Origin of the sequence: Microcoleus sp. S36b_A4 (assembly GCF_036700645.1) — a bacterium.
Lineage (GTDB): Bacteria > Cyanobacteriota > Cyanobacteriia > Cyanobacteriales > Microcoleaceae > Microcoleus.
The window spans coordinates 1-57671 of sequence record NZ_JAUBPI010000009.1; the positions used below are offsets into that span (position 1 = coordinate 1).

General features: G+C 44.5%; 61 protein-coding genes (1 of these 61 running past the window's edge). 29 read left to right on the forward strand and 32 right to left on the reverse strand.

Translation table 11 applies throughout. The features are described 5' to 3' along the window. The first annotated feature begins 195 nt into the window (after positions 1–195). From QUA03_RS04480 to QUA03_RS04500, 5 genes are all read left to right on the forward strand, one after another. Positions 196–450 carry a hypothetical protein gene (locus tag QUA03_RS04480; protein ID WP_333210046.1) on the forward strand — a complete coding sequence of 85 codons (255 nt, stop codon included), beginning with the start codon at positions 196–198 and terminating at the stop codon, positions 448–450. After that, positions 447–578, forward strand: a complete 132-nt coding sequence (locus QUA03_RS04485) for a type II toxin-antitoxin system PemK/MazF family toxin (protein WP_333210048.1) — start codon at positions 447–449, stop codon at positions 576–578. The genes QUA03_RS04480 and QUA03_RS04485 overlap by 4 nt, the downstream gene beginning before the upstream one ends. 70 nt (positions 579–648) lie before the next feature. After that, entirely contained in the window at positions 649–864 is a 216-nt protein-coding gene (locus QUA03_RS04490; protein ID WP_333210050.1) for a hypothetical protein, read from the forward strand. Further along, positions 864–1124, forward strand: coding sequence for a type II toxin-antitoxin system RelE family toxin (locus QUA03_RS04495; RefSeq protein ID WP_333054057.1), 261 nt, complete (start codon positions 864–866; stop codon positions 1122–1124). Before QUA03_RS04490 ends, QUA03_RS04495 begins: the two co-directional genes overlap by 1 nt. A gap of 128 nt (positions 1125–1252) precedes the next feature. Further along, positions 1253–1402, forward strand: a complete 150-nt coding sequence (locus QUA03_RS04500) for a hypothetical protein (protein ID WP_333210052.1) — start codon at positions 1253–1255, stop codon at positions 1400–1402. A gap of 143 nt (positions 1403–1545) precedes the next feature. Here the strand turns inward: QUA03_RS04500 and QUA03_RS04505 are convergent, their stop codons facing one another. From QUA03_RS04505 to QUA03_RS04515, 3 genes are read right to left on the reverse strand one after another with little or no spacing between them, the layout of a single operon-like run. Then, on the reverse strand, positions 1546–2985 hold the full coding sequence (locus QUA03_RS04505) for a WD40 repeat domain-containing protein (RefSeq protein WP_333210054.1): 1440 nt from the start codon (positions 2983–2985) through the stop codon (positions 1546–1548). Beyond that, positions 2982–4166, reverse strand: coding sequence for a hypothetical protein (locus QUA03_RS04510; RefSeq protein ID WP_333210056.1), 1185 nt, complete (start codon positions 4164–4166; stop codon positions 2982–2984). Before QUA03_RS04510 ends, QUA03_RS04505 begins: the two co-directional genes overlap by 4 nt. A 10-nt stretch (positions 4167–4176) precedes the next feature. Further along, positions 4177–4362 (reverse strand): hypothetical protein, encoded by a 186-nt coding sequence (locus QUA03_RS04515; protein ID WP_333210058.1) that lies wholly within the window; start codon positions 4360–4362, stop codon positions 4177–4179. 11 nt (positions 4363–4373) lie between these two features. Here QUA03_RS04515 and QUA03_RS04520 point away from each other — a divergent pair, with 11 nt between their 5' ends. Then, a complete protein-coding gene (locus QUA03_RS04520; RefSeq protein ID WP_333210060.1) occupies positions 4374–5756 on the forward strand; it encodes an ATP-binding protein in 1383 nt (460 codons plus the stop codon). A 128-nt stretch (positions 5757–5884) separates the two neighbouring features. On the opposite strand, the gene QUA03_RS04525 is transcribed toward QUA03_RS04520, so the two are convergent. The 5 genes from QUA03_RS04525 to QUA03_RS04545 form a co-directional block, all read right to left on the reverse strand. Continuing rightward, positions 5885–6532 carry a Uma2 family endonuclease gene (locus QUA03_RS04525; RefSeq protein WP_333210063.1) on the reverse strand — a complete coding sequence of 216 codons (648 nt, stop codon included), beginning with the start codon at positions 6530–6532 and terminating at the stop codon, positions 5885–5887. A gap of 93 nt (positions 6533–6625) precedes the next feature. Continuing rightward, a complete protein-coding gene (locus tag QUA03_RS04530; RefSeq protein ID WP_333210065.1) occupies positions 6626–7201 on the reverse strand; it encodes a Uma2 family endonuclease in 576 nt (191 codons plus the stop codon). A gap of 87 nt (positions 7202–7288) precedes the next feature. Beyond that, positions 7289–7627, reverse strand: a complete 339-nt coding sequence (locus QUA03_RS04535) for a type II toxin-antitoxin system HicB family antitoxin (RefSeq protein WP_333210067.1) — start codon at positions 7625–7627, stop codon at positions 7289–7291. Positions 7628–7741: 114 nt separating this feature from the next. Next, a complete protein-coding gene (locus QUA03_RS04540) occupies positions 7742–8059 on the reverse strand; it encodes a type II toxin-antitoxin system HicA family toxin (RefSeq protein WP_333210069.1) in 318 nt (105 codons plus the stop codon). Between the two features lie 138 nt (positions 8060–8197). After that, entirely contained in the window at positions 8198–12193 is a 3996-nt protein-coding gene (locus QUA03_RS04545; protein ID WP_333210071.1) for a magnesium chelatase subunit H, read from the reverse strand. A 535-nt stretch (positions 12194–12728) separates the two neighbouring features. Here QUA03_RS04545 and QUA03_RS04550 point away from each other — a divergent pair. The 4 genes from QUA03_RS04550 (at position 12729) to QUA03_RS04565 (ending at position 17337) form a co-directional block, all read left to right on the forward strand. Further along, entirely contained in the window at positions 12729–13712 is a 984-nt protein-coding gene (locus QUA03_RS04550; protein WP_333210073.1) for a calcium-binding protein, read from the forward strand. A gap of 93 nt (positions 13713–13805) precedes the next feature. After that, entirely contained in the window at positions 13806–14822 is a 1017-nt protein-coding gene (locus QUA03_RS04555; RefSeq protein ID WP_333210075.1) for a calcium-binding protein, read from the forward strand. A gap of 249 nt (positions 14823–15071) precedes the next feature. Beyond that, positions 15072–16142, forward strand: a complete 1071-nt coding sequence (locus QUA03_RS04560) for a calcium-binding protein (RefSeq protein WP_333210077.1) — start codon at positions 15072–15074, stop codon at positions 16140–16142. A 208-nt stretch (positions 16143–16350) separates the two neighbouring features. Continuing rightward, positions 16351–17337, forward strand: coding sequence for a calcium-binding protein (locus QUA03_RS04565; RefSeq protein WP_333210079.1), 987 nt, complete (start codon positions 16351–16353; stop codon positions 17335–17337). Here the strand turns inward: QUA03_RS04565 and QUA03_RS04570 are convergent. Further along, positions 17330–17485 (reverse strand): hypothetical protein, encoded by a 156-nt coding sequence (locus tag QUA03_RS04570; RefSeq protein WP_333210081.1) that lies wholly within the window; start codon positions 17483–17485, stop codon positions 17330–17332. The genes QUA03_RS04565 and QUA03_RS04570 overlap by 8 nt on opposite strands. Before the next feature lie 134 nt (positions 17486–17619). Here QUA03_RS04570 and QUA03_RS04575 point away from each other — a divergent pair, with 134 nt between their 5' ends. Next, positions 17620–17877 carry a hypothetical protein gene (locus tag QUA03_RS04575; RefSeq protein ID WP_333210083.1) on the forward strand — a complete coding sequence of 86 codons (258 nt, stop codon included), beginning with the start codon at positions 17620–17622 and terminating at the stop codon, positions 17875–17877. Between the two features lie 208 nt (positions 17878–18085). Then, positions 18086–18652, forward strand: a complete 567-nt coding sequence (locus QUA03_RS04580; protein ID WP_333210085.1) for a hypothetical protein — start codon at positions 18086–18088, stop codon at positions 18650–18652. A gap of 106 nt (positions 18653–18758) precedes the next feature. Here the strand turns inward: QUA03_RS04580 and QUA03_RS04585 are convergent, their stop codons facing one another. Continuing rightward, positions 18759–19235 carry an ankyrin repeat domain-containing protein gene (locus QUA03_RS04585; RefSeq protein ID WP_333210087.1) on the reverse strand — a complete coding sequence of 159 codons (477 nt, stop codon included), beginning with the start codon at positions 19233–19235 and terminating at the stop codon, positions 18759–18761. A 36-nt stretch (positions 19236–19271) separates the two neighbouring features. Between QUA03_RS04585 and QUA03_RS04590 the strand changes: the two genes are divergently transcribed. After that, the gene (locus QUA03_RS04590) at positions 19272–20549 is read left to right on the forward strand and encodes a lipid-A-disaccharide synthase (RefSeq protein WP_333210089.1); all 1278 of its coding nucleotides are present in this window, start codon (positions 19272–19274) and stop codon (positions 20547–20549) included. Between the two features lie 132 nt (positions 20550–20681). On the opposite strand, the gene QUA03_RS04595 is transcribed toward QUA03_RS04590, so the two are convergent. From QUA03_RS04595 to QUA03_RS04605, 3 genes are read right to left on the reverse strand one after another with little or no spacing between them, the layout of a single operon-like run. Then, positions 20682–20852 carry a YqaE/Pmp3 family membrane protein gene (locus tag QUA03_RS04595; protein ID WP_333071975.1) on the reverse strand — a complete coding sequence of 57 codons (171 nt, stop codon included), beginning with the start codon at positions 20850–20852 and terminating at the stop codon, positions 20682–20684. Between the two features lie 39 nt (positions 20853–20891). Beyond that, positions 20892–21836, reverse strand: a complete 945-nt coding sequence (locus QUA03_RS04600; protein WP_333210091.1) for a fused MFS/spermidine synthase — start codon at positions 21834–21836, stop codon at positions 20892–20894. Further along, a complete protein-coding gene (locus QUA03_RS04605; protein WP_333210093.1) occupies positions 21826–22095 on the reverse strand; it encodes a hypothetical protein in 270 nt (89 codons plus the stop codon). Before QUA03_RS04605 ends, QUA03_RS04600 begins: the two co-directional genes overlap by 11 nt. Positions 22096–22451: 356 nt before the next feature. Here QUA03_RS04605 and QUA03_RS04610 point away from each other — a divergent pair, with 356 nt between their 5' ends. Continuing rightward, positions 22452–23522: an ATP-binding protein gene (locus QUA03_RS04610; protein WP_333210095.1), complete on the forward strand. Its 1071-nt coding sequence runs from the start codon at positions 22452–22454 to the stop codon at positions 23520–23522. A gap of 79 nt (positions 23523–23601) precedes the next feature. Continuing rightward, positions 23602–26163 carry a primosomal protein N' gene (priA, locus tag QUA03_RS04615; RefSeq protein ID WP_333210097.1) on the forward strand — a complete coding sequence of 854 codons (2562 nt, stop codon included), beginning with the start codon at positions 23602–23604 and terminating at the stop codon, positions 26161–26163. A 220-nt stretch (positions 26164–26383) separates the two neighbouring features. Here the strand turns inward: priA and QUA03_RS04620 are convergent, their stop codons facing one another. From QUA03_RS04620 to gltD, 3 genes are all read right to left on the reverse strand, one after another. Then, entirely contained in the window at positions 26384–26926 is a 543-nt protein-coding gene (locus tag QUA03_RS04620; RefSeq protein WP_333210099.1) for an Imm30 family immunity protein, read from the reverse strand. 2 nt (positions 26927–26928) lie between these two features. Further along, on the reverse strand, positions 26929–27327 hold the full coding sequence (locus QUA03_RS04625; RefSeq protein ID WP_333210101.1) for a hypothetical protein: 399 nt from the start codon (positions 27325–27327) through the stop codon (positions 26929–26931). Between the two features lie 108 nt (positions 27328–27435). Further along, the gene (gltD, locus tag QUA03_RS04630; RefSeq protein ID WP_333210103.1) at positions 27436–28920 is read right to left on the reverse strand and encodes a glutamate synthase small subunit; all 1485 of its coding nucleotides are present in this window, start codon (positions 28918–28920) and stop codon (positions 27436–27438) included. Between the two features lie 183 nt (positions 28921–29103). On the opposite strand from gltD, the gene QUA03_RS04635 reads away from it, so the two are divergent. The 9 genes from QUA03_RS04635 (at position 29104) to QUA03_RS04675 (ending at position 38409) form a co-directional block, all read left to right on the forward strand. Further along, positions 29104–29265: a hypothetical protein gene (locus QUA03_RS04635; RefSeq protein WP_333210105.1), complete on the forward strand. Its 162-nt coding sequence runs from the start codon at positions 29104–29106 to the stop codon at positions 29263–29265. 172 nt (positions 29266–29437) lie between these two features. Beyond that, a complete protein-coding gene (locus tag QUA03_RS04640; RefSeq protein ID WP_333210106.1) occupies positions 29438–30469 on the forward strand; it encodes a sulfate ABC transporter ATP-binding protein in 1032 nt (343 codons plus the stop codon). A gap of 228 nt (positions 30470–30697) precedes the next feature. Next, complete coding sequence (locus tag QUA03_RS04645; RefSeq protein ID WP_333210108.1) at positions 30698–32641, forward strand: ATP-binding protein; 1944 nt, start codon at positions 30698–30700, stop codon at positions 32639–32641. 156 nt (positions 32642–32797) lie between these two features. Then, positions 32798–33529: a serine O-acetyltransferase gene (gene cysE, locus QUA03_RS04650; protein WP_333210110.1), complete on the forward strand. Its 732-nt coding sequence runs from the start codon at positions 32798–32800 to the stop codon at positions 33527–33529. A gap of 87 nt (positions 33530–33616) precedes the next feature. After that, positions 33617–34201, forward strand: coding sequence for a Crp/Fnr family transcriptional regulator (locus tag QUA03_RS04655; protein WP_333210112.1), 585 nt, complete (start codon positions 33617–33619; stop codon positions 34199–34201). A 249-nt stretch (positions 34202–34450) separates the two neighbouring features. After that, entirely contained in the window at positions 34451–35407 is a 957-nt protein-coding gene (locus tag QUA03_RS04660) for a sulfurtransferase (RefSeq protein WP_333210114.1), read from the forward strand. 55 nt (positions 35408–35462) lie between these two features. Further along, positions 35463–35624 (forward strand): hypothetical protein, encoded by a 162-nt coding sequence (locus QUA03_RS04665; RefSeq protein ID WP_333210116.1) that lies wholly within the window; start codon positions 35463–35465, stop codon positions 35622–35624. A gap of 58 nt (positions 35625–35682) precedes the next feature. Next, on the forward strand, positions 35683–36900 hold the full coding sequence (locus tag QUA03_RS04670; protein WP_333210118.1) for a YeeE/YedE family protein: 1218 nt from the start codon (positions 35683–35685) through the stop codon (positions 36898–36900). A gap of 384 nt (positions 36901–37284) precedes the next feature. Continuing rightward, entirely contained in the window at positions 37285–38409 is a 1125-nt protein-coding gene (locus QUA03_RS04675; protein ID WP_333210120.1) for a sulfate ABC transporter substrate-binding protein, read from the forward strand. A gap of 220 nt (positions 38410–38629) precedes the next feature. Here the strand turns inward: QUA03_RS04675 and QUA03_RS04680 are convergent, their stop codons facing one another. Further along, positions 38630–38863 carry a hypothetical protein gene (locus QUA03_RS04680; RefSeq protein WP_333210122.1) on the reverse strand — a complete coding sequence of 78 codons (234 nt, stop codon included), beginning with the start codon at positions 38861–38863 and terminating at the stop codon, positions 38630–38632. Between the two features lie 110 nt (positions 38864–38973). Between QUA03_RS04680 and QUA03_RS04685 the strand changes: the two genes are divergently transcribed. Together QUA03_RS04685 and cysK are read left to right on the forward strand one after the other, a co-directional pair. Then, complete coding sequence (locus QUA03_RS04685; protein ID WP_333210124.1) at positions 38974–39411, forward strand: Rrf2 family transcriptional regulator; 438 nt, start codon at positions 38974–38976, stop codon at positions 39409–39411. 18 nt (positions 39412–39429) lie between these two features. Next, positions 39430–40410 carry a cysteine synthase A gene (gene cysK, locus QUA03_RS04690; RefSeq protein WP_333210126.1) on the forward strand — a complete coding sequence of 327 codons (981 nt, stop codon included), beginning with the start codon at positions 39430–39432 and terminating at the stop codon, positions 40408–40410. A gap of 73 nt (positions 40411–40483) precedes the next feature. On the opposite strand, the gene QUA03_RS04695 is transcribed toward cysK, so the two are convergent. The 9 genes from QUA03_RS04695 to QUA03_RS04735 all read right to left on the reverse strand — a co-directional run bounded on the left by QUA03_RS04695 (position 40484) and on the right by QUA03_RS04735 (position 47858). Beyond that, the gene (locus QUA03_RS04695; protein WP_333210128.1) at positions 40484–41278 is read right to left on the reverse strand and encodes a sulfite exporter TauE/SafE family protein; all 795 of its coding nucleotides are present in this window, start codon (positions 41276–41278) and stop codon (positions 40484–40486) included. Positions 41279–41586: 308 nt separating this feature from the next. Next, on the reverse strand, positions 41587–42090 hold the full coding sequence (locus QUA03_RS04700; protein ID WP_333210130.1) for a hypothetical protein: 504 nt from the start codon (positions 42088–42090) through the stop codon (positions 41587–41589). 172 nt (positions 42091–42262) lie between these two features. Continuing rightward, positions 42263–42499, reverse strand: coding sequence for a hypothetical protein (locus QUA03_RS04705; RefSeq protein WP_333114783.1), 237 nt, complete (start codon positions 42497–42499; stop codon positions 42263–42265). Positions 42500–42518: 19 nt separating this feature from the next. Beyond that, on the reverse strand, positions 42519–42965 hold the full coding sequence (locus tag QUA03_RS04710) for a DUF202 domain-containing protein (protein ID WP_333210132.1): 447 nt from the start codon (positions 42963–42965) through the stop codon (positions 42519–42521). A gap of 15 nt (positions 42966–42980) precedes the next feature. Further along, positions 42981–43403, reverse strand: coding sequence for a YidH family protein (locus QUA03_RS04715; protein ID WP_333083967.1), 423 nt, complete (start codon positions 43401–43403; stop codon positions 42981–42983). 146 nt (positions 43404–43549) lie between these two features. Continuing rightward, the gene (locus QUA03_RS04720) at positions 43550–44215 is read right to left on the reverse strand and encodes a hypothetical protein (protein ID WP_333210134.1); all 666 of its coding nucleotides are present in this window, start codon (positions 44213–44215) and stop codon (positions 43550–43552) included. Positions 44216–44755: 540 nt separating this feature from the next. Then, positions 44756–45418, reverse strand: coding sequence for a cadmium resistance transporter (locus QUA03_RS04725; RefSeq protein ID WP_333210136.1), 663 nt, complete (start codon positions 45416–45418; stop codon positions 44756–44758). Between the two features lie 20 nt (positions 45419–45438). Further along, positions 45439–46143 (reverse strand): cadmium resistance transporter, encoded by a 705-nt coding sequence (locus tag QUA03_RS04730; protein WP_333210137.1) that lies wholly within the window; start codon positions 46141–46143, stop codon positions 45439–45441. 212 nt (positions 46144–46355) lie between these two features. Beyond that, positions 46356–47858, reverse strand: coding sequence for an APC family permease (locus QUA03_RS04735; protein WP_333210139.1), 1503 nt, complete (start codon positions 47856–47858; stop codon positions 46356–46358). A 391-nt stretch (positions 47859–48249) separates the two neighbouring features. Between QUA03_RS04735 and QUA03_RS04740 the strand changes: the two genes are divergently transcribed. Continuing rightward, positions 48250–49164: a LysR family transcriptional regulator gene (locus QUA03_RS04740; protein ID WP_333210141.1), complete on the forward strand. Its 915-nt coding sequence runs from the start codon at positions 48250–48252 to the stop codon at positions 49162–49164. Positions 49165–49301: 137 nt separating this feature from the next. On the opposite strand, the gene QUA03_RS04745 is transcribed toward QUA03_RS04740, so the two are convergent. Beyond that, positions 49302–50147, reverse strand: coding sequence for a prohibitin family protein (locus QUA03_RS04745; protein WP_333210143.1), 846 nt, complete (start codon positions 50145–50147; stop codon positions 49302–49304). A 53-nt stretch (positions 50148–50200) separates the two neighbouring features. Continuing rightward, the gene (locus tag QUA03_RS04750) at positions 50201–51403 is read right to left on the reverse strand and encodes an EAL domain-containing response regulator (RefSeq protein WP_333210145.1); all 1203 of its coding nucleotides are present in this window, start codon (positions 51401–51403) and stop codon (positions 50201–50203) included. Between the two features lie 421 nt (positions 51404–51824). Between QUA03_RS04750 and QUA03_RS04755 the strand changes: the two genes are divergently transcribed. Further along, positions 51825–52340, forward strand: a complete 516-nt coding sequence (locus QUA03_RS04755; RefSeq protein WP_333210147.1) for a heme-binding protein — start codon at positions 51825–51827, stop codon at positions 52338–52340. Here QUA03_RS04755 and QUA03_RS04760 read toward each other — a convergent pair. From QUA03_RS04760 to QUA03_RS04770, 3 genes are all read right to left on the reverse strand, one after another. After that, the gene (locus QUA03_RS04760) at positions 52327–52743 is read right to left on the reverse strand and encodes a secondary thiamine-phosphate synthase enzyme YjbQ (protein WP_333210149.1); all 417 of its coding nucleotides are present in this window, start codon (positions 52741–52743) and stop codon (positions 52327–52329) included. The two genes, QUA03_RS04755 and QUA03_RS04760, sit on opposite strands and share 14 nt — an antisense overlap. Before the next feature lie 96 nt (positions 52744–52839). Next, on the reverse strand, positions 52840–53940 hold the full coding sequence (locus tag QUA03_RS04765) for a glycosyl transferase (RefSeq protein ID WP_333210151.1): 1101 nt from the start codon (positions 53938–53940) through the stop codon (positions 52840–52842). Positions 53941–54090: 150 nt separating this feature from the next. Next, positions 54091–55104, reverse strand: coding sequence for a hypothetical protein (locus QUA03_RS04770; RefSeq protein WP_333210153.1), 1014 nt, complete (start codon positions 55102–55104; stop codon positions 54091–54093). A gap of 122 nt (positions 55105–55226) precedes the next feature. On the opposite strand from QUA03_RS04770, the gene QUA03_RS04775 reads away from it, so the two are divergent. After that, positions 55227–55793: a hypothetical protein gene (locus tag QUA03_RS04775; protein ID WP_333210154.1), complete on the forward strand. Its 567-nt coding sequence runs from the start codon at positions 55227–55229 to the stop codon at positions 55791–55793. Between the two features lie 4 nt (positions 55794–55797). Here QUA03_RS04775 and QUA03_RS04780 read toward each other — a convergent pair whose 3' ends face one another. Next, positions 55798–57671, reverse strand: partial view of an AAA family ATPase gene (locus QUA03_RS04780; RefSeq protein ID WP_333210156.1) — the end only. Its footprint extends 3466 nt past the window's final position; only the last 1874 of its 5340 coding nucleotides appear in the window; its start codon lies beyond the right edge, outside the window; it ends in the stop codon at positions 55798–55800.

The following is a 57671-nucleotide window of genomic DNA, read 5'->3' on the forward strand; positions in this document are numbered from 1 at the left end:
TTCGTACTTCATATTATGGGAGCTAATTTTTTCTTTTATTTTACCTAGAACGAGCGCACTTTCGCAAGAGGTCTATTATACTGGCAACATTCCTCACAACTAAATTGCAGTTTGGGGAAGTTCAGGGCGATCGCACTTCCCTCGATCCTAAATTGCTATAATAACAATCAGCCCAAAAATCTCAACATAAAGCCTATGTCTACTTATAGCGAGGTACTGAGTCAGGCTCAAAATCTCACTCTTGAAGAGCAACAGCAACTGTTAGAAGTATTGTCAGCATTGATTCGCGATCGGGTAACAACCCAAACTCAGGGTAAACGATCGGAAATTGATGCAGCACTGATTGAAATGGTACAAGATCCAGAGTATCAAGCTCAAGTGCTACAGATGGAGGCTGAGTTTACGGTAGCGAGTTGGGAAGCGCTGCAATTGGGAGAATCTCCTGTATGAACCGGGGAGAAGTCTATGATGCTCGACTTGAACCTGTTGAGGGTTCTGAACAAGGAGGAACCCGTCCTGTTATCATCAAAGTTAAGGAACTAGCAGGAGTTAGAGAAAATTACTCTAAAAATGGATAGCTAAGTTACAGGGAAAACTGTACTAAAGTTGCTATTATTTATTGATAATCCCACAGACGAGGAGATTAAGATGCAAGTCAAAGACATGACAGTTGACCAATTGCGGGACTTAATTCGGCATACCGTGGAACAGTGTTTAGAAGAATATTTGGGCGATCCTGATGCAGGTTTAGAAGTTAAGGAAGAAGTCAAGCAGAAATTGTTAGATTCAATGAAGCGCAAACAAGCAGGAGAAAGTAGCGTCGAACCTGGGGAAGTTTATCAAAAACTTGGCATGAAATCGTAATGAGCTATTCGGTTGAGTTGACTGCAGAAGCTCTGGTTAACCAAGAAAGATTGACTCAGGCTGTGCAGGAGCGTATAGGTAATAAAATCAATTGGTTGGCTGAAAATTTTGAACAAATTACTCCTATGCCGTTGTCGGCTAATCTGGCAGGTTTCTTTAAGTTAAGAGTGGGTGATTATCGGGTAATTTATTCTTTTGATGATGATTTAAAGGTGATTACTATTCACCAGATTGGACACAGGAGAGAAATTTATGATTAACTGAAGTGCGATCGCGCTTTTGGAAGATTAAGGGGGATATAACTTTTGGGAATAAAAGGGCGATCGCATTTCCCTACTTCCTAAATTGCTATAATAACAATCAGCCAAAAAATCTCAACATAAAGCCTATGTCTACTTATAACGAGGTACTGAGTCAGGCTCAAAGTCTCACTCCTGACGAGCAACAGCAGCTTTTAGAAGTATTGTCAGCTTTGATGCGCGATCGGGTAACAACCCAGACTCAGGGTAGCAGTGAAAGATTGCCCAAGAAAAATTAAAAGAGATGGCGAGGTTTTTTGCCGTATCGTGTGGATGCTTTGAAATTCCAGTTGCAACTTAGAGAAGAATGGGATGATTAATAAATATCTTCTCGATACCAACATTCTGATTTACTACTTCTATAACGAGCCGGAATTTCAGTCTATATTTGCTGAAACACTGCAAGTTTACCATCCTTACTGCCGCTAATCAGAGTACGCCCGTCGGGACTGAAAACCACTGAGGTAACTGCGGCAGCGTGTACACACTCATTAAAAATATCTTTCTTGTTTTGGAAATCCCAAATTTGAATATTACCGCCGTAGTCTCCTATTGCGAATAAATTGCCATCTGAGCTAAAAACTACTGATTTAATCTCATAATTAAACTTAAAGACATTAAATTCTTCGCCTGTTTTTACATTCCAAAACTTGATTTTTTTGTCATCGCTTCCACTAAGAAGCGTTTGACCGTCAGGACTAAAAGCTAATGAATTAACTGGCCGTAAATGTTCTTTAATAAGAAGAGTTTGTTTTTGATTGTGTAAATTCCAGAGCTTAATCTCTCCCTTGTCGTCCCCACTAGCAAGAAGCCAATTATTAAAATCAACAGCCAGACATTTTACTTCCCCAGTATGGCTTGAGAGTGTGCCAAATTCTACCCGTTCTTCTGTGGAATCCAACAACTTAATCCTACCATCAGCACTCCCAACAATCACTATTTTACTATCGGGGGTAAAGGCTACTGAGGTAACTCTATTAGTCGAGCCCATTCCTAAGTTCCCTATATCTTTAGATTTCTTTGTATCTAAGCGCCATACTTTGACTTTATTTTGATCGATGTTCTCAATCATAGCAGTTGCAAGGAAATGCCCGGTTGGGTCGATTGCGAGCGGAGTGGAATACCCTGCTATCAATCCCCTTAAATTTGATAGGTAATAAAGTTCTCGTCTCTCTTGTAAACTCCAAATAACAATCTTGCGATCGCCACATCGGATCGCAATATCTTTTCCATCTGGAAAAATGGCAATAGAGTTAATTTCACCTTCAAAGTTTTCGGACTGATACACGCATTTCCACTTAGTAACGGCCACTTTAGTAGCGGCAACATAAGGTTTAATTTTGATATATTTTAAACCAGTTTCTACATCTACTTTACTCTCCAAGTTAAAAGATTTTGAAGCACCAGCAGAAAACGAATCATCTACCTCCCAAAAATTGCGATAATGCTCTAAAACCTGTTTGTGAGATTCTTCAAGATTGTTCGCAGTCGTCACAATATTTGACACTATTCCTTGAAGAGCAATGCCTTCTATTAAATAAATTTCTCTGCCAAAAAGATCTTTGAGAACGCCGTTACCTGAGATGCCGATATCTTCTGCTATTGCCTCTACTATTCGGAAAATTAAAGTTATATCTCCCGCTTTCGAGTTATGAATCTCGCGATACAATGCTGTTCCTTGTTCCGTCAATTCTCCTTCTGTTGCTCTAGCCAGTAAACCAGTTATCCCAGCCGCGCACATAAAATCTGGAGCGACGACTGTTCGGTAGTCAAGAGACTGATTACAACTAACTAAAAAACTCCAAGCTGTAGTATTTGTCATGGCAATTTTAAATCGGATTCTGGAAATTTTAGATTCAGGTCATTTTGAACAGATAAGAAACAATTAAGAGCGTATTTGAATGCTGTTTCTTCATTCTCTACTTTTTTTAACAATTCTTCTTTTTCCTGACGTAACTCTTCGGATCTTCTAGCTGCTGCTTCTTGCCTTTGCTTGGCTGGTGTTTCGGCATATTCACCCGCAAATTCAACCATTTTTAGAACTGTATCTTGGAAGAGTACATATTTTTTAGGTAAGAATAAATCCAGTATGGTAGGTAGGATGTCTTGCGCTGCTTTTAGCCCTCCGCCAACAACTTGACCTACTTGCTCCCACCAATTTAGATTTGCCTTAACTTCAATTGGACGATTAGCTTGTTCTCTCATTTTGTCTATAGCAGCTTTGCAATCAGCTTGAATTATATCGGGCAAGACACAGGCTAAAGGAATTTCTACTTGAAAGGGTTTGGGTAATATGCTAAGATTTTTTGTCATGCTGCCATCTGGTTGCAGATTGGCAAAATCTTTACCGACTGCACTAACAGGAATTAATCGAACTGGTTTTCCTGCCTTATTATAAATAGAGACTAAATTTTTAAAATGTGGAATTTCTTTCAGCAAAAAATCCCGGATTTGTTTGAGGGTGTATTCCTTTTCTACAATATCCCACTTGCTGATTACAAAATGGATCGGTTTACCACTCTTTTGCATTATGCTAAGAACTTGAGGTAAATCCTTAACTGCCCATCTTAAGCCGATTTGTTCGTTTCGCATTAGCTCACAAAGTCTTTGACCATCCAGCAGGCCAAGTAAAGCATCTGCTTTGTTGACTTGCTCATCTAATTTAGGATCATCTTCTTGATCTATCTGCTGGTCGGTTAACAAACCACCTGCATAATCTAAATAGGTGAACTTGCAAGCCGGATAGATCGGCAGATCTTTCGTTTGTACGCGACAAGTGAAAGTCCATTCTGATACTTCGCTGCGTCGTGTTCCAAGCGGCCACTTTTCTTCAAAAGCTATTTGTGTATAAAGATCGTGTAATTGTTTGCTTTTCTCTACACTTTCAAGCTCCAGAAAAAAGCCTCCTTCCCCTTGGGTACATAACTGATTGTACATACTAGCTAAAAATACCGTTTTGCCTGAGCCGCGTGGCCCTAGCATGATGACTCTATAAGTATTCATACTTGACCGATTAGAGGAATAATGAAGAATTATTAAGTATGTGTATATATTGTCTCGCAAAAGTTAACTCTTGTATGTCGGAAATGTCGGGATTTTTCCCAGACAAGCCGATCGCAAATGTCGGAATCTTGTCGGAAATGTCGGAATCTTGTCGGAAATGTCGGAAAGTCGGATATAATACGACAAATCCCCGCACACGACTGACCTATGGAAATCGCAGAAGTGTTAAAACTCGCCGACGAACTAATCTTCGCCAAGACGGGAGAACATATAGACTATCTGCAAAAAGCTATCCTTGAAGGAACCTTACAAGGTCGGACATACCCAGAAATTGCTGAAGCGACTCATTCCAGTGAAGGCCATACCAGGGATATCGGTTCGGAATTATGGCAAATATTTTCAGAGGGATTGGGAGAAGGTATTACTAAAAGAAATTTTAGAGCAATATTAGAAAAAGCGAAATTTGATAACTTTTCATCAGCTATCGGTAGAGTAGGTAGAGATTATGTAGCGATTAACAACCTCAACATTTGTCAAGAAAGGGCGAGAAGTCCAACAGAACCCCAAAACCCCCAACCAACTTCTAAACAACCCCACATAGACTTAGGCGACGCACCCGAAATATTCAGCTTTTTCGATCGCACTTCCGAACTCTCCACCCTCGAAAACTGGATAACACAGGAACACACTCGCCTCATCACACTCCTCGGAATCAGCGGCATCGGCAAAACCACTCTCTCCCTAAGCCTAATCGATCGTCGCATCAAAACCCAATTCGATTACGTCATCTATCGCAGCCTCCGCTTTTCCCCAAGCCTCGATGCAACCCTCACCAACCTGCTGCAAATCTTTTCCCAACCATCTGAAATTCCCCAAAACATCGAAACCAAAATTGCCCAAATCCTCGATTACCTGCGAAAAAACCGATGTCTGATTGTCCTCGATGATGTACAGATGCTTTTGGGCAGCGGGCAACTAGCGGGACAATATAAAACTGGATATGAAGATTATCAGTTATTTTTTAAACTAATTGCCGAAGTTTGTCATCAAAGTTGTTTGATATTGAATAGTTGGGAAAAACCCAGAGAAATTGCCAGATTATCAAAAGATAATCATCCCGTGCGATGTTTTGTATTGGGAAGTTTAGGAGTAGCAGCTAAAGAGATTTTGAACTCCCAAAAGTTATCCGATGAGGAAACATGGTCAACTTTGATTGACATTTATCAAGGCAATCCTCTGTGGTTGGAGTTCACTGCAACGCTGATTCAAGAGTTGTTTGGGGGAAGAGTTTCTGAGTTTTTGCACTGCGAGATGCCGATTTTAGATGAAGGGTTGCAATCTCAGTTATCTCAACCTTTTGGGCGTTTGACTCCGGCAGAGTTAGCAGTGATGATTCACCTGGCTAATCAACCTGAACCCGTTGCTGTGTCGCACATTTTCAACAAAATACCATTTTCGCCGTCAGAAATAGTAAATGCAGTGCGATCTCTTGGAAATCGCTTTTTATTGGATGCTGTAGAACGGGAAAAGATAACTTTGTTTAGTTTGAATTCAGTGGTGAAACAGTATGTAAAAACTCAGTATTCTTAGTCCGCGTAGGCGGACTTTGTTAGTGTATTTGCGGTTTCAACCGCCGTCTTTATTCGATCGAATTTATTCGCTCGTATTTCATAAAGCGGGTAACAAACCCGGATTTAATTTAAGTGCGTGAAGCGAAGCTATCCCGCAGGGAATCGCACCCACTCTCTAAACTCTCTAATTCTCGCATTCTCTCCCTTTTCTGAGTCTAGGTGCATAAACTGTGCCAGTTCTTTGACAGGAAACGAGCCAAATGCCAAACTGGTTTCGGACTCGACATAACCCGTATCATTTAAAATGTTAATTATTAGTTTCCCCTTCTTCCAAATCCAAACCTCCGGCACTTTAAGTTCCGCATAAACCGCCATTTTATTGATAGATGAGCTAGTCAAATCCATTTCTACAGCTAAGTCTGGCGGCGGGTCATTTTTGAGATCAATAGTTAAATTTCCCCGCATTAAAGCTTCATTTTGGATATAAAAACATTCATCAGCTTCGTTGCCAGCTTTTTTCGGTTCCGAACGCCAAGTAGATGATTTTAATCCGATAATTTCAATTCCAATTTCCTCAGACAGCGCTACAATTAGCCTACCGAGAGTCCAGCTATACCTCTCATGTTCTGGTAAAGGTACCATGAGTTCTAAAGTTCCCTGATAGTAAGTCATGCGCGGCGTTGAACGTTCCGCAAATATTTCTAACAAGTGTTCGTAGGTTTCCCAACTGATATCATGTAAAACCAGGTGAGAACCTGCAAGCTCTTCTTTACTGTACGCTAGGGTTTGAACCATTGCAAATACTCCACGAGAACTTTAACTCTATTTTACTCTCTTAAACATTGGACAGGTGCGATTCCCTGCGGGATAGCTTCGCACGCGCGTACTTTACCAGATTGATTCAAGATTCAAAACAAATCCGGGGAGAACATCTTCACCTGATACAGTGGCTGGAGATTCTAACACTTCAACTTCTCGATCCTGACGATAAATCTCTACTTGTCGCGATTTGCGATTAATTAACAAACCCAAACGTGCACCATTATCGCGATACTCTTTCATCTTATCCTGAGTTTCTTTCAAACTATCGCTGGGAGACATTAACTCGACCACAAAATCTGGACAAATCGGGGGAAATTTCTTTTGTTGTTCGGAATTTAAAGCATTCCAGCGTTCTAATTTTACCCAAGAAGCGTCAGGAGAGCGATCGGCCCCATTGGGAAGTTTGAAGCCTGTTGAGGAATCAAAAGCAATACCGCTGTCATCGTTATCCGCCCAGTTAAATAATTGCTGGGTTAATCTTCCATTCCGGTTTCCAGTTTCTCCTCCTGCTGGTGACATGATAATTAATTCTCCTTTGGCTGTGCGTTCCAATCTAATATTTTCATTTTCTTGACAGAGTTCAAAAAACTGATCGTCTGTCAGCTTAATAATTGGGTTGAGGTTGAGGGTGAGGGTAGTCATAGCGGTATTTTATCGTGGCTAAACGACCTTTATTAAGGATTGTAGCATATTGATTGAGTTGTGAGGGCGATCGCACTTCTAAGCTAATTAAGTGTTAATCGCTTGCTCGGCCGCCTTAATTAAAACCTCATCCATCCAATTGTTAATACTTTTGCCAGCTTTCTTTGCCGCAATAAAGATTTTGCGGTGATGTTCCGGAGTAGTGCGGAAGGGAAGTTTACCTGAAAAGGGTTTATCCGGTTCCTGTCCTAATTCTTTGCAAAAGTCTAGATAATCATCGATAGAGTTTTGGAATTCTTGGCGAGCTTCTTCAATAGTTTGTGCTTTAAAAGTCACTACGTCATTAATGTCAAGCACTCGCCCGAAAAGAAGTTCCGCTTCTATATCTACTTCAATGCTAGCACTGTAACCCTTGTAAGTCATCATGGCTGTAATACTCTTCCTCTTTCAATAAGTTCAATTTGTGAATGATTAATTTTATGCTAATACTCTTGTTAATTTGGGCGCTCCGCAATGATTTTCCCGTTAACAGCTAAGTCATCATGGTTCAACCCCCGCCTTTATCAAAAATTCTCTGACTGATTTAACGGCTCCTTTATCTGTCTCTTTTTGAGGATGTGGTTCGTGAAATACAGCTCTAACCTCATTTAATAAAATGCGAACCCGCGAACCAGGACCTTGAGTAACAGTAGCACCGAGTGCTGTAAATAAATTTTCAATATCTTGCCAATTAATATTAGCTGGTATAGGATCTGTAAAAATTGCTTCTAAAATCTTACGCTGTTTATTATTTAGCTCCATAAATATTTTATTTGTTGTTTGAAAAACAATGATATCATTTTGTGATATCAATGTCAAGAGGTGAGCGAATCTCGCGCCAAGACTACTTTAGACTGGAACAAATACCACCTTTACCCCAAAACCCTCCCAAAAATATAAGGACACAGCATTGCTGTGTCCCTACAGATTAAAGGCTATCGTCCGAAATTCGGAGGTTTATTCTACTCCCTCAATCCGGTCTTCCACCTCCTGATAAAGTTCACGCAAGCGATCCAAATTGTTCTCCGAAGTCTCCCAATAACCCCGGCCATTCACCTCAAGCAAAGTGCTGACAATCTTTCGGAACGAATGAGGATTTAAGTTAAGCAAACGCTTCTGCATCTCCTCATCTTGGATAAACGTAGTGTTGACATCCTCATACACCCAATTATCCACAGCGCCCGCAGTCGCACTCCATCCCGTCGTATTCACCAGACGCTTAGAAATCTCGCGCACACCTTCATAACCGTGCGACAACATCCCCTCGTACCACTTCGGATTCAGCAGCTTAGTCCGCGAATCTAAACGCACGGTTTCTGATAGCGTCCGCACCTGCGCGTTGGCTGTGGTTGTATCAGCAACAAAGGATGCCGGTTTCTTCCCATCTGCGCGCAAACTGCCGATCAATTTAGTCGGATCGGAGTCGAAATAGTGCGACACGTCGGTTAGGGAAATCTCCGCAGAATCCAAGTTTTGGAAAGTGACTTCCGCAGTTTTCAAGGATGATTCAAAAATCTTCCGGTCTTGTTCCATTGTTCCGGGATTGTCGGAAGAAAAGGCGAAGGATTTGCGAGTTAAATACATTTCCTGCAACTCGGCTTCGCTTTCCCAAGTGCTGTTTTCCACCGCCAAGTTGACGTTAGATGAATAGGAACCAGAAGCATTAGAAAATACCCGGGTTGCTGCTTGGCGCAGGTTGATTCCCATTTCTTCCGCTTGCTTCAGGGCGTGTTTGCGGACGAAGTTCATCTCTAACGGTTCGTCGGCTTCCGCTGCCATTTTCACGGCTTTATCTAACAAATTCATTTGGTTGATGAACAAGTCGCGGAATACGCCGGAACAGTTAATTACTACGTCGATTCGAGGGCGTCCCAACTCTTCTAAAGAAAGCAATTCGAGTTTGTTTACCCGGCCCAAAGCGTCGGGAACTGGCTTCACTCCCACCATCCACATTACTTGGGCGAGGGATTCGCCGTAAGTCTTGATGTTGTCGGTTCCCCACAAGACAACGGCGATCGTTTCTGGGTAATTTCCGCCGTTATCAACGCGCTGTCTTTCTAACAGCCGATCGACTACAACCTTAGCAGACTTAATCGCCCCTGTGGTGGGGATTGACTGCGGGTCCAAAGCGTGCATATTCTTCCCAGTCGGCAAAACATCCGGGTTGCGAATCGGATCGCCGCCTGGGCCAGGGATAATGTATTCGCCTTCTAGGGCGCGCAATAATGCGCCCAATTCGTTATCGGCGCAAACTTGCTGCAAGCAGAATTCTAGATACTCAAACAGCGGTTTAATCAGTTCTGGATCGACCTTTTTGTAACCCGCTGCGTGTAAGGATTCAATCCAAGGTGTTTTCTTGCCCATGTTGAAGAAATTCAACTTGGAAACCAGGGAAACTCGACCCTCAGCATCGGTTTGTTCCTTCACCAAAGCGCCAACAGCATCCCGACAGGCTAAGGTGATGTTTTGTAACAATTCAACATCTGCTAAAATGCCTTTGTCGTTGTTGGTGTAGATATCGTCAATATTGCGATCGAGACTTTGAGCAATAATCCGCGACAAACTGATTAATCCGTCTTCTTCCCGGTCTAAATTGGCAATGTTAACCAAAGTTGCGATCGCCTCTTCAGCAGTCGGCGGCTTACCGATCACGTGCAAACCGCAAGGTAACAACCGCGACTCAATCTCCATCAACTTGCGGTAAACCAAGCCAACTAAATTATCCCGTTCCTCGGCAGTCATATCCGCAGCAACCCCTCGTTCTTGTTCGGGAGGTAACGCGATATCCTTATCCAAATTTACCAAACGGCATTTTTCGACGATCGCATCCACAATCGGCACACCGCGCCCAGTCTCTTTCAAAGTTTGATAAGAAGCAATTAACTCGCTGAGTTCCTGCAAACCTTTGTACAACCCAGCATTTTCAGCCGGAGGAGTCAGATAACTGATTGTTTCAGCATAACTGCGGCGCTTAGCAATTGTTGCCTCACTAGGATTATTAGCAGCGTAATAATAGAGGTTAGGAATCTTGCCGATCAAACTGTCAGGATAACAATCGACAGACATTCCCATCTGCTTACCGGGCATGAATTCCAGGGAACCGTGAGTGCCAAAGTGCAGCACCGCATCCGCACCCCAAATGCGCTCCAAATATGTATAGTAAGCAGCAAAACCGTGGTGGGGACTGGCAGAACGAGAGAATAACAACCGCATCGGATCGCCTTCGTATCCAAAAGTAGGTTGCACTCCGATAAACACATTGCCAAAATGTTTGCCAAAAATCAGCAAATTTTGTCCGTCGCTGTTCAAATGTCCCGGAGGTGGCCCCCAATTTTCTTGCAACCTTTCCGAATAAGGAGTGAATTCTTCGTATTCAGCTACGGACATCCGGTAAGCAATATTTAATTCGGGACTTTGGTATTGGGCTGTTGCGTCATGAATGACTTCTTGCATCAGTTTTTCGGCGGAATCCGGTAATTCTGGCAAGTCGTAACCGTTACCTTTTAAGGCTTTCAATACTTCGTAAATCGAGCCGAAAACGTCCAAGTAAGCGGCTGTTCCGACGTTGCCTTTATCAGGAGGAAAACTGAAAACTGTGATCGCAACTTTTTTATCTAATTTGGGTTTGCGGCGCAGCATTGCCCATTTCATAGCGCGCTGGGAAATTGCTTCGATTCTATCTTGCAGGGCGATCGCCTTGCCAGTTGCGCCATCACGTCCCGACACAATAATCGGTTCGATCGCACCATCCAACTCAGGAATCGCAACTTGCAACGCAACTTGAATCGGGTGCAAGCCTAAATCGCTATCTTCCCATTCTTCTGTCGTTTGGAAAACCAGCGGCAAAGCCACCATGTAAGGGCAATTTAATTTTTTCAAAGATTCGATCGCCTTCGGGTGATCTTGTTTCGCCGGGCCGCCCACCAAAGCAAAACCAGTCAGAGAAACCACCGCATCAACAATCGGCAGAGGTGTCACACCTTTTGCCCCGACTTCCAAGAAAAAAGTCTCCACAGGTTTAGAGAAGTCCAAACCGCCGGCAAAAATCGGCACCACCCGCGCCCCCATTGCCTCCAATTCCTGCACCATTGCTACATAGTGCGCGTCATCTCCCGTGACTAAGTGAGTGCGTTGCAACACTAAACCAATGCAAGGTGCGAGGGGATCTTTGAGATCCGCAGAAATATCTGTACGGGCATTAAACCAAGTCAGATATGCTTTTACATCTTCAAACATCGACGATGCCAAAGGATGCCAAATTCCCATGTCTGGGTAGACAACAGGTTCTTGGAAAGTCGGCTGTGACTGGCCTTTGAAGACATATTTATGTGACAGCATCAGCAAGAAGTTTTCCAAGTTTTCTTGGGAACCGCCCAGCCAATACTGGAAACTCAGCATGAAGTTGCGCGCATCTTGGGCTTTGTCGATGGGCAAATATTTCAGCACTTTCGGCAAAGTTTGCAGCAGTTTCAGCATTCCGTCTTGGAAGGAACTCCCGGATTTTTCCTTCCGTTTTTTCATGAATTCGCCGATCGCACTTTTGCTTTGTCCCAACTGTGCCATCGAGAAACTGCCCATTTTATTGAGTCGCATCACCCCTGGCATCGACGGGAAGACGACGGCGACATCCAAGCTGTCGCGCAGCGGTTCCACCGCCGATACCACTTTTTCTGCCAAATCTTCGATGAAAATTAGAGAAGCAATAAATACATTGGCATCCGCCACATCCCGCTTGAAGGCTTCGTAATTTTCCGGGCTGCGGAGTTCCTCGATCAGGTAGCCACTGATTTCTATTGCCAAATTCGGATTTTTCTGGTTTATCGATCGAACCGCTGCCGACAGGGCGCTTTGATACTGCGGTTCCAGTACGACATAGACCACCTTCATGAGCGATCGCCCTTGCAAGTTTTCCGGCACGACGTGGCGAATGGTGGGCTTGACGTGAGTGAACATCCGGTTAGGCTCCTTTAAGATGCTGTTTTCGCGAATCGGGAATTTTTTTATCCCATAAGCATTTTTACCAGAAAACGCTTGCCATTAGGCGATTTGAGCCTGCACATGACACAATTCGACAAATTTAGGTCAACTTTTCGTTACATTTTTTTATAAATTCCTTGAGCAAATACTCCATATTTTATTTACAAAAGTTTACTTGACATATTGAAAAAAATATGTATACGATTAATTAGTAGGATAAAAATAATTAAAAATTAACCAACATTTGAGAAAAAAATCCTGAAAAAAGTTCCAAGTTTTGTATAATTTATCACACTTGCGATAGAGCAATTAACTGAGGGGAAAAAGGTATAATTTCTGAAGGCAGAATGTAGCCTTCGGGTAATTGCTGAGTCACAAAAAGTGATATTATACCAGGAACTTAAAACCATTTCATAACGTCAGTTTGGTGTAAATTCCTGATCGGCGATCGAGTTCATGGAAAGCTAATTGCTATAAACTCTCAAACTCATCCCAACCTTAAGGGGGAAACATGGCTAACTACGCAATTTTCGACGAACAATTCTACCTGGCCTCATATCCTTGGATCAAACCAGCGATTGATGCAGGAGTAATCAAATCCGGGAGAGAACACTTTGAAAAATTTGGTCAAGCTGGCGGTCTAACTAAAGTATCGCGTTATTTTGACGAAAATGCTTACCTTGCTGGGAATCCAGACCTAGCACCCTTCGTCCGCACAGTCAACCCAAACGCACCTTTTGCGACCGGCCTCGATCACTTTATCCAGTTCGGTTACGATGAAGGACAGCGCCGCACCCAAGTATCCCCTGAGTACAACGAAAATTTTTATTTAGCAAACAACTCAGATGTCGCACCGTTCGTTCAGAACGGAACTTTCAAATCAGGATTCGACCATTTCACTCAATTCGGAATCAGAGACGGTCGGTTTGGGACTTCATTTTTTGAACCGGAATACTTAAAAGAAAACCCCGATATTGTGCCGTTTGTCAACTCTGGAAACTTGAGAACAGGCCGGGAACACTTCTTCAATTTTGGACAATTTGAGCCTGCCCGCGACGCAACTTTTGTCGGCAGCCGCAGCAACGATGTTTTAACTGGTGTTGGCGTCGGGGATGTAGAACTTGTGGGAGTGGAAGTAGGTCTAGATTCGCAACGCAACCGACAGTATGAAAGCTTTGGCACCAATGAATTCGATGTCTTGATTGGTGCTCCGGGAACCAATACATTCGTACTTGGAGTTCCTGCTACAGCCGGGAATTTTAGCCCGACACCGCTGTATTTGGGTAACGGTCAAGCTACCATTCGCAACTTCGACATAGAAAGCGATTTTATCCAACTGCAAGGAACTTCTTTAAACGGCTACAGCCTGACTCCGGTTGGCAACAATTTGTCAATCCAGCGTTTTGGAGACGTGCTCGGCGTGATTGAAGGAGGAGCAAGTTTGAATTTGAGTTTCCAAGAATCTAACGGTAACGGTACTTTCTTGATTGGTTAGTCATTAGTCATTAGTCATCGGTCATTGGTCATTAGTTAATACTGATGATTGATGACTTTTTTTTTGATCGTACTTTACTTTAAACAGCAAACTATGAATTACGATATCTTTGACGAACAATACTACCTTTCGCAATATCCGTGGCTGAAACCAGCCATTGATTCAGGAATCATCAAATCAGGAAGAGAACACTTTGAAAAATTTGGTCAAGCCGCCGGTATCACAAAAATATCGCGGTATTTTGACGAAGATACTTACCTTGAAGGAAATCCAGACCTTAAACCCTTTGTCCGCACAGTCCATCCAAACGCGCCGTTTGCTACAGGCTTAGATCACTTTATCCAATACGGTTACGAAGAGGGTCGCACTCGCGTATCGCCTGAGTATGACGAAGCGTTTTATGTAGCAACTAACCGAGATTTGCAGCCGTTTATTCAGAATGGAACTTTTAAAAATGGCTACCAGCATTTCATTCAATTCGGGGTAAAAGAAGGTCGTTTTGGAACATCTTTCTTTGAACCGGGATACTTATTCAATGTGTTTGAGACTATCAGCTCTGGAACCTTAAAAACTGGTCGGGAACATTACTTCAAGTTTGGGCAATTCGAGGCAAGCCGCGAGGCAACTTTTGTCGGAACTTCCGGTAATGACATCCTCACAGGTGTAGGGGTAGGGAAGGTCGAATTAATTGGAGTTGAAGTAGGTGTTATCTATCCCGGCCCCCGAAATTATGAAAGTGACGGCAGCAATGAATTCGATACTCTCACTGGCGGTAGCGGCCGTGATAAATTCGTGCTCGGTGACATTGTTGGCTTCAGGGGAGGAACCCTCTCATCCAGACAGTTCTACATCGGCCCAGGTTTTGCTACAATTCGGAACTTTACTCAAGGTCAGGATACCATCCAGACAGGGATTCCCTTAGATCAACTATTGGTGTTTTCAATCAACAATAATCGAGATTTAGCTATCCAAACGAATGGCTTTCCCGTCGTTGAGAATGGAGTTTTCATAGCCAGTCGCTTTGACACAATCGCTGTTGTTGAAGGTGGCGGCAATCTCAATTTGAATCTATTACCAGGATCTAGTGTTATTAGATCTTTGCTTGGGTAGAAATATCGAATATATTCAGAATTTTCTTTGGGATGCTGTCGGTGCGATCGCACTTTCCTCTGCCAACAACTCGCATTCCGCGATCGCACTTTACGTTCTCAAATAAACAACGATTAATTACGAAATCTTTATATAGCTTAAGTGAGATTTGACTGACACTTGGAAAAAATCACCCGATCAGGTAATTGTCTCAGTTTCCGACTATTGATAAATTGCATAAACAGCTCATTAAAGCCGCAATAAAAAAACATGGCTAGTTACGCAATTTTTGACGAACAATACTACCTTGCTCAATATCCTTGGGTCAAACCCGCCATTGATGCAGGAGTCATCAAATCTGGAAGAGAACACTTTGAAAAATTCGGTCAAGTCGGTGGCTTAACCAAAGTATCGCGGTATTTTGACGAAGCTACTTACCTTGCTGGCAACCCAGATATCGCTGCCTTAGTCCGCACCCCCAACAACCCAAATGCACCTTTTGCGACTGGCCTAGACCACTTTATCCAATATGGTTACGAAGAAGGTCGCACTCGCGTATCGCCTGAGTATGACGAAGCGTTTTATGTAGCAAATAACCGACAGTTGCAGCCATTTATTCAGAATGGAACTTTTAAAAACGGCTACCAGCATTTCATTCAATTCGGCATCAAAGACGGTCAGTTTGGGACTTCTTTTTTTGAAAAAGAATACTTAAATAAATACTCCGATGTTCAGTCGTTTGTCGAATCGGGAGCGTTGAAAACTGGTCGGGAACACTACTTCAATTTCGGCAAAAACGATCCAAGCCGCTCTGCGACTTTTATCGGAAGTTCCGGGAATGACATCATTACCGGTGCTGGGGTGGGGAATACCGAATTAATTGGAGTTGAAGTAGGTTTAGGTACAGGTGGTGCTTTTTCCATCCCCGGCCGAAATTATGAAAGTGAGGGCAGTAATGAATTCGATACTCTCACTGGCGGTAGCGGCCGCGATAAATTCGTACTCGGAGACGTTGTACAAGGTACTGGTGGTAAGGGATACAGTTCCCCAACAAAGTTATATATCGGGTCTGGTTTTGCTACAATTCGGAACTTTACCCAAGGTCAGGATAGCATTCAGCTAGCAACAAGCGATATCCAACCTTCTTTAGATAAATTCTTGATATTTCCCATCAACAACAATCGAGATTTAGCTATCCAAACGAACGGCTTGTTCGTTTACTTTCCAGATGGAACTTCGGGAATTAGTAGCTTTGACACGATCGCTGTTATTGAAGGCGGCGGAAATCTCAAGTTGAATCTCTTACCAGAATCTAGAGGTTCTCTACCTCTACTTGGCTAGAAATCTCGAAGCTATTGGTAATTTGGCTGATTGCTGCTGAGAAGTGCGATCGCTCTTTCAAAAAAAGTGCGATCGCACTTTTGTGTTTGCCATCAAAATAATAACACAGGCTTAACAATAATTAACTTGATATACTGAGGCAGTAGAGTTAGTAATAGTGGGTCAAGTTTAACCGATAAGTAAGCAGACTAAGCTTGGAGCAAAATTTATGACTAATTATGACATTTTTGACGAACCATACTACCTGGCGCAATATCCTTGGGTGAAACCGGCTATTGATGCAGGAATTATAAAATCCGGCAGAGAGCACTTTGAAAAGTTCGGTCAAGCCAGCGGCCTGACCAAAGTATCGCGTTACTTTGACGAAGAAACCTATCTAGCTCAAAATCTAGATATTGCTCCCCTGCTTCGCACCCCAAACAATCCAAACGTGCCTTTTGCGTCTGGCATCGATCACTTTATTCAGTTGGGCTACGAACAGGGTCGCACCCGCGTGTCACCTGAATACAACGAAGAGTTTTATTTGGCAAATAACTCAGAGTTGCGATCGTTCGTTCAGAACGGAACGTTCAAATCAGGCTACCAGCATTTCATTCAATTCGGACTCAAAGACGGTCGTTTTGGGACTTCATTTTTTGAACCGGAATACTTAAAAGAAAACCCCGACATTGTGCCATTTGTCAACTCTGGAGCCTTGAAAACTGGTCGGGAACACTACTTCAATTTCGGGAAAAACGAGCCCAACCGATCCGCTACTTTTGTCGGAACTTCCGGCGATGACATCCTCACTGGTGTTGGTGTGGGGAATACCGAACTGATTGGAGTGGAAGTAGGTATCGATCCCCAAGGCAATCGGCAGTATGAAAGCTTTGGATTTTATGAATCTGATGTCCTGATCGGCGGCCCTGGGAGAGATACATTCGTACTCGGAGTTCCTGCTACCTCCGGTAATCCCACATCCCGTCAACTCTATGCGACTACCCCCGGTATAGTTAGAATTCGGAACTTTGATCAAGACAATGACAAGATCCAGTTGGCAGGAAGTCCCGATATCTACACAACAATGGGGGATGCTAACGAGTTCATAATCCTCAGCCCAAGATATGAAACAATTGGTATTATTGAGGGAGAAAATTTATCTTTTTCTACAACTCAGCCACAGGGAGACGGCACTTTCTACCTATTCCTTAAATAACCGGAACCTCGGTTATCTCTTTCTCGGTTAACATGGTAGGTGCGTTAATAACGCACCCTACTAAACTCAGATTATAGCAGTTGCCAAATTGCTGTCGATAGCGATCGAGTTGTTCTTCGGCTGGCTCAGCTTTTGCTTCGGTTGTCAAATACCGAGAACCGTGTTCATCGGGTCAGTCTCCAATAGTACCATGACAGAAAGTTGACAACTTTATTAATTAATTGTACGGTTCATAAACCAGGTTTCTAAATATAAAAATCATTAAATCCGTAGTATAAAAACATGGCTAACTACGCAATTTTTGACGAACCATACTACCGGGCGCAATATCCTTGGGTGAAGGCAGGTATTGATGCAGGAATTATAAAATCCGGCAGAGAACACTTTGAAAAGTTCGGTCAAGCCGGCGGTCTGACCAAAGTATCGCGTTACTTTGACGAAGAAACTTACCTTGAGGGAAATCCAGACCTTAAACCCTTTGTCCGCACTCCCAACAACCCAAACGCACCTTTTGCTTCAGGACTAGATCACTTTATCTAATACGGTTACGAACAGGAGTCGATCGCGCGTATCGCCAAATTATGACGAAGCATTTTATGTAGCAACTAACCGAGATTTGCCGTCGTTTATTGAGAATAACTTTAAAAGTGGCTACCAGCACTTTATTCAATTCGGCATCAGAGATAGACTGCTTGGTACTTCTTTCTTGGAAGCAGTATACTTGAATAGAAACTCTGACATTAGACCCTTGGTCTACTCTGGAGCTTTGACAACTGGTCGGGAACACTACTTCAATTTCGGAAAAAACGAGCCAAACAGGTCTGCTACTTTTATCGGAACTTCCGGCAATGACACCCTCACTGGTATAGTGGGGAATGTCGAATTAATTGGAGTAACAAGCTCTGCAGGCTTGAGTGCCGGAGTGTCTGGAAGTGACGGCAGCAACGAATTCGATACTCTGATTGGGGGACCCGGCGCCGATACATTCGTGTTAGCGCAGCCTGTATATAACAGTAGAGTGTTTGTGATTGGATATAAATCTTTCTACCTTGGACTGGGTTTTGCTACAATTCGGAAATTTACCCAAGGTCAGGATAGCATTCAGCTTACAGTGAATTCCTTCAATAATATCTTGATATTTCCGATCAACAACAATCGAGATTTAGCTATCCAAACGAACGGCTTGTCTGTCTCCCTTCCCGATGGAACTTCGGGAATTAGTAGATTTGACACGATCGCAGTTATTGAAGGTGGCGGAAATCTCAAGTTGAATTTATTACCACAATCTTCTTTTGGGGCACTTTTACTTGGATAGAAATATCGCAGCTATTCGGGATTTGTCTGATTGCTGCTGGGGAGTGCGATAATTAATTGTACCCTCCAGAAACCGGGTTTCTCCAATAAACCCGGTTTCTAAGTCTTTAATGGCGATCGCGCGCTAGCTTCAAAACCTCAACCGCATCTTTGTGACCCTCCGAAGACGCCCAAATTAACGCAGTCCAAGTATTATTATCATACGCTTTGATATCAGCTCCTTTATCGATTAAAAATTCCACAACTGGAGTGCGCCCGCTGCCTGCAGCACTCATCAAAGCCGTCAAACCAAAATTAGTTTTAGCATTCACATCCGCCCCCGCCTCCAGCAAAAGCTGTACAATCTCCGTATGTCCGGCAGCAGCGGCACTCATTAACGGCGTCCACCCGTCATTATCCTGACTGTTGGGCCCGGCACCTGCAGCCAGCAATTTTTTGACGATCGCCGAATTGCCAGCCTCAGCCGCAGTCGTCAAAGCAGTCGCACCTTCCTCATCTTTGGCATTGATATCTGCACACTGTTCGATCGCACTTTCTACAGCCACAAGATCACTCGTCTTGACGGCATTAATTAAATCTGTCATAAAATCTCCGTTGCATCCTTTCAAATTTTAAATCCTATGGCAGTAGATATTTTAATCCTCTCCAACGGCCCCGGAGAATTGGCAACTTGGGTGCGTCCCGCCGTGCAAGCTTTGCGCGAGCAGTTGGGAAACGCGGGTACTCAAGCCCGCATCTCTGTGGTGCTGTCCCCCTGTCCGCACGCCACGGGGAAAGAAGCGCAATTCGCATCTTCCTACCCAGAAGTTGACAGAGTGCAAGCACCGGAGCATTTTTTTCCATTCTTATTGTCGGGCAAAACTGCTGAAAATTGGGATTGGTATGAAACAGGAGTTGTTTTGTTTTTAGGTGGCGATCAATTTTTTACGGTTGTTATTGGCAAAAGGCTAAAATATCGCACTGTTATTTATGCTGAATGGGACGCGCGGTGGTATCGATGGATTGATAAATTTGCGGTGATGAAACCACAAATTTTTGGTAAAATTCCCCAAAAATATGCTAATAAATTTACAGTTGTCGGAGATTTGATCGCAGAAGTAGGTAATCGAAAATCGGACGCCAAAGATGGGGCAGTACCCCTACAGAAAATAGAATTAATTGGATTGTTGCCCGGTTCTAAAGCTGCGAAATTAGCTTTAGGTGTACCGTTATGTTTGTCGATCGCCCAATCCATCCACCACATCCGCCCTGAAACTCGCTTTGTTATTCCCGTTGCTCCTACCATAGATGTGCAAACTCTAGCAGGTTTTGCCGACCCTGAACAAAATCCTTACCTGCATTTATTTGAGAACGCTAGCGCCGAACTTCATTTAACAGAACGGCCGTTTTTGCAGACAGCAAATGGTTTACAAATAGAACTTTGGACGCAGACACCCGCTTACGATTTGCTATCAGAATGCAGCCTGTGTTTAACTACTGTGGGAGCGAATACTGCGGAATTAGGTTCGTTAGCCGTACCGATGATTGTTTTGATTCCGACGCAGCAATTGGATGCGATGAAAGCTTGGGATGGTTTGCCGGGATTGCTGGCAAGTTTGCCGTTAGTCGGTTCAGTTTTTGCGACGGTGATTAATTGGCTAATCTGGCAATTGGGAAAGGGAAAGCTTTATGCTTGGCCGAATATTTGGGCACAGGAGGAGATTGTGCCGGAGTTAATTGGCAAGCTGGAACCGGAAGTAATTGCTCAATTGGCGATCGACTATCTGAGCCATCCTGAAAAATTAGCACAGATGGGCGATCGATTGCGTGCGGTTCGAGGAGAATCGGGGGCGGCGAAAAAAATTGCTGAATTGGTTTGTGAAGAACTTGAGGTGCAATCTAATTGTCATAAGAATTAGATTTTTTTATTTTTAACCGCACAGGAACGCGGATGAACGCTGATTTAATCCAGATTAATTGGTAAAAACAGGCAAAAGAAAGTTTATTTTCTCTTGCCTGTTTATTATCCAAAAACTGGATTTGCTTTCAAGTTAAGCTCGATCGTGCTTAGCAATCACCCAAACAGCGTGAATGATGCCGGGAATAAAGCCCAAAAACGTGAGAACCAGGTTGATCCAAAAATCAGTACCGATGCCAACCGTCAAAAATACGCCCAGCGGGGGAAGAAAAATGGCAGCGACTATGCGAATTAAATTGTTCATCTCAGTTACTCCAACCTACATTTCTCTTTCAATTTAACTTCACTGACCAACCGAACCTTTCCCGAAAAACTTAGGCGGTGCTGCCATAGTGTAAACTTCGGTTTCAGCGGCGATTACCTGCCGTAAGTGACCGGGAAGCTGCATCAACCCCAACAGTGTAATCCCGTCGAACATCCGCAACCCGCCAGTTGTTTTCTCGGCGAGTAATTTGTCAGTAACTTCGGGATCTGGTCGCGTATTTATTTCTTGATTAGAAGCTATCGCAAAACCCCAAGGAGCTCCATAAGTAGAAATAAAGCTGGTGCAGGATTGAACATTGGAGAAAACAGATTTCAGGGTATTTACAATGCGAGCGTGCATTTTCATTTCTGCGGGAGAAACGGGGCCCGCTTGCACTACGAAATATCCGTTAGGTGACATTACGCTGCGAACTTTCTCAAAATACTCTTTGGTAAACAACTGGAAAGATGGGCCTTCTTCAATGGGATCGGACAAGTCAGAAATGACAATATCCCAATCATTGTCAGTTTTATCTAAATAGTCCAAAGCATCGCCAATTACTACTTCGCAGCGGGGGTCGTCAAAGGCGTTTTGGTGCATTTCTGGGAGGTGTTCGCGGCAAGCTTCTACTACTTCGCCGTCAATGTCGATCATCACGACTTTTTCAACTGTTTTCCAGCGCAGCACTTCTCTAATTGTAGCTCCTTCTCCGCCGCCGAGAACGAGGACTTTTTTGGGGCTACCGTGACAAATCATGGCTGGGTGTACCAAGGGTTCGTGGTACAGAAACTCGTCGCCTGTACAAGATTGCCACTTACCGTCCAAAACTAAGCCTTTGCCGTAAGTACCGGTCTGAACTACGTACATTTCTTGATAGGCTGTTTTCTTGTAAGCAAGCACCGCGATGACGCCATGAACGTAAATATCCCAGGGGGTAATGTACTCGCTCATCCAAAAGTCTGCACGAACTTCGCTACCTGACATCAATTACTCTCCAAATATAAACTGCTGTGTCGATGTTGTCACAAGTAGTAGTTCTTAACACAAAATGGTGCGGGTGTGTGAGTACGATCGACACATTAAAGTGAGATTTCGGAGGAATGGTATAGTGTGATTGCGTTCTGGGAACTCGCAAGTGGCTTGGTACTTGAGATTGCTTGTGGGCGATCGCGCGCCCAGTCGATCGCACTTTTCCCATCGCCCCCGGTCGATCGCACTCACATTTTATATTTTCGCTTTGCATTGCCAGCGGGTTTTGTACAAAGGTTGTCTGAATCGGGCAATTTTTCGCGCTGGGCCGGCCTTTATAAGTTTGCGATCGGCCTGCTTATTTATCAATAATCCGATAAAAACCCCGCCAATGTGAGAGCATGGAATAAAAATAGCGATCTGTTTTAACCAGATTTGTTATTAATAACTTGACAATTTGAATGTATCTTAGATAAAATTTTTCAATCCACCAATACGAATGGAATGTTAGTTTTGTTTGACAAGAATGCAGGCTCTATGTGCGACGAATTTATAACTAAGTAAAGGTTACAACTAAATTCTGTAATAAAAACGCTCTTACACTATTTTTTTTTTTCAAAAAAATAGCCTATGGAACCAACAGACTGGGAAAAAATAATCAAAAAGCTGGAAAATGAAAATCTAATTTTGCGGAAAAAACTAGAAAATTCGGAAGCCGAACGCAGCCAATCAGAAGCCCTTAATAAAAAAAAAGAATCTTTGTTAAAAATACTAAGTGAGGATTCGAGAGATTCAGAAAAAAAATTAAAAGCAAGAATATCTACACTAGAAAAAGCTCTGAACAACCAGCAAACTATGCAGCTCAAATTAATCGAAGCCGAAAAAATGTCGGCTTTGGGCATTTTGGTAGCTGGGATCGCCCACGAAATAAACAATCCAGTTAACTTCATCTATGGCAATATTACCTATGTCAATGACTACGCAGGCGACATTTTAAAATTGCTCGCAATGTACCAGGATCGGTATCCCGAAACAGATGCAGAGATTGAAGATTTTTTGGAAAAAATTGACATCGACTTTCTGCGCGAAGATTTGTTAAAAACTATTTCGTCAATGAAAGTTGGCTCCGAGCGTATCCGCGAAATTGTGCTAACTTTACGCAACTTTGCACGGGTAGATGAAGCTGAAAAAAAACCAGTTAATATTCACGAAGGCATTGAGAGCACCTTGTTAATTTTGCAGCACTTAACTAAAGAAAAATCAGGTATTTCCGCTATAAAATTCCTTAAAAATTATGGCTCTTTGCCCAAGAGCGAGTGTTATGCTGGGCAATTAAATCAGGTGTTTATGAACATAATTAATAATGCTATTGATGCCCTGCGGGAGCGAGAGCAAAAGTCTTCACGGGAGGAGATAGAAGCCAACCCTCTCCAGATGACCATTACTACTTCTATTATTTGCGAAAATTGGGCAAGAATTAGCATCAAAGATAATGGTTGCGGGATGAGTAAAGCTGTAAAATCGAAAATTTTCGATCCGTTTTTTACCACCAAATCAGTTGGTCACGGGACGGGTTTGGGGCTGTCCATTAGCTATCAAATTATTGTGGACAAACACGGCGGGAGATTGGAGTGTATCTCCGCAATTGGAGAAGGGACTGAATTGGTGATCGAGATTCCGATCGCCAAATCCAGCAGCTAAGATCGATCGATCGAGCTAAACTGAGGGATAATGAAAACTCCCTTTGACCGCGGCTCCTCCTAGTTTGATGTGCAACCCTATGTCTACTGTCACTTTTGGTTTGTCAACCCCTATAGCGGCAGAGGCCGGGGCATCCTACGGCAGCAGCGAACCGCCACAGCGCCCCACCGTGCGGGCAGAGTGGATCGAGGTATTGGTGGACTCTCCTTTCAGGGTTGCGGGCGACTCCCCAGGGGAGGAAAATAAGTTATTTACCTATCGTTTACCTGCGGAACTTACCGTGCAACCAGGGGATATTTTGAGTGTACCCTTTGGCAGTCAACAGGTAGGGGCGATCGCGATTCGGTTCATTTCTCAACTGCCGCCCGACTTAGATCCCACAAGGGTTAAAGAGGTCGAAGATGTTGTCAGTGCGGGTTTTTTCCCACCTACTTACTGGGAATTGCTCGATCGCACTGCCACCTATTATTGCACACCTTTAATTCAAGTAATTAGAGCCTCACTGCCGCCCGGTTTGTTAAGCCGTTCCGTGCGCCGAATTCGCTTAATTAAAGACGCAATTTCTCCGAATGCCGAAACATTTCTCAATCCCGCCGCGAGTCAAATTTTGCAATTGCTGCAAGCTCAAAAAAACGGCGATTACACTTGGCAATACCTCCAGCGCCAAGTTAAGGGAAGTTATCGAGGATTGAAAGATTTATTGAAACGCGGTTGGGTAGAAAGTTATTTAGAACCGCCCCATCCTCCCAAACCACAACTAAAACCGGCAGTGACATTAATTGCTAGTGCGTTTGTCACAGATTTAACCAAGCGGCAACAAGAAGTATTGGAAGTTTTGCGGCGCGGCGGCGGTGAAATGTGGATGAACGATTTGCTGAGAATTTGCAGTGCGAGTTCTTCGGTTGTCAAAGCTTTAGAACAAAAAGGTAGCGTTGTAATTGACCAAAGGGAAGTGCTCAGGGGCGATCGCGGAATTTCTCAATTGCCCGATGCACCGAAAACTTTAACTCATTTTCAAGCTCAAGCCTTAGCGTTTATTAACTCTTTTTCGGGATTTCGTCAAGTGCTGCTGCACGGGGTTACAGGTTCCGGGAAAACGGAAGTGTATTTGCAGGCGATCGCCCCAATCTTAGCCAGCGGCAAATCCGCCCTCGTACTCGTTCCCGAAATCGGCCTTACACCGCAACTTACAGACAGATTCCGCGCCCGTTTTGGCGAGCAAATTTGCGTGTACCACAGCGCCCTATCCGACGGCGAACGTTACGATACATGGCGTCAGATGCTGACTGGAACACCGCAAATTGTCATCGGCACGCGATCGGCCATTTTCGCACCTTTACCTCACCTCGGCTTAATTATCCTCGATGAAGAACACGACAGCAGCTTCAAACAAGACCAACCAGCGCCGTGCTACCACGCCCGCACCGTTGCCAAATGGCGCGCCGAATTAGAAAATTGTCCCTTAATTTTAGGTTCCGCAACGCCAGCTTTAGAGACTTTTGTCGGGACGCGCCGAGATTATTACTCGTTACCAAATATCCATTATTTATCATTGCCCGATCGCATTTATTCCCGCCCGATGCCGCCCGTGGAAATAGTCGATATGCGCCAAGAATTGCGGCAAGGGAATCGCTCAATTTTTAGTGCTTCCCTGCAAAATGCCTTGGAACAATTGCAAGCCAGACAACAGCAAGGTATCCTGTTTATTCACAGAAGAGGACACAGTACCTTTGTGTCTTGCCGGAGTTGCGGCTATGTGATGGAATGCCCGAATTGCGATGTTTCTCTGTCTTATCACCACGTAGGCGAAGCAACAGCAGAAATATTGCGCTGTCACTACTGCAACCACACGGAACGACACCCCCAAAACTGCCCGGAATGCCGTTCTCCCTACTTCAAAAACTTTGGTAGTGGCACTCAGCGAGTAGAACAGGAATTAACCCGATTATTTCCCCAATTGCGGGCAATTCGGTTTGACAGCGATACGACTAGAAATAAGGGCGACCACCGCAGACTGTTAACGCAATTTGCTAATGGGGAAGCTGACATTTTGTTGGGTACGCAAATGCTGACGAAAGGGTTAGATTTAGCTGGAGTCACATTGGTGGGAGTTGTGTCTGCTGACGGGTTGCTAAACTTATCCGATTATCGGGCAAGCGAACGAGCTTTTCAAACATTAACTCAAGTCGCCGGCCGTGCGGGCAGAGGAGACGATCCGGGGCGGGTAATTATTCAAACTTACACTCCCGAACACCGGGTTATTCAAGCAGTTAGGCGGCACGAATATGCGGGTTTTGTGGAAACAGAATTAGCAGAAAGAGCGGCGCTGAATTATCCACCTTCGGGGCGGCTGGTATTGTTGCGATTGAGCAGTGTAGATGCGGCGGAAGTTGCGGTGACGGCGGTACAATTGGCGTCTGTTTGTCAGGAGTATATTGAGCGATTGTCTGTACCGGGGTGTGAGTTGTTGGGGCCTGCACCTGCGGCGATTATGCGGGTGGCAAATCGCTATCGCTGGCAGATTTTGCTGAAGTTGCCTTTGGATGAGTCGGTGGATTTGTCGGATTTGATCGGGTTGCGCGATCGCACCCCGCGTTCTGTTAGTTTAACTATTGATGTCGATCCTTTGAATTTTGGTTAAAAAATTTGATGGGCTGTGTTGTAATTTAGTTGGTAGGAAAAAATAGAATACCCATATCCCCGACTCCTTTAATAAGTCGGGGATATAACAGCGAGAGCGTTTTACGTTTACAGTCCTGGACGCACTTACTCTATATGTAGGGTGCTTATGGGCGCACCTTACCGCTATGGGTAGTGTGTAAAGCCAATTTTTGCGTAAGTCCTGGTTTAATTAGAGTGACCTACTTATCTTTAGCGACTCCTGCTACTGCTAGCAAATCAGAAAGGTCTTGGAATTCTGGTTTGACTAAGCCTAATTGCTCCCGCAAATAGACAATTAATTGATTCGGAGGAATTTCTTTAAGATATTGTTCTAAAAGGTCAGCTAATTCTTTTGGTAGCTCAATAGTTTGTTTCCTCAGTGAGCTTTGGCTGTCAACCGCAGACAAAATATCTTGATAACACGCACGCGCAGACTCATCATTTAGGATGCGATAGTGGATAATTTTCGTCCATTCCGGTGCGGAAACGATTAATTGCGGAACCGCATTAATAAATGCTTGAAGTTGCTTTTTTACGTCAAAAGACTCTAAAAAATGGATGAGACTAAACATGACTTCCGGGTGCTGACATTTGTCATCTAAGACTAAATGCAGTTCTCTCAGATCTTCTATAGGTGGATTTTTGGCAAGTTCGGCTAGAGCATTCTCAAATGCAGCGACTTCCTCATCGGAACGCATCAACTTATTAGTTTTCAAAACGCTAATTAATGAATTATGGCTCATTTTCAAACCCTCCATTTATCGAATGCACCTTGCCACGCTGACTTGTTTTGCTGAATGACTTGCTGTAAACCCCGCTTAATTTCTGGGGTGTAAAGTCCTTGACAGCGATAAATCGCTCGCACATCCCAAACTTCACGAGCGAGAGCCTGTCTTGGTAATATATTTAAGTTAGGCGATTGTCCATAGGATAGCGTTTCTCTGTGGCGACCGCCCATTCCTGGTGACAAATGCTCCATCATCATTGCTATCCCTTTGTTTCTCGTGTAAGCAGGCACTTTTGCTTCCATAAACGCATTTGATGGTATGTGATGTGGCGTCAGGTTATCGCCTCTACATCCTGTTTTGAGTAATTCACTATAAGTACCGACAGCACCCTCACCCGAAAGTAATGAATTTGGCATAATCGGGGTTAATTCTGTAATAAGTTCGTAGTAAGGACTTTAGTCCTTAAATCCGAGTTGGAAAAGACTGAAGTCCTTACTACAAACCAATGCGTCAAGCCGGTTGCTTTAAGGCAAATCCGTGCTCCCCATCAGATAAAGGTCGCACTCCCGGGCCACGCCGCGCCCTTCGTTAATCGCCCAAACCACCAAACTTTGTCCCCGGCGACAGTCCCCAGCCGCGAAAACTCCCGGAATGCTGGTTGTATATTTTTCGTGCTCGGCTTTCACGTTGCTGCGGGCGTCCCGTTCCAATCCCAAGTCATCCAGCAAGGGCTGTTCCGGGCCGAGGAAGCCCATCGCCAGCAACACAAGCTGTGCCGGCAACACTTTTTCCGTGCCCGGGATGTGATTCGGAATAAACTGCCCTTTCTCGTTTTTCGCCCACTCCACCTCAACGGTGTGCACAGCTTTGACATTGCCGTTTTCGTCGCCCTCGAACTTTGTCGCCGTGGTGAGATAGCCGCGGGGGTCGTCGCCGAATTTGGCTGCGGCTTCTTCTTGGCCGTAGTCGAGGCGGTAGACTTTTGGCCATTCGGGCCAGGGATTGTTGGCCGCGCGTTCCGAGGGCGGTTTGGGCAGGATTTCAAGCTGTACGAGGCTTTGGCAGCCGTGGCGAATGGAGGTGCCCACGCAGTCGGTGCCGGTGTCGCCGCCACCGATGATCACGATATCTTTGCCTTCGGCGGAGATGAAGTTATCGTTGGTGCTCTTGTCTAAAACTGCCTTGGTGTTGGCTGTCAGGAAGTCCATTGCGAAGTGGATGCCTTTTAATTCCCGGCCGGGGATGCCCAAGTCGCGTGGTTTGGTGGCGCCGGTACAGAGCACAACGGAGTCGTATTCTTTTAGCAGTTGTTCTGCTGGCAAGTCTTTGCCGACTTCGGTGTTGCAGACGAATGTCACGCCTTCGTCTTCTAGGACTTTCAGGCGGCGCATCACGACTTGTTCTTTGTCTAGCTTCATGTTGGGGATGCCATACATTAGCAGGCCGCCTGGTCGATCGGCTCTTTCGTATACTGTTACCCAATGACCGGCTTTGTTGAGTTGCGCGGCGGCGGACAAACCGGCGGGCCCGGAACCGATGACGGCGATTTTTTTGCCGGTGCGTTTGGCTGGCGGTTCGGCAGTAACCCAGCCTTCATCCCAGCCTTTATCGATAATTGCGGCTTCGATGTTTTTAATCGTGACTGGCGGGTTGTTGATGCCGAGCACGCAAGCGCCTTCGCAGGGGGCGGGACAGACGCGGCCGGTGAATTCCGGGAAGTTGTTGGTTTTGTGGAGTCTGTCTAGGGCTTCTTTCCAGAGTCCGCGATATACGAGGTCGTTCCATTCGGGGATGAGGTTGTTAATGGGGCAGCCGCTTGCCATGCCGCTGATAATTGTGCCCGTGTGGCAAAACGGAATGCCGCAGTCCATGCAGCGCGCGCCTTGGGTGCGGAGTTTGTCCTCTTCCATCGGCAGGTGAAATTCGTCCCAGTTGTGGACTCTCTCGACTGGTGAGAGTTCGGAGGGCAATTCGCGCAAGAATTCGATAAAGCCTGTTGGTTTTCCCATAGTGGTGTTCTGGTTAGAATTTACTATTCTGGTAGTTTGTCAAAGCTGAAGCCTGTATGCTTATGAACTAACTATTGTCATATAAATTGTGGGCGATCGCACCTCAGATTGAGCAATTTGTACATGAAATCTTTAATATCGCCGGGAGTCGGGGAATTGTCGGCAGCGGTAAAATATAAATAGATGGACAGCAAAGAAACCGGGTTTTTTACGGGGATTAAAGGTTTTAAAGGTTATGAGGCTGTATTTGCGTCCATCAAACCCGGTTTCTACGTAATTTCAGCATTGGCTTATTCTCCGACGATCGCACGGCTACAGCCACATCTGGAAACCCTCGCGGGTTAACTCAGACGCCTTGCCAGCGTCAACTTTCAAGGGCCGTCCCCATCAGCAGGGCTCGAAATACAATACAAAAAGTTACAGGCCTTGCCAAATATTAATTTCAGGATATACTACTGTAAATCGGTCAGATATATGGAGTTAATACCATCAACTCCTAAAATAGGTACACAAAGTCATGAGCATTACAATTGAGAACGTATCGAAACACTTCGGCTCCTTCCACGCCATTGACAACGTGAGTTTGAAAATAAAAAACGGCTCTCTAGTCGCGCTTTTAGGGCCTTCTGGTTCGGGGAAATCGACTCTGCTGAGGATGATTGCGGGACTCGAACCGCCGGATAGCGGTCAGATTTACCTGATCGGGGAGGATGCTACCCAGCAGTCGGTGCAGGAACGGCATATTGGTTTTGTGTTTCAGCACTATGCTTTGTTCAAACACATGAGTATTCGGAAAAATATTGCTTTTGCGATGGAAATTCGCAAAGTTCCTAAAGACTCTATTCGCAGGCGGGTGGATGAACTTTTGGATTTAGTGCAGTTGACAGGTTTGGGCGATCGCTATCCTTCGCAACTTTCCGGGGGCCAGCGGCAGCGGGTTGCTTTGGCAAGAGCTCTCGCAGTTCAACCGAAAGTGCTGCTGCTAGACGAACCTTTTGGAGCATTAGATGCTAAAGTCCGCAAAGAATTGCGATCGTGGCTGCACAACCTTCACAAAGAAGTTAATATCACCACAGTTTTTGTGACTCACGACCAAGAAGAAGCTATGGAAGTAGCCGATGAAATTGTGGTGATGAACAAAGGTAGAGTCGAACAAGTTGGCTCTCCTGCTGAAATTTATGACAAACCGGCATCAGCTTTTGTGATGAGTTTTATTGGGCCGGTCAATGTGCTGTCGAATGCTGCGGGTTTGTTCGCCAGCAACGGCACAACGGCTCACAAGAACGGAGCAGCTCATTCTGAAGTAGTATTTTTGCGCCCCCACGATGTGGAAATTCAAACTAAGCCACAGTCGGGTTTTGCATTAGCAAAAGTCAGCCGCATCATTCATTTAGGGCGGGAAATACAAACCGAGTTAGTGTTAGAATCTGAGCAGGTAGTAACAGCTTACGTGAGTCGCGAGCGCTTCGATTCTCTACAGTTAACGCGAGATCAGCAGGTTTACGTCAAGCCCAAACACGCGATGACTTTCCCTGTTTATTCAATTTAAATCAGCGGCTGCATCTTACTCAAAATACTATCGGGGAGCTTCTACAAAACACTGCTGCCACATCGTTACCAGGCTCGTGCCTGGTAAAGCTGTCTCATGGCTCTAAATCGGAGATAGAGCCTCCTGAAATTCATTCCCAGGCAGAGCCTGGGAACGAGAAAAAGAGAAAAAAGAGAAATCTCAGGCAGAGCCTGGGACGGAGAACTAGAAACAAGATAGGTGAAGAATATGACTGCTAACAAATTCTTGAATTTAGCAACTAGCACTTTACTTGCTTATCGCCGTTACATCCAGGCAGGATTAACACTTTGTGCAGGATTGGGATTGTCTGCGATCGCCTCTTCAGTTGCGTACAATTGGGAATACAAATCCATGCAAGTCGAACTGCAAGACCGGCTGGACAAAATAGCTACAGACATTCAGAGGGATGTTAGCGGCAATTTAGAAATAATTCGGGCTGCTGGAGCATTTTACAGCGTATTTGACGGCGTTAAAAAACCAGAAATGAAGACATTTGTTGGTCCTGCCCTCTACCGGCATCCGAGCCTGAAGGCGATCGCTTGGCTGCCCCGTGTTTCTTACTCTCCCGAATTCCTAACAGATGAAATAGATTTAGGTTTAGATTTAAAAGCCAATCGGGTAGCGTTAGAAAACGCCACAAAAAGACAAGAAATTACCGCGACTGATCGCCAAAAATGGTCTTCCCAAAATCAACCCACCGTCTTCGTCTTCATGCCAATTTTTACTCAAAGTTCTGCTGACGATGGCGCAGAATTGCCGCCAAATTTACCTGATCGCTCACCAGAAAATTTGAAAGGTTTTACTTTTGGCGTTTTGCTGGTTGATGCGATTGTCAAATCGGCTTTACAGGAAACTAACCTCAACTTTGTTAACGTTTATCTTCAAGATGCCATGGCTCCTGAAACCGAAAAATTTCTTGCTTTTTATGAAGCCAAGACAAAAAGGATAATTACCGATGAAAACATTAAAAATAACATCCAAATTGGGGAAAGAGCTTACTGCCCGGACGGCAGCAGTTGCACCCGCATTCTCAATATTGAAAATCGCAGGTGGTTGCTGCAATTACGGCTAACACCAGAGTACATTAATCCTCTAAAATTTTGGCGTTCTTTGACTGTTTTGATTTTGGGGATAATCTTAACTTTGGTGGCGACACTTTATCTCATGAGCTTGTTAAATTATACCGAAAAAATTGAAAAAATAGCAGCAGAACGCACGGCTAAATCTAAACAACTAGAGCAAACTTTGCAAGAGTTGCAACAAACTCAAGCTCAACTGATTCAGCAGGAGAAAATGTCTAGTTTGGGTTTATTAGTTGCTGGTGTCGCCCACGAAGTCAACAATCCTATAAATTTCATTTATGGCAATATCCACCACGTCAGGGCATATAGTAGCGATTTGTTAGAGTTGGTAAAACTTTACCAAAAACACTCTTTATACCCTCAGTCGGAAATTTCAGAATATTTACAAAATATTGACTTTGACTTTCTCAGCAAAGATTTGCCCCAACTGTTGTCTTCGATGAAAATAGGAGCCGATCGCATTGTTCAAATTGTTCAATCTTTGCGGAACTTCTCTCGCTTAGACGAAAGCGAAATGAAACCTGTCAATATCCATGAAGGCATTGACAGCACTCTGCTAATTCTGCAAAGTCGCCTGAAAGCTACAGCCGATCGCCCGGCGATCGAGATTATTAAAAACTACAGCCATTTACCTTTAGTAGAGTGCTATGCCGGACAATTAAATCAGGTGTTTATGAATATTCTGGCTAATGCGATCGACGCCCTTGAGAGTTACAACCTCGATCGCGGGCCCACAGCAGCGAAAGCCAATCCGATCGCGATCGCCATAACCACAGAATATTCGATCCCCGACAAAATAATTGTGCGGATATCTGACAACGGCCCCGGTATGGCAGAAAATGTCAAAAAACGGCTGTTCGACCCCTTCTTTACGACGAAACCGGTCGGAAAAGGGACAGGATTGGGACTGTCCATCAGCTATAAAATTGTCGTAGAAAAGCACAAAGGTACGCTGCGCTGCGATTCGACACCGGGATTGGGGACGGAATTCTCGATCGAGATTCCGCTGCGACAAGAAGTCAGACAAGCACTACCGTTTGTTTCGCGGAAAATATCGGAGGCAGCTTAGAAGGGGCTGGGAAAGGAAAATTTTTTTCTCATTAACTACTGTAATTCGGTCGGATTACAGTATTATATGTAATAATGCCAAAACCAATACTGCTTTAAGCAGCTTAAACCGTCGGCACTGCCGATACTGTATAACCCAAGCACGGCGAGACTAAATATGTTCAGTGACTTGCAAATTATTTACGAACGCGACCCCGCGGCGCGCAACTGGCTGGAAGTATTATTTTGCTATCCCGGACTGCAAGCACTTTTTTTGCACCGGATAGCAAACTGGCTTTATTCGGCTGGCCTGCCGTTTATACCGCGCTTGATTTCCCAAATGAGTCGCTTTTTAACAGGTATTGAGATTCACCCAGGAGCAAAAATTGGTAGGGGGGTGTTTATCGACCACGGTATGGGGGTGGTCATTGGCGAAACGGCGATCGTTGGAGATTATGCTGTAATTTATCAAGGAGCGACCATTGGCGGCACGGGTAAAGAAATAGGAAAACGGCATCCAACGCTGGGAGAAAATGTAGTGGTAGGAGCAGGTGCTAAAGTTTTAGGCAATATTCAAATTGGCAATAATGTTCGGATTGGTGCGGGTTCGGTAGTGCTGCGGGATGTCCCTAGCGATTGCACAGTTGTGGGAATCCCCGGCCGCATCATCTCTCGGAAAAAGCAGGTGGAAGATGCTCAAAATTCTCAAGGTCTACCGGATTTGGAAGCTCAAGCGATTCGAGCTTTGTTCGATAGAATTAAGAATTTAGAAGAGCAGGTTGCTTTTTTGAAATCTCAATTATCTCCGCTAACAACAACTGGATCAGAGCAAAAAGAGGCAGAAAAACATGAATTATTTATGTATTCTAATTTATTTATTACAGATTTTTTAGACGGTGCAGGAATCTAGTTAAATTTCAATTTATATAGATTTTTTCCGACAAGACTATCCTGCTACCCTGGTACAAACTAACTTTAATTTATTCAGTAACTGGCTATGACTATTGCTTCTCTCTCCACTAAAACATTTGATGAAACGAGCAGACATATATTCTCTCGCCGCTCGCACTTGCCGAACAGAAGCAATGCTTTGTGGCGAATTGAAACTGGAGTAGTGCGAACTGTAACGTGGCTTGAAGATGGCACAATTATCACCTTGGGATTGTGGGGGCCTGGTGATACGATCGGCAAACCGATATCAAAATGCGATCCTTTTCAAATTGAATGCCTCACTAAAGTCGAGGCAATTCTATTATCTGGCGATCGCTGGCTCAATAAAGATATTTTGCTCACTCACATTCAGCAGGCTGAAGCTTTTATGGTAATGCGAGGTTACAAAAGAGTTGATTTTATGCTCTATCAACTATTAACTTGGCTGGCTAAGAGGTTTGGTTCTGAGGTAGAGCAAGGACATCTGATAGATATGATTTTAACGCATCAGGACATTGCAGAAATCATCGGCACAAGTCGCGTAACAGTCACTCGCACCCTCGGTCATTTTGAGCAGCAAGGCTTGATAGATCGTCTGCCACTCCACCGGATTATTCTGCAACCTTCCGAGGTGTGGCACTACGAAATCTAAGGGTAGAATCAATGTCTCGCACGCGCGTGCGAAGCTATTCCGAAGGGAATCGCCCCAAAATTCCTGTATCCTTCGCTACTAAAAAAAACTATTGACTTTCTGAGACTGTCTGTGCAACAATCAACAGCTATACCTATAATATACGGTAAATCAATCAACTTTAAGGTGATTACTGGAGAGAGCGATCGACTCTCTAGCAGCGAGGAGCTTTTTGTGCTTTTCGACAGAGACAATACAAGAGGAAAGAAAATGAAAACTAAATCCCTGAAAGCTCGATTTAAAAGAAACAAAATAGGGGCATTAATTGCCGTCCTAGCGGTGCTGGCGATCGCAATTCCTCTGTTCCCATTTTTCCAAACCCAAGCAGCGGAATCAAAAAGTAAAATTCAATTCGTTTCCCCCGCGTGGGTTGCCCAAAACGCCAGCGACAAAAACCTGCGAATTCTCGATGTCCGTACCAATCCAATGGACTACTTTATCGGGCATCTTCCCAACGCAGTCAACATCGCCGACAACACCTTGCGCGGGCCGGACAGTGGTTTGCCAGTACAGTATCTAACGCCGGATAAACTGGGGCAATTACTGTCGCGGGCAGGAGTAACAGACAACAGCCGCGTCTTAGTTTATTCCGACGGCAGAGACATTCTCGGCGCGACAATGGTTGCTTACGTATTGGAGCGATTGGGACACTCGGACATCGCAGTTATCGACGGAGGTTATGCGGGTTACAAAGCAGCTCAAACTGTGACGAAAGAGTTTCCAAAATACGCGGCTGGTACACTGACTGTGCGCGACAACAAATCAATTCGTGTTACCCTAGATGAAGTCAAAAATTTAATTGGCAAAGCAGGCGTCACATTCATCGATCCCAGACCGGAAAAACTATTTCAAGGGGAAGAAAAAATCTGGACGCGCAACGGACACATTCCCGGCGCTCGCAACCTTCCCTGGCCGACTTTTACCGATGCTGAAAACCCTCACAAGTTGAAGTCTCTCGACGAAATCAAGCAGATTTTGGCAGCTAAAAAGATCGATCGCAACAGCGACATCATCGTTACTTGCAGTACGGGGCGGGAAGCAACGCTGCAATATGTAGTTTTGAAACACTTGCTGAACTATCCGAAAGTCAGAATCTACGAAGGTTCTTGGACTGAATACAGTCAGACTAATTTACCTGTAGAAACTGGTCCGGAACAAGCAGTGTAGAAAACAAATCTGTAGTTAACAGCAATTTTGGCTAAAAATTGACCGAAGAGGTAGAATGAAAACAGCAATTATCTCGATATCAATGCTCGGAATAATCAGCTCGATGGGCTTGGGTTTATCAACAATAGCTGAGCACCGACAAGCAGATAATTCCGTTGCTTGCACTCCTAGCGAACAACCCGATGAAAAATCGGAGACTTCGCCGCGAAACACTTAGCGCTAAAATGGAGGCTCTGCCTCGCTTTACAGTTGTTTCTCGAGTCAAGTATCTTATTGTGAATAACACCGCAGAAATTGCTTTTTCACCCCTGACAAAAACTTCGCCACCCCGATCGCAGCGTCCGATCTTAGCTCTGATACTGACGCTATTTGCTGCTGGTGCGGCCGGTTTGAGCGCCTACGGCTGGCGGCAGAGCGTTTTATTTCTGATTGGAGGCTTGCTGGGCGCGAGTTTGTATCATGCAAGTTTTGGCTTTGCTTCTGCTTACCGCAAATTATTTGCCGATCGCGATATTACAGGTGTTTTAGCGCACTTGTTGATGTTAGGAATTGCTACTGTACTTTTTGCTCCCGTACTTGCATCAGGAGAGGCATTCGGACACAAAATAGCCGGGGCTGTTGCGCCTGTTGGCTGGCAAAATGCGATCGGCGCTTTTCTATTCGGAATTGGAATGCAATTGGGCAGCGGCTGCGCTTGCGGCACGCTTTGGACAATTGGCGGCGGCAGCACGTCAATGCTGTTAACGCTGCTGACTTTTTGCATCGGTTCTTTTGCAGGAAGTTTGACCAGACACCTGTGGAATTTGCCATCGCTGCCACCGATATCTTTAGGAAAAACTTTGGGATGGATGCCCGCAGTCATCTTGCAGCTAAGCGTATTTCTGTTAATTGCGATCGCCCTCTGGCATTGGAATCGCACCAATGGCAAGCAACCCTTAACAGCAGATTTTATCATTAAAACTCCTCAATCTCAAATCAAGAATCAATGGCTTTACGGGCCTTGGTCTCTCGCTGCCGGAGCCTTTTCCCTTGCCTTTCTCAACTGGGCAAAACTGTTAATTGACGGCAGGCCTTGGGGAGTGACTTGGGGGTTTACTTTGTGGGCCGCAGAACTTGCTACTGCTTTTGGCTGGAATCCCGCAAATAACCCGTTTTGGAATACTCCCGACAAGTTGGAATCCTTGCAAAAAGGCATTTTTGCTGATGTTACTTCCGTGATGAATTTTGGCATTGTTTTGGGAGCAGTTTTAGCGGCGGCTTTGGCTGGCAAATTCACCGTCAAAACAAACCTTTCGTTACCCAAAGTTACAGCCGTTTTGAGCGGCGGTTTCATGATGGGTTATGGAGCGCTACTGGCTTTTGGCTGCAATGTCGGCGCTTTTTTTAGCGGTATTGCTTCTACCAGTTTGCACGGTTGGCTGTGGATTGCGACTGCTTTGTTGGGCAGCGTTGCGGGAATTAAATTGCGATCGCTCTTGCGACTTGAGAATTAATTTCCAACATGAATAGGCGATCGACCTGCGGGTAGGGACAAAGGCTTGGCCTTTGTCCCTACCCGCAGGTCGCGTTTTCCCGCCAAGCGCGCCTAAAACAATAAACCACTGTTTACCTATAGACATTAAGTATTTAATAGTGTAATGTATGAGATTAAGTAGAGAGAGGTGGCAAGCGCACTCAAAGATCGATCGCCAAACTTTTAGCACAACAGTCTCTCAATCTCGCCACTGTTGCCATTAATAAGAATTGCCACATCAGCGAAATCTTATAGATTATCCTGGCAAATCTCATCAGGCTGCATTTGCTCTATATCAAGCGCATTAAACTTAATTGTGCGCTCAATCCATCTGAGAAAAAATAAAAGGAACTAAGAAGCATCAATGCGGTATCATAATCTCCCAGATATTGTCTTGCAGCCATTAAATAAAAAACCTGGTTGGCCAGTATTTTCTATTAAATCAGCCGCTCTGCTAAAATCGTCCCTGTTCAAAGCTTTTACTTTCTTTTTTGCAGTAGGTTTAGGCTTGAGCTGGTTAATTCCTCAGCCTGCAATCAGCCAGGCAAAACCAAAAGATGTCGAACTCACCTTAGTTTCCTTTGCTGTTACCAAATCCGCTTACGACAAGATTGTTCCCCGCTTTGTAGCGAAGTGGAAACGAGAAAACAACCAGAATGTCACTATCAGCCAAAGCTACGGGGGTTCAGGTTCCCAAACCCGCGCTGTGATTAGCGGTTTGGAAGCCGATGTCGTACACTTAGCCTTAGCTTTTGATACCGATCGCATCCAAGAAGCCGGTCTAATTAAACAGGGTTGGGAACGAGAAGTACCCAATAACGGGATTGTTAGCAAATCAGTTGCAGCATTAGTAATGCGAAACGGAAACCCCAAAAAAATCCAAGGCTGGGCCGATTTAGCCAAACCGGGTATCAAAGTAATTACTGCTAATCCCAAAACCTCTGGTGTCGCGCGCTGGAACTTCTTAGCTTTGTGGGGTTCCGTAACTCGAAACGGAGGAAACGAACAAGCAGCCCGCACTTTTGTCAGCCAGGTTTACAAAAACGTGCCAGTGCTTCCCAAAGATGCCCGCGAAGCATCTGATACCTTCTACAAACAAAACCAAGGCGATGTACTGATCAACTACGAAAACGAAATTCTCTTGGCGAAGACGCAGGGCGAAGCTGAACCTTTCATCATCCCCCAAGTGAATATTTCCATTGACAACCCCGTGGCTGTAGTTGATAAATACGCTGCCAAACATGGAACTACTAAGGTGGCGGAGGCTTTTGTGAAATATCTTTACACGCCGGAAGCTCAGCGAGAATTTGCTAAAGCGGGTTTTCGACCTGTTAACTCGACGGTAGCGGGAGAATTTAGCAGTAAATTTCCCAGAATTGGCAAACTGTTTACTGTCGCCGATGTAGGCGGTTGGAATGCGGTGCAAAATAAATTCTTCGCTGACGGTACAATCTTCGATCAAATTCAGAATGGTCTGGGCAACAGATAATTTGTATCGAATGTGCGTTAATTAAATTTTCTCATCGACTCGTCAATAAGTTCAAAAGCAAGTGCGATCGTCGCACTTGCTTTTTTCTTTGTGTTGATTTCTTTCTTCTCACTGCCAACAGATCCGATATCTCGCACCTGTTGAGTGCCGTTAAGTAGCTGAGTATGAAGAAACTTAACGATGAGACAGCATATATCCGCCTACCTACTTAGTAGTTACTTTAAGGGGGCGGTATTGCCTCTAATATACTCGCTCCCTGCAACATTTGAGACTTTCGGGCTCTACCCGCTTCTGGGTATTCCCAAGACGGTGCAAAGGGTGGAATCAAAAACGGACAAGCTTTCCACCCACCCTTTACCCCCACGCCGAGCATCCGGCAGTTTCCGCCCCTGTGCCCGTGCTGCTCGTAATACCGACAGTGCCGACAGCTTAAACCTACATTTACGTTGCTCACGGGATTTCTCCAACCGTTTTTGTAATAAAAATATACTAACACCTGTATATCTACCGGAATTATGTACTATTATATAATGTACAATTTAAACTCGATCGCCAGTGGGGAATGTGGAACTATCTTCTAGAGTAGAATACGCCCTGTTAGCGCTCTTGGAATTGGCGAGTCACCACCCGAATGATTCGCCCCTAACAGTGAACGAACTTACTGCTTCTCAAGAGATACCGGAACGTTATCTAGACCAAATTCTTGCCGTGCTCCGGCGTGCAAGTATTGTCCAGAGTTTGCGGGGTGCTAAAGGCGGTTATTTGCTGGCGAAAGAGCCTTGGCAGATTACTTTGCTAGAGGTGTTTTCGACACTCGAAGGCGAAGGGAGCTGCAAGACCCAAAAAGTTTCGGAATCTGTAACAATAGAAAAAACTGCGGTGCTAGAAATCTGGCAGGAAGCTCAACAGGCATCTTGGGCTGTTTTGAGCAAATACACATTACAAGATTTGTGCGAACAGCGGGATGTTCGCAAACAAGCACATCCCATGTACTACATTTAATTGGAGAGAAATTAAGCCATGAAAATTGCTAAGGATGTTACAGGAATAATTGGCAGAACTCCTTTAGTTCAGCTCAATAAAATTCCCCAAGCCGAAGGAGTAGTTGCTCAAATTGTGGCCAAATTGGAAGGGATGAATCCGGCTGCTTCGGTGAAAGATCGGATTGCAGGGAGCATGATTCAGGCTGCAGAAGATGCAGGGTTAATTCAACCGGGGAAAACTATTTTAGTTGAACCGACTTCAGGAAATACTGGAATTGCTTTGGCAATGATCGCGGCGGCGAAAGGGTACAGTCTGATTTTAACGATGCCGGATACGATGAGTTTAGAGCGCCGATCGATGCTGAAAGCTTACGGAGCTCAGTTGGAATTAACTCCGGGACATGAAGGGATGTTAAGCGCGATCGCCCGTGCGGAAGAAATTGTAGAAGAAACCCCCGACGCTTTCATGCTGCAACAGTTTCGCAACCCCGCTAATCCGAAAATTCACCGGGAAACCACGGCTGAGGAAATTTGGGAAGATACAGAGGGTAAAGTAGATTTTTTAGTGGCTGGAGTTGGCACCGGCGGTACGATTACGGGAGTGGCTGAGGTAATTAAACAGCGGAAACCGAGTTTTAGGGCGATCGCAGTTGAACCCGCCACCAGCCCCGTGCTTTCTGGAGGTAAATCTGGTGCTCACAAAATTCAAGGGATTGGCGCAGGATTCATCCCAGAAGTCTTGAAACCAGAGTTAATTGATGAGGTTATCGCAGTTAGCGACGCAGATGCGATCGCCTACAGTCGCCGACTTGCCAGAGAAGAAGGATTGTTGTCAGGAATTTCTGCCGGCGCCGCTTTGTGTGCTGCAATTCAAGTCGGCAAGCGTCCCGAAAATGCTGGAAAATTGATAGTTTTTGTGCAGCCTTCTTATGGCGAACGCTACCTCAGCACAGTCTTGTTCAAAGATTTAGAATTGCCTTCAGTCCGCGAACTCGAAGCATTAGTCAGCAATTATTAATACGTAGTAGGGGCAATCCCCGTGGTTGCCCTTGCAAAGTAGGGGTAGGTATTCTTGGCACTACCCCTACTTTTCAGACTTGATACAACTTCCAACTCGCCATTGCCAACATTCCGTAAATCACAAACTTTAGCGGGCGTTGAGGCATAATTTGGCAGAATTTAGCCCCTACCAAAACTCCCGGCACCGAACCCAACCAAATTGGCAATACTAAACTCCAGTCTACTGTTCCGAGGCTGAGGTGTCCCAGAGATGTAAACATCAACAAAATTGCCGCCTGCGAAATATCTGTACCCACCAATTTAGAAGTATCCAGGCGGAAAAAAGCAATCAGCAACAATGCAAACATCGAACCGGAAGAAACGCTAGTGATTCCCACTATGCAGCCTAAAATTGCTGCTGCACCCACAGTACAAAAACGACCATAATTAGTATTTAAGTCCCATTTAGGAGGCGAAGGCAATTTAAACTTAGGGAAAAATGTTTTGACCACTAATTGGGTCAGGGATAAAGCGACAATTAGTGCGATAGCTACTCCGAGAAGGCGCAGCAATATGCTGTCTAAGTCCTGACTTCCGCTGGATTTGATGTAGTGTAAAACCCACACGCCAGTCAGGGAACCGGGTACGCTACCCAATGCCAGCCACTTAACTACTTGCAAGTCGAGGGTTTTTTGCTGCCAGTGTTTGAAGCCACCAACAACTTTCATCAGTGTAGCAGCTACGACATCCGAACTAATGGCAATTGATGCCGGAATCTGGAAAACAAAAATTAACATTGGTGTTATGAGCGACGCTCCGCCAACTCCGGTCAAACCAACAATAATGCCAACAAAAAAGCTGAGAAATGATAGTAATAAGTAGTTCACTGTTATGCCCAAAAACTGTGTAATTAAGCCCTGCCAACCAACCAAAAAATAGATAACTGGCGCGGCTCCGGCAACACAGCTACACAGGCAAAATCTTACTCGCATTCCAATCTTTCTAGCCAGGAATTTTGCTATTCAACGCTTGAGACTTACCGCGCGTTCAGCTACAAAATTTTTGGTAAAAGTAAGTAAATGCCAATAAACAAAACTACATAATTTGTAGTGTAAAAGCTCCCTGATTTTCTGATATCTACCTGTGTAACTGATTAAAAACCCTCGATTTATTTATGGGGTTTATATTCGACTTTCTACCTTGAAGTGACGAGCGTCACAGGTAAAGCAGAGCTGAGGTTAACCGACTGTTGGCTGGAAAAGAAATCGGGAGTATCGAGAACATTAAAATGAATCAATGCCACAATGACAACTGTGAAGGCGGTTGATGATATTAAACCCGTCAATAACTCTTTTTTGAGGTTTTTTTCCTTGGGTTTGTCTGTAACAACATCTAAAGTTCCTAGCTGCATCAACAGAATTCCCACAATATTGGAAAGCCAGTAGCCGACAATTGTGCAAGGAAACAGCAAATCTGGGGAAAGCCAACTAAAGATATACCCAAAGGCGTAGGCAATTGGCAGATTGAAAAATATGTCGTTCCACCAACACAGCGGTGATAGCAAATATCCAATTGCCAGAAGCAACCCGCCTCTGATCTTTTTAAACCAGACTTCGTTAAAGCCTTTAGCTTGTGGCAACTGTTGGCTTAGTTGTCCTGCAATCTGGTACTCTTCAATGACTTTTTTAGCGTTTTCCACGTTAATAGCTCATTACTCGATCGACTTACCGTAGTTTAACAGCAAAGCTGAGTTATGTCTAGTAAGTCAATCGAGTTACCGTATTTTCTTGGCGATCGGCTGAATATACTTTGTTTCCGGTAGAAAAATATCTATCCGGGAGAGGTTGTTGAGAATGCTGCCTGGTGTCGGTTTAGGCTGCGATCGAGAAATTGAAAGCTTCAGGCAAATGCTTGACAGTTTGCCAAAGATATGCAATATCGATACCCCAGTAAAATTGCAGGTAAACGAGCAAAAGCCCGATCGCAACTGTCACGCCTAGCAATTTAGGGACTATTTTCGCGACAGTCTCCAGCACTACGAATGCGGCCCAGATAGCAGCACCTAAGATGAGAATGGAAGCACTCGTGGCAACTATATCGCTATTCATGATTAACTCCTGTTGACAATCAATCGGGTATTACAAAACTACTTGGGCTCAGGGCAGTTGCCAAAATTGAATAAATTACTCCAATTCCCAATAAGCCCACAGCGGAACTGAAAAATAAAACCATGGCGTCTGGGGGATTGTAGGTATCGTGGTCAATTTGGTGGCGAACGGTGAAGTAGTGCTTAGTTGAGATTAAGACTGTCACCCAACCTATTAGAGAGAAGATTAAACCCAACTTCCACCCCATCGCCTGACGGTAATGTACGGGCATTTGCACGACGCGAAGTCGGATGATGACGACGCCAAAAGCCATGAGGGCGATCGCGGCCCGCATCCATGCTAAGAAGGTGCGCTCATTTGCCGATCGATCGATCACCCGCGACAGATTGGGCTGCTTTGGTTTCTCATCATCTACTTGCATCGGTTTGAACGATAATTGCACGCGATCGAACTCTTTAATATTCATATTAAACGGCTACCATTATTCAGGTGCCATCAAACCTTCTAAGCTAGAAGGAACGGTGAACATATAATAAATTACCCCAGCGCCTAAAATGGCGATCGCCAGACTGAAAAGAATTACCCAGCGATCCGTAGGTTCATAAGTATCGTAATCAATATCGTGGCGGACGCCGAAGTAGTGCTTAGTTGAGAATAACACCGTCAGCAAACCCACTGCTGAAAAAAGCAAACCCAACTTCCAACCATTGCCGGGAGTTGGCAGCAGAGGGGCATGGAAGGTGCGAAGGCGGACGATAACTACGCCAAAACCCATCAGCGATATTGCTGTCCGCATCCATGCTAAATAGGTGCGCTCGTTTGCCAAGTGATCCCGCACCCGCGACGGATTTGGTCGCCTAATCTTTTCTGTATTTACTTTCGTGGATTTCCAATTTAATAGCATAGATTAGCCTTTTAATATTAACTCCAAATATGAAGGTAAACTGATAGATTTCCGCTGGGACGATTATCCGCCGGGGATAGCTCCCCGGCGGGTTGTTGCGTTGGAACAGGCTTTACACAGCCGATCGCATTACAACTTCACCAAAACTAATCATTTTCCTCAGTTGGTGCGTTGGGAACTTGCGTATCTATGTAAGCCTGAGTCACATCAGGAACAAACCAATTCGCATCCCCAGGCTGGAAAACCTTAGCAGTAGGAACGTTGAATTCTACAGCCCCCGTATCGGGATTAGCTCTGGCTACAACTTGAGTTCCGTCAACTATCTTAACAGCTATACCGCCCGTCAATTCTTCTGAAGGTTGATCGGTAGTTCTTAAATCGGTTGCTTTGATATCGCTGGGTAGATAAATTCCATCGCAATCCCATTTATGTTCAGTTGTTTGGCCGTCAGCTAGAAAATAAAGGGCATTCTCGTAAGTAGAAGAAGCGGCTTTTTTGCCTTTCGGGCCGTAGACAGCCAGGGTTTTTCCTGTCTCGTTGCGGCACTGACCCCAAGGCTTTCCCGTTTCTAAAGTGTATTTTTGAAACTCCAATTGAGCGATTTTTTGCTGAAGTTGCTCAGGGGTATAAGTCGGGGCGGTATCGGGTGCATCTTTCGCTGTCCTGAGAGTGTTCAAAGCTTGAGTCACCTCTATGTAGTCGGGATTGCTCGCATATTTTGGCGTTTTTGGAGCGTCTGCCCAGGAGGGGGGAACGAATACTAAATTGGCGGTCATTACCAAGAGCACTAAAACAAATTTGAAGATTTTCACAATTTTTGTCCTTTTCTAGATTGTCAGGTTTTTTTCAACTTTCTGTTGGCTTGCTATCTTAAGACTTAGGCAAAAACGAACTATCTTTAACTGGTTGGCCTGAGAAACCAAATTTGGCAGAATCGCAAAATCTGGTTTTTTAGGATTAGACCTATTGTCAAAGTCGATCGGTGTGGGGTAGTGGCAAAGTGTTCGGGCGATATTTTAAGGATTCCTCCTCAAATTTTTAGCTGAGTTGGATTCACCACTACAGGATTTAGTGAAATGACAGGTATATTCTTGCCTAAGTCTGGCAACTTGCTAGCTCACAAAATGGCTTGAACTTTCGTAAAAATTCGAGGCTAAATTAGTTTGAAGCTGCTTTTAGCTCGGTTAATTAGTTCATTATTAACTTAGCATATTTGGTGATATATGGCAAGTAATTTAGACACCATTTTAAGAAAACAATTGGTAAGGTAAAAATGAGGGGTTATAAATTATGAACATCGGAAAAGTTATCTGCCTAGAGAGGGATATAAGTAGCGGAACCGAGGCTAATTCTTAGTTAAATTGAAATGCCGGGAGCAGGTGATAAGTACCGCTTTCAATCAGAATAAATATTCCCAAGCCAATTAATACAAAAGGGACAACAGCCTTGGTATAGCGAGTCAAAATAGGGGCGATCGCCCTTTGGCGAGTTAATCGGTAAGCGACATAAGACCAAACACCTACCATCACCGAGAAAACCGCCAAAATCACCACCAAGCTCGGCAAATCGCTGCTAGCAAACAGCGGCAAATAAATGCCGATGTTGTCTCCGCCATTGGCCACTGTTACCGCAGCCACATTCAAAGTTTGGGGATTGAAAAGATTGGAGAGTTTTGACAGCACAGATGAGTTAGATTGACGGTTAAATTCGCCAGATACGGCTTGTACGTCATTTTCCTCATTATCTCTCCTGACTAAGTGACTGATGCCGATCGCGATCGGAACCAAACCCAGCAAACCAATCCAAGCTTTCGGCACAATTAAACCACCAAAAAAACCGGGCAAACTAGCAGCGATGAGTGCTGCAAATCCGAGGTACTTACCGAAAAAGATATGCCGGGGGCGGAAAGTATCATTTACCTGGGCGAAGAACAGCATCGAAAGCACCATATCGTCGATATTGGTTGCGGCAAAAGATGTAATCCCGGCAATAATCGCTGCTGCAATCCAATTCATGTGCTGTTCCTGCAATTTTTCTAAACTTCAGTTTCGCTGGCGTTACTTCTACTCATAGTTATCAAACAGAAACAGCAACCAACTAAAGATATTATACTTAAAGTTGGACTAGCAAGAGTGCCACTTTTTACCAGAATCGCCATTCCCAATCCGATCAAAACAAAAGGCACAAGCTGATTGCCGTAGCGAGTCAAATTATCCGCAATCGCCCGCATCTGAATTAACCGATAAGCAGCGTAGCACCAAACGCCCACCATCCCGAAGAATACAGTGAGAACCACCGCCAAACCTTCTAGAGTATTGCTAGCAAAAAGTGGCATATATATCCCGATATTGTCGCCCCCATTTGCCACCGTCACCGCTGCTACGCTGTAAGTTTGAGGAGACAAAAAACTTCTAAAAAAAGATTTCTCAGATTGCTCTACTTCTGTCTCAACTTCGGAATCGTCGGTTTCTGGATTCAGCAAGCGGCTAAGCCCGATCGCAATTGGCAGCAAACCCAGCATTCCGATCCAATCTGGCGGAAATATTAAGCTGCCAAAAAAGCCGGGAAGGCTAACAAAAACCAGTGCAGTAAAGCCCAGAAACTGACCGAAGACGATATGCCTGCGCCGAAATACTGCATTCACCTGCGAGAAAAACAGCAGCAGAATCAGAATATCGTCTAGATTCGTAGCCGTAAAAGCTGTTATTGCCGTAGAAATTGCTGTTAGTAATTCATTCATTTCTGTGTCTCCTCAGATTTTTTATTGGTTGTACTTGCTGGGTTCGTATCTTCGGAACGGGCAAGATTCCCGTTCCACAAAAATTAAATTTTATTGTGAGCTGTTGATCGAAGCAACGCCTTTGAAATGCTGATTGACAATGCTGCAATATCTCAGTAAAAACCCAGTTGCTTAAAAACTATTTCTCCGAACAGCGCACTGGTAACTGCTAATCAAAAACGCTCACTGTCAAAGGGGACGGCTTTCAATCGAACACCGCCGTAAATTGCATTTTCTTCCTCGAACTTGGCATGAATTGCGTCAATACCCTGCTGCATCGATCCCGCGAGTTCAGGAGAACGCAGCCGTTGCCAGAAAAACCATCCGCAAGTAGCCGCCAAGTACATCAAGAACAAGTAAGGAAAGGCATTGTAAGGAGCTTCTGGAGGTGGGAACGTAGTGCTGCCGGGAATGCCAACGCTGCCCGCAATCGGAATCATCATAAATGCGATCGCCACCACGGAGAACAGCACATCTCGCAGGCGCAACTTACCAATTTTGTGCAGGTAAACCGGAGCTGCGATCGAAATTAAGACGTACACGGTTAAAAATCCGTAGCTGCAAATTGCCCCCAAATAACCCATACAATCGAACAGTTTGATGTTAAACATAGACATCACAGCCGGCACCAAAAATGTCATAAATGTACACAGGGTTACTGCAACGTGGGGAGTTTTATTAGACGAATGCGCTACACCTAATGAAGAGTGAAACAAACCGTGGCGCGCCATCATAAAAAACACTCTCGCCGCTGGATTGATGCTGCCGAGCACGCAAGCAAAAAAGCTAAATAAAGCGCCGAAAGCCACTAACTCTCCCAACCAACCCATGCCCACTTGTTGCGCCAGAAAAGTCAGAGGTTCTTCACTATTAGTAATAGAAACTCCAGTACCGCTAAAACCCAAAACCTCAATATAGGTCATCAGAATGAAGAATAAGCCTGCCATCACAGCGCTGCCCATGACAGCCCTGGGGATATTTTTTAAGGGTTTTTTCGCTTCGTCGCCCAGAGATGTCGCACTTTCAAAGCCAGAGAAACCAAACATTACTAAGACAAGTCCTGTCGCTATGTTCCCCGGAGTTACGCCTTCCAAAGTCAGTTGGGACATATCCAGGGCAAAACCTTTGTGCGCCCAGATGATCATTCCTAAAAGTGCGATCGCGGCCACTGATGCCCCCTCTAGCCACAGCATCGCCATAGCTGAGAGTTGGATATCTTTATAACCTGCATACCAAGCAACCCCGGCCCCGATCGCTAACAGCGTAATCGGCGAGGGATGGATGCCTAAATGACCGATGAAAGTACCCGTAAAGTTGGCAAAACCACACAAAACGGACATTGCAGTAAATAGATAAGCCAGTACCAAACTCCAGCCACAAATTACGCCGGCAGTCGGGCCTAGTCCTTTAACAATATAAGAATAAAGAGAACCGGCAGAAGCCGATCGACTCGCAAATTGGTTGATATTGATGCTGACAAATACTAAGCCTATCAAGCCGATGAGAAAGCTCAGCCAAGCCCCGTTACCCGAAAGAGCGACAATTAACCCTAGATTAGATGCGGGTATAGTTGTAGGTGCAATGACAGCAAAGGATTGAGCTAAAACCTCCCCAAACGAGAGGCAGTCCGGCTTTAAGCCGTGGGGACTGTGATTTTTTGGCGTTTTCTTAGTCATTTATCTTCTCTCTTGTTGTCGATCGACTTTTGGCGATCGGCTTAAACTTGTCGGTGCTGCTTCAGCATCGGGCCCTGCGTTAGAAGCTTAAGTATCACCTTAAGGCTCTTGACAGGTAGAATCAAATGGTCTTGTTTATCGAATTAATAAATACAAGTGATGCAGTGCCGTGGCAAAAGAACTGTTGGAAGACGAGACCTATCTGTCGCCACCAGCCCAAACCCTTGATGTTAAAAGGAAAATTTAAATAGCGGCTAACAACCGTGCTTTTCTGGGAATTCCAGTCTGTACCAGATACTCGAAAAGTTCAGGTCAAAGTTTAGCCGCCAAAGATTTTTATTTCAAAAAAAAACTGTCTGTATTTAGTAAAAGGGTACTCAGCATGGCCGGAATGACGCTTGATCAACTGCGAGTTTTTCTAGCTGTCGCGGAACACCTGCACTTCAGCCGCGCAGCGGAAGAACTTTACATCACGCAACCCGCTGTCAGCGCGACAATCCAAAGCTTAGAGGCGCAATACGGAGTAAAACTATTTCACCGCATCGGCCGCCGCATCGAAATCACAGATGCGGGGAAGTTGCTGCAAGTTGAAACTCAGAAAATTCTCGACCAAGTTGCTTTGACTGAGAGAGGTTTGCGGGAGTTGAATGACTTGCAGCGAGGCGAATTAAACTTGGGTTGTAGTCTGACCATTGGCAATTATTGGTTGCCTGATAAACTTAGCAAGTTTAAACAGCAATATCCTGGTATTTCCGTGAATTGTACTCTGGCAAATGCCGAAGAAATTTGTGCAGGGACGGCGACGGGAACATTTGATTTAGGTTTAGTGACGGGAGACATCAAAGCTTCGCTTAAGAACACTCTGGAGGAAGAAGTTGTAGGCAGCGAACGCTTGCTGATTGTAGTTGGCCAATCTCACCCTTGGTTTGAACGTGCAGAAGTGAGTTTAACGGAAATTGCGAAAACGGATTGGGTGATGCGAGAAGCTGGTTCTGGAGTTCAGCAAATGTTGGAACAAGCTTTGCAAAGTTGGGGCGTTAATCCCGATGAATTGAATGTAACTTTAGTTTTGAACAGCAGTGAAATGGTAAAAGCAGTGGTGGAAAGTGGCACAGGTGCAGCGGCTATTCCTGAATTGATGGTAAAAAAAGAATTGCAGCTATCTACACTACGAGCGATTAAAATTATAGATAGCCAACCAAGTTCTAATGTATGTTTGGAAATAATTAAACCCGTTTTAAAACTGAAGCACCGACAGCGTTTTCAAACTGGAATTACTAAAGCTTTTGAACAGATATTAACTTAAGGTGCTGGTAATTGGTAATTCAGGACTTACGCACCAATACTCAAGAAAGCGGGTTTTTTACCCACATAAAAAGCTAAACCCCGTGTATTTTCGTAAAGAAACCCGGTTTCTGGCTACCCCTGCGTGCAGGATTATAATTATCTCTCAACCAATTTCCTCAAGTCCAATATATTTTTACCCCCATCACCAACAATCAGCGGCAATTTCCCATCCCATTTTTCTATAGCCTGCCTTTCCAAAAGTTCCGGAGTCAAATTGTCCCGCAGCAACCTTTGCACTTCGGCTTCTCCCTTGGCTAAATTCACCTTAGCGTCCGCCTGTTTTGCTGCTTTTAGCGCTAAAAACTCCCCTCTTTTTGCCTCCTGTTCGGCAATTTGTTTCGCCTCCACCGCCTCGCTAAACCGCTCAGAAAAGTGAACGTGTACTAAAGAAATATCGTCAACGGCAATGTGATATGTAACTAGCCTCAAGGTCAAAGAATCATCAACTGCGGCTTTAACTTCTCCCCGCTTAGTAATAATTTCTTCAGCCGTGTATTTAGCCATAACTGCTTTTAATACTTCTTCAACAGCCGGCTCGATAATGCGAGCCACGACTTCTTTCTCGTCACCTATTTGTTGAAAAATAGCATTGGCTTCTTCTGGGATAATATGCCAGTTGAGCGCTACATCCGTGAAAACATCTTGCAAATCTTTTGAGGAAGCTTCAGCGGAACTTTCCTGTTTTTGTACCCTGACGCTCAACTTTTTTACACTATAAACTGTGGGGACTATTACGTGAAGTCCTTCTCCGAGTACCTGTTCTTGGACTTTACCAAACTGCATCAGCACGCCTCGTTCTCCAGCGTTGACAATGATAAAAAATCTGGATAAAATAGCTAAAAACACTATCAATAGAGCTAGTTGAATAGCTAGGTAAAAATCCTTATTTTTTTTATTGCTTGATTTGAGTGAGTCAACGTTTTTGCTGGATTCTACAACCATATTCCACCCCGATCGCACTTAATTCTCTGCTCAATATTGACTTAATAGATATTCTATTTTCCTGCTATCAACAATTGTTCAAAATCCGCTGATGCCAAAGGAGGACTAAACAAATATCCTTGCATTATATCGCACTTATAGCGCCATAGAAAATCTTTTTCGGCTTCCGTTTCAACTCCTTCGGCAATTACCTCAAGACAGAGACTGTGCGCCATTTCAATAATAGCTTTCACAATCGCTGCATTTGTGCAACCATCGGTTATATTGCTGATAAAACAGCGGTCTATTTTTAAAGTATCGAAGGGGTATTGCGTCAGATAGCTTAAAGAAGAATACCCCGTTCCGAAATCGTCAAGAGATATACAAACTCCCAAATTTTTCAAGTGTTGCAAAGTGGCGATCGCACTTTCGGCATCTTCTACCATCAAACTTTCTGTCAGCTCTAATTCCAAACTGCTCGCTTGCAAACCAGTTTCTGCTAAAATTTGGGCAACTCTGCTGCTGAGATCCGGTTGGTGAAATTGGCGCGGCGACAGATTCACCGCTATCCGAAGCGAAAAACCAGCATTTTGCCAAACTTGCATTTGCTTGCAAGCTGTGTGCAAAACCCACTCGCCTAACTCTACAATGAAGCCAGTTTCTTCGGCATGGGGAATAAATTCTGCAGGCGAAATCAGCCCTTTTTCTGGATGTACCCAGCGCACTAAAGCTTCGGCGCTCATAATCTTACCTGTCTGGACATTGACTTGTGGCTGATAGTAAACTTGGAATTCTTCTCGTTCCAGTGCGTCGCGCAAACTTGTTTTTATCTGCTCTAATTTGTCGGTGGCATCTTGGTTGAATTCGCTGCTTGGCGATCGCAAAGTATTGTACTGTTCGGCGACAGCTTCTTGTTTTTTCAAGCGGCTCGATATCGCGCCCACAAGTTCAGCTTTACTAAAAGGTTTAGTCAGGTAATCATCTGCTCCCAATTCCATACCTTGCCGCATTTCAGAGCGATCGGCTTTACCGGTCAGAAAAACAAAAGGTACTGTAGCAGTAACCGGATTAGATCGCAAGGCCACCAGCACCCCATACCCGTCAAGTTCTGGCATCATCACGTCGCAAATAATCACGTCGGGAACATTTGACACCGCCGCATCTAAACCTTTTGCTCCATTTTCTGCACCCGTCACGTCGAAACCTTCAGCTTTGAGGAGTTTGAGAATATTTTCCCGAATTACTTGCTCGTCCTCAATCACTAGAATCTTTTTCATACGTCATTCCCTGAAAGCGGTATAATTGATAGGCGTTATTGAACGCGATAAGCGTGGCAATAACTGAGAACGCACAGCTCGATCGGCCCAACAGCCGAATATTTTCCGACACAAATAGCAAACACCTGAAAAACGCTAATTTTTCAAGCACAACTAGATTAATGTTTCTCTGCTTACTCAGTGCCGTCCGTATTATTATGAGGTTAATTAATAATCTCTCAACTAATTCTAGGCGATCGATAGTTAGCAGCGCCTTAAATAACTGCTAAACTAATTGTGCCACCTGAACGATTGTCTGCAAACAATCTCAGTCTATTTATACCAGTTGTCAAAAATAATGCAACTGCAAGCAAGTTCCAAACCCTTGCGGAGTCAGTATTCCCCCATTTTTCAATGTAAAATCTCAACTTTTAAATCTCAAATGGTATTACCTACTGGATTCCCTGAACCCGCACAGATTGGGGTCATAGAAGTTAAGCAATATCCTCACTACCGCGCTGTCACCTACACCCACGCGGGCGATTTGCGACAAGCAACTGGCATCGCCTTCAATCCCTTATTTCAACACATCAGCAACAACCAAATTGCGATGACAACGCCAGTAGAAGCGCGCTACACGAAAACTTCCGGGCAAATCGATGCAGTTCCTCAAGCTGAAGTTTCGTTCCTCTATCCCGCACCAAATATCGCCCCCAGCAGCGTTAACTCCGCTGTAGAAGTTACGGATACTTCGCCCATGATGGTTGTCAGCATCGGCGTGGGCGGGGCCTACACTTGGGAAAGCTACGAAAATAACCTCCAGAAACTCAAAGATTGGCTTCAAGAACATCCTGAATACGAAATAGTCGGGCCGCCGCGCCGCTTTTTTTACAATTCCCCGATGACGCCGGAAGCAACTAAAATCAGCGAGGTACAAATTCCGATCAAGTGCCGCTGACGTGAACAACTAATTCGCGAATATGACCCCGCTGACGATGTTCCCACAGGTAAATTCCCTGCCAAGTTCCTAACAGCAACCTGCCGCGGTCGATCGGGATTTGTTCAGAAGTATGAGTCAGCGCAGTGCGAATATGCGCCGGCATATCGTCTGGGCCTTCCGCATCGTGAATGTAGCGATCGTCCTCCGGTACCAGTTTAGCCAAAAAGTTAGCCAAATCCTTAAGTACATCCGGGTCAGCATTTTCTTGAATCACCAAACTAGCAGAAGTATGGCGCAAAAATAAACTACAAAGTCCCGTTTTAATACCTGAATTCGCCACCACATCTTCTATCTTAGGAGTGATTTTGGACAGAGATTTTCCTGTAGTTTGAATCTTGAGTATCTGTTGATAGTGATTCATTCGATTTTAGATTTTAGATTTTGGATGAGACTGATGCAAAAGTCTTCTGTCGGCGGAGGTAGACTTTGTTTGTGTAAGATCGATTTCTAATCGCACTTATGAAAAATAGTCTACAACAGCTTGGGCGAGATCCTCCGTACCATTTTTATCCAATTTACCCGACAAACGGGGCGGATGCAGCGGTTGCCGCAAAAACTCCCAATCCCCCTCAAAAAACTCCGTCGCCGTCAAGATTTGATGTTCCGCATAATTTTGAATCCCTTCCAGCAACACCCCAGCTTCTGCAAAACCTTCTCTCATTATAGAAACGACAGGTATTTCCAAGCGCAAAGCTTCCGCAAAAGTGCTGTATCCCGGTTTAGAAACTAAGCGCCCGCAGACAGGCATAATATCAACCGGACGGGGTAAAATCGGGAGAGATTTTGCAAACTCCTGATTTTTGACTTTAATCAAATTCGGCAAATCGGGAGCTCCCGCATCAAAAGTAATAAATTGCCAGTCGCTAAATAGCTGTAAATTTTGATAAGGAATTTCCTCTAAACCCAATCCGCCGAAAGTCAACAAAACAGTTTTTTCCAGGGGTGTTTCAATTCCGAATACTTCCCGAATTTTCTCGTTACTGTAGCGAGGATTGCCGCCAGTCAAGCCAACATCTTGAATATTGGGGAAAGCTGTCATCGGTTCGTGCAAAGGAAGACGAAAAAGCCGATCGCACATTCCGAAACATTCACCAATCCAATCTGCCATTTCTACAAATTCCCCGCCCCACTCGCGATAGATAAAATCCCACCCGAAATTGCTCATCATCCAGCAGGGAACCCCAGCCGCTGCCGCCATTCGCGTTGCCAAAGGAGGAATATCTGCCAGCACCAAACCCACCCGATTTTGCTTGATAAAATTAACTTCGCTGGCAATTAGGGAATTTTGCTTTTTCCGGATTTCCCGCAATTTTTCCAGCGTCGCGTCTTTATCCATATTCAAACTGTCAGCTTGCACCACACCCACATCAAAAGCGCGGGGACGGTGGATAAAGTCGCCACCAATATAACATTCTAGCAGCCAGCGAGGTGCTGTTGTTGTGATAATTAGTAAGATATCTGGATTTAATTCTTGAATTTTTGCAGCTACGGACGCAACTCGGACAGCATGACCGAATCCGTGATTTGTGATGGCAATATATAATGTTGGTCGAGACATTTATAATAGGGAATGGGGAATGGGGAATTGGGCATCGGGCATCGGGAATTGGAGGTAGAGACTGAAAGGCAACAAGGCCAAGCTTCAAGCGACGCACAACCAACAATGACACAATGAATAACTAATGACTATCGAATATGCAAGAACTCATCAATCGTGCGCGCCCTCAGACCAAACAGGCAATTGATTAATTTTGTCCAGCGTTATATCTACATACTTTTTACCATCCGCTGCTAGATTTTCCCCAAAATATCCCTCATCGCCGTCGTGCTTGTGAGGGCCGCTCACAGCTTCTGCATAGCGGCCTTGCAAACGAGCTTGATTGAAAGGAGAAGTAGCGTACCAGTACCAGCGAGTCGGAAAAACTATGCCGCCGATATCCTCAATAGAATCGCGAGTGCCGCGAAAGTGGAAAATGCGATCGGCTTCTGCAAAACCATTTTCTCCCGAAAACACCCCCCCAACCGAAACAACCGTAATTTCTGCCTTCAGCCATTCTTTAAGATAACGAGTAGCACCTAAAGCAACTTGTGCGCCGCCGCTAGTGCCAATTAAAATAACTTTTAAAGGTTGTGGAGAATTAACTGAAATGGGGGATTTAGCATTCATCCGCTCGATAATTGCATTAGCTATTCCCTGATTGTATGCAAAGCCGTAGCGATAATCTAGAGAAATTGCAAACCTCCAGAGATTGCGAATTTTAATGAATATATTCCCCGCAATCGGCCCTTTTTTTGCCTGTTCTGCAAACCGCCAAAAAGGAGCTAGCCACCGCTCTCCTCCTAAACTTTTGTTAGAAACTGAGTAAGGAAAAACATCGCCCACTGCTACGCATTGCGGGTGAATTTTAACTAAGCGCTTGAGAAACAACTCTTCGCCCGGCGTTAATTCGTCCCCCGAAAAATCGCCAACTCCCGGTAAAAAGATGATATAGCAATTAAGTGGCGAAGACTTACGCGCTTCTAGATTGCCCTTCTTAGATGGCAATATCTCCGGTGGATTTTTCTTGATACCAAAAGTTTCGGCACTTTGATTCAGCCACCATATAACAGTGCCCACTGGCGAAAGAATGCCCCAAATTATCAAAATTACACCTGCGATCAGCAACAAATTTAAACTTCCCCCGCGCAGCCATGCAAGTATCCGTAAAATCAATCTTAGCATTTAATAAAATCTGGTAGAATGCCAATTAATTACTTAATTACCTAGAAATAGTTCGGTGATGCTGCTGTATTAGAGCTTATTTTGTACAAGTTGTCAACTATCTTGAGGAGCAGGAGTTCAACGTGAAGGGAGAAGATTCAATTGCAGGTTTGGGCGCAACGCTTTGGAACGCGCTTTCTTTGAACGGCAATTTTTACGAAAAAACTCCCTACACTCGCAGAACTAAGCGAATAGCTTTAACAATTGTAATTTTAGCTGCGCTGTCCCGCGTGTTGGGCAGTTCTGTCATCTTGTTAATCAACCGAACTGAGCTATCAATATTATTTCTAGGACTTTTCATAGAGGGTTTGGCAGTCGCGGGGGGTTATTATTTTTGGACTTTCACTATCTTTAAAATCGGGGAGTGGCTGAAACCGGGTCACGTAACTTATCGGGAGCTGCTGGTTCCAATCGGATTTGCCTATGCCCCCCAAGTTCTGAGTTTCTTAACCTTAATTCCCTTGCTGGGAGAAGGAATAGAGCGCATATTAGTTGTCTGGAGTTTGCTAGCTGTAATTGTGGCGGTTCGGCAAGGTTTGGATATTCAAACTCGCTGGGCGGTGTTAATTTGTCTGGTGGGTTGGCCATTGATTCAACTTGCGATCGGCTTTGTGGAAGTATTTGAGCAGTTGCTGTCACGATGGCTTTAATTAATCAATACGGCAGCAGTATAGTAAACTCGCTGCCCTCTCCAGGTTCCGACTTGCAAATTAACTTTCCTCCATGCTGTTCTACCACAATTTGATAACTGATAGACAATCCCAAACCCGTCCCCTTACCTACCTCTTTAGTAGTAAAAAACGGGTCAAATATTTTACCCAATACCTCCGAACTCATCCCCACACCATTATCTACAATGCGAATTGCTACTTGATTTCCTTCGGCGACTTCAGTGCAAATCTGAATTGTCGAGTCAACTTCCCTCCCTCTTTTTTCGTGATACAAAGCATCAATAGCATTAGTCAGTACATTCATAAATACCTGATTAATTTCTCCCGGATAGCAGTTCACTAAAGGCAAATTGCCGTACTCCTTGAACACTTGAATATCAATTAATTTGTGATCCAAAATCATCAACGTGCTGTCGATACCTTCGTGGAGATTCACCCATTTCCTATCTGATTCATCTAGCCGAGAAAAGTTTCGCAGCGACAACACAATATCGCGAACTCTCGCAGCACCCACTCTCATTGAATCTATCATTTTAGTGAAATCATTCATCAAAAAATCTAAATCAATTTGCTCGGTTAAATTTACTATTTCTGGTCCGGGATTTGGGTAATTATTTTGGTATAAACGTAGTAGATTTAGTAAGTTTTCCGCGTATTCATTGGTATAATATAAATTTCCATAAATAAAGTTAATCGGGTTATTAATTTCGTGAGCCACTCCCCCGACAACTTGCCCTAAACTGGACATTTTTTCACTTTGAATTAGCTGCAATTGAGTGTGGCGAAGTTCTTCTAATGCAGTATGCAAATTCTCAGTTCTTTGGGCTACTCGCGTTTCCAGAATACTATAAAAACGAGCATTTTCTAGAGAAATAGCGGCTTGTGCAGACAGGATTGCCAAAATTTCTAGCCTGTCGCTAGTAAAAGCACCTTTGGTTAAATTATTTTCTAAGTAAAAAATTCCCGTAAGGTTGCCTTGATGGATAATTGGCAATACTAGGATAGATAGGGGTTGATTGACCGCAATATAAGGGTCAAATTGGAATTGCTCGGAGCGGGGAGCATCATCTAAAACCAAGTATTTTTGCGTTCTTTCTACATAGTTAATCAAGGAAATTGGGAGGATATCCGATTCGGCAATCGGGAGAGATGGTAACACGGTTAGATCATTAAACTGACCGGTAAGTCCAACTTCTATGAATAATTGATTACCTGTCTTGGCAAGAAATAATACTTTTTGAGCGCCTGCATTTTCCTTGACAAGCTGTACAAGTTTCTCTAGCAAGCGGCTGAGAATAATTTCGCTCGAAACAGCTTGTGATGCTTTAACAACTGTTGAAAAATCCAGCACCAAACTATTGTTAATAGTAGTTTGGGCAGTGCTGATAACATTTTTATGTATTGGGTATTGATGGCGATCGACTAAATAATGATAACGGGATTCTAAGTATTTAACTTTTGCTATAGCTCCCCAGCGGATATAGGCATAATAAGCTTTTGTCAGATAAGTTCGAGCAATTATCTCTTTATCCAAAGATTGATAAAACTCTCCAGCTAATTCATATGCTAATGCTTCTTCTTGGATGTAACCGTTAGCAGCCGCTCCTTTAATAGCTAAGTCATAATAATCCATTGCTGTAAGAAGTTTATCGCTGAAAATTCTAGCTTTCTCAGCTTCAACTAACTCGTACTTGTGCTGATAATTCATGGGTGCATGGTAGGCCCACTTTTGCATAATTTGCTGATGAGAGTTAACAATAGCTAGGTATGCTTCTTTATTGTCACTGTCAGGATAGTGAGCGAGGAGAGCCAGCGAATAGTAGAAATTGTGTACCCCAACAGTGATTAAGCCGATCG

Coding starts and splice junctions, on each gene's coding strand:
- QUA03_RS04480 (WP_333210046.1), top strand. CDS start 196: ATGTCTACTTATAGCGAGGTACTGAGTCAGGCTCAAAATCTCACTCTT.
- QUA03_RS04485 (WP_333210048.1), top strand. CDS start 447: ATGAACCGGGGAGAAGTCTATGATGCTCGACTTGAACCTGTTGAGGGT.
- QUA03_RS04490 (WP_333210050.1), top strand. CDS start 649: ATGCAAGTCAAAGACATGACAGTTGACCAATTGCGGGACTTAATTCGG.
- QUA03_RS04495 (WP_333054057.1), top strand. CDS start 864: ATGAGCTATTCGGTTGAGTTGACTGCAGAAGCTCTGGTTAACCAAGAA.
- QUA03_RS04500 (WP_333210052.1), top strand. CDS start 1,253: ATGTCTACTTATAACGAGGTACTGAGTCAGGCTCAAAGTCTCACTCCT.
- QUA03_RS04505 (WP_333210054.1), bottom strand. CDS start 2,985: ATGACAAATACTACAGCTTGGAGTTTTTTAGTTAGTTGTAATCAGTCT.
- QUA03_RS04510 (WP_333210056.1), bottom strand. CDS start 4,166: ATGAATACTTATAGAGTCATCATGCTAGGGCCACGCGGCTCAGGCAAA.
- QUA03_RS04520 (WP_333210060.1), top strand. CDS start 4,374: ATGGAAATCGCAGAAGTGTTAAAACTCGCCGACGAACTAATCTTCGCC.
- QUA03_RS04525 (WP_333210063.1), bottom strand. CDS start 6,532: ATGGTTCAAACCCTAGCGTACAGTAAAGAAGAGCTTGCAGGTTCTCAC.
- QUA03_RS04530 (WP_333210065.1), bottom strand. CDS start 7,201: ATGACTACCCTCACCCTCAACCTCAACCCAATTATTAAGCTGACAGAC.
- QUA03_RS04535 (WP_333210067.1), bottom strand. CDS start 7,627: ATGATGACTTACAAGGGTTACAGTGCTAGCATTGAAGTAGATATAGAA.
- QUA03_RS04545 (WP_333210071.1), bottom strand. CDS start 12,193: ATGTTCACTCACGTCAAGCCCACCATTCGCCACGTCGTGCCGGAAAAC.
- QUA03_RS04550 (WP_333210073.1), top strand. CDS start 12,729: ATGGCTAACTACGCAATTTTCGACGAACAATTCTACCTGGCCTCATAT.
- QUA03_RS04555 (WP_333210075.1), top strand. CDS start 13,806: ATGAATTACGATATCTTTGACGAACAATACTACCTTTCGCAATATCCG.
- QUA03_RS04560 (WP_333210077.1), top strand. CDS start 15,072: ATGGCTAGTTACGCAATTTTTGACGAACAATACTACCTTGCTCAATAT.
- QUA03_RS04565 (WP_333210079.1), top strand. CDS start 16,351: ATGACTAATTATGACATTTTTGACGAACCATACTACCTGGCGCAATAT.
- QUA03_RS04575 (WP_333210083.1), top strand. CDS start 17,620: ATGGCTAACTACGCAATTTTTGACGAACCATACTACCGGGCGCAATAT.
- QUA03_RS04585 (WP_333210087.1), bottom strand. CDS start 19,235: ATGACAGATTTAATTAATGCCGTCAAGACGAGTGATCTTGTGGCTGTA.
- QUA03_RS04590 (WP_333210089.1), top strand. CDS start 19,272: ATGGCAGTAGATATTTTAATCCTCTCCAACGGCCCCGGAGAATTGGCA.
- QUA03_RS04595 (WP_333071975.1), bottom strand. CDS start 20,852: ATGAACAATTTAATTCGCATAGTCGCTGCCATTTTTCTTCCCCCGCTG.
- QUA03_RS04600 (WP_333210091.1), bottom strand. CDS start 21,836: ATGTCAGGTAGCGAAGTTCGTGCAGACTTTTGGATGAGCGAGTACATT.
- QUA03_RS04605 (WP_333210093.1), bottom strand. CDS start 22,095: ATGCAAAGCGAAAATATAAAATGTGAGTGCGATCGACCGGGGGCGATG.
- QUA03_RS04610 (WP_333210095.1), top strand. CDS start 22,452: ATGGAACCAACAGACTGGGAAAAAATAATCAAAAAGCTGGAAAATGAA.
- priA (WP_333210097.1), top strand. CDS start 23,602: ATGTCTACTGTCACTTTTGGTTTGTCAACCCCTATAGCGGCAGAGGCC.
- QUA03_RS04620 (WP_333210099.1), bottom strand. CDS start 26,926: ATGAGCCATAATTCATTAATTAGCGTTTTGAAAACTAATAAGTTGATG.
- QUA03_RS04625 (WP_333210101.1), bottom strand. CDS start 27,327: ATGCCAAATTCATTACTTTCGGGTGAGGGTGCTGTCGGTACTTATAGT.
- gltD (WP_333210103.1), bottom strand. CDS start 28,920: ATGGGAAAACCAACAGGCTTTATCGAATTCTTGCGCGAATTGCCCTCC.
- QUA03_RS04635 (WP_333210105.1), top strand. CDS start 29,104: ATGGACAGCAAAGAAACCGGGTTTTTTACGGGGATTAAAGGTTTTAAA.
- QUA03_RS04640 (WP_333210106.1), top strand. CDS start 29,438: ATGAGCATTACAATTGAGAACGTATCGAAACACTTCGGCTCCTTCCAC.
- QUA03_RS04645 (WP_333210108.1), top strand. CDS start 30,698: ATGACTGCTAACAAATTCTTGAATTTAGCAACTAGCACTTTACTTGCT.
- cysE (WP_333210110.1), top strand. CDS start 32,798: ATGTTCAGTGACTTGCAAATTATTTACGAACGCGACCCCGCGGCGCGC.
- QUA03_RS04655 (WP_333210112.1), top strand. CDS start 33,617: ATGACTATTGCTTCTCTCTCCACTAAAACATTTGATGAAACGAGCAGA.
- QUA03_RS04660 (WP_333210114.1), top strand. CDS start 34,451: ATGAAAACTAAATCCCTGAAAGCTCGATTTAAAAGAAACAAAATAGGG.
- QUA03_RS04665 (WP_333210116.1), top strand. CDS start 35,463: ATGAAAACAGCAATTATCTCGATATCAATGCTCGGAATAATCAGCTCG.
- QUA03_RS04675 (WP_333210120.1), top strand. CDS start 37,285: ATGCGGTATCATAATCTCCCAGATATTGTCTTGCAGCCATTAAATAAA.
- cysK (WP_333210126.1), top strand. CDS start 39,430: ATGAAAATTGCTAAGGATGTTACAGGAATAATTGGCAGAACTCCTTTA.
- QUA03_RS04705 (WP_333114783.1), bottom strand. CDS start 42,499: ATGAATAGCGATATAGTTGCCACGAGTGCTTCCATTCTCATCTTAGGT.
- QUA03_RS04710 (WP_333210132.1), bottom strand. CDS start 42,965: ATGAATATTAAAGAGTTCGATCGCGTGCAATTATCGTTCAAACCGATG.
- QUA03_RS04715 (WP_333083967.1), bottom strand. CDS start 43,403: ATGCTATTAAATTGGAAATCCACGAAAGTAAATACAGAAAAGATTAGG.
- QUA03_RS04725 (WP_333210136.1), bottom strand. CDS start 45,418: ATGAATTGGATTGCAGCAGCGATTATTGCCGGGATTACATCTTTTGCC.
- QUA03_RS04730 (WP_333210137.1), bottom strand. CDS start 46,143: ATGAATGAATTACTAACAGCAATTTCTACGGCAATAACAGCTTTTACG.
- QUA03_RS04735 (WP_333210139.1), bottom strand. CDS start 47,858: ATGACTAAGAAAACGCCAAAAAATCACAGTCCCCACGGCTTAAAGCCG.
- QUA03_RS04740 (WP_333210141.1), top strand. CDS start 48,250: ATGACGCTTGATCAACTGCGAGTTTTTCTAGCTGTCGCGGAACACCTG.
- QUA03_RS04745 (WP_333210143.1), bottom strand. CDS start 50,147: ATGGTTGTAGAATCCAGCAAAAACGTTGACTCACTCAAATCAAGCAAT.
- QUA03_RS04750 (WP_333210145.1), bottom strand. CDS start 51,403: ATGAAAAAGATTCTAGTGATTGAGGACGAGCAAGTAATTCGGGAAAAT.
- QUA03_RS04755 (WP_333210147.1), top strand. CDS start 51,825: ATGGTATTACCTACTGGATTCCCTGAACCCGCACAGATTGGGGTCATA.
- QUA03_RS04760 (WP_333210149.1), bottom strand. CDS start 52,743: ATGAATCACTATCAACAGATACTCAAGATTCAAACTACAGGAAAATCT.
- QUA03_RS04765 (WP_333210151.1), bottom strand. CDS start 53,940: ATGTCTCGACCAACATTATATATTGCCATCACAAATCACGGATTCGGT.
- QUA03_RS04770 (WP_333210153.1), bottom strand. CDS start 55,104: ATGCTAAGATTGATTTTACGGATACTTGCATGGCTGCGCGGGGGAAGT.